47 protein-coding genes, 1 pseudogene and 1 riboswitch (1 of these 49 only partly in view) are annotated in these 57,174 nt (G+C 71.6%); of the genes and pseudogenes, 32 read left to right on the plus strand and 16 right to left on the minus strand.

What is annotated here, in order from left to right; translation table 11 throughout:
- Positions 1-324: 324 nt before the first annotated feature.
- Complete coding sequence (locus AB0E02_RS19870; protein ID WP_362141294.1) at positions 325-2,358, minus strand: SpoIIE family protein phosphatase; 2,034 nt, start codon at positions 2,356-2,358, stop codon at positions 325-327.
- A gap of 447 nt (positions 2,359-2,805) precedes the next feature.
- Here AB0E02_RS19870 and AB0E02_RS19875 point away from each other — a divergent pair, with 447 nt between their 5' ends.
- The 10 genes from AB0E02_RS19875 to AB0E02_RS19920 all read left to right on the plus strand — a co-directional run bounded on the left by AB0E02_RS19875 (position 2,806) and on the right by AB0E02_RS19920 (position 13,983).
- Positions 2,806-5,106, plus strand: a complete 2,301-nt coding sequence (locus AB0E02_RS19875) for a nitrate- and nitrite sensing domain-containing protein (protein ID WP_362141102.1) — start codon at positions 2,806-2,808, stop codon at positions 5,104-5,106.
- Positions 5,103-5,504 carry a roadblock/LC7 domain-containing protein gene (locus AB0E02_RS19880; protein ID WP_030412739.1) on the plus strand — a complete coding sequence of 134 codons (402 nt, stop codon included), beginning with the start codon at positions 5,103-5,105 and terminating at the stop codon, positions 5,502-5,504. The genes AB0E02_RS19875 and AB0E02_RS19880 overlap by 4 nt, the downstream gene beginning before the upstream one ends.
- Positions 5,501-5,866 (plus strand): DUF742 domain-containing protein, encoded by a 366-nt coding sequence (locus AB0E02_RS19885; RefSeq protein ID WP_362141104.1) that lies wholly within the window; start codon positions 5,501-5,503, stop codon positions 5,864-5,866. The genes AB0E02_RS19880 and AB0E02_RS19885 overlap by 4 nt, the downstream gene beginning before the upstream one ends.
- Positions 5,853-6,443 (plus strand): ATP/GTP-binding protein, encoded by a 591-nt coding sequence (locus AB0E02_RS19890; protein WP_362141106.1) that lies wholly within the window; start codon positions 5,853-5,855, stop codon positions 6,441-6,443. Before AB0E02_RS19885 ends, AB0E02_RS19890 begins: the two co-directional genes overlap by 14 nt.
- Positions 6,444-6,562: 119 nt before the next feature.
- On the plus strand, positions 6,563-7,183 hold the full coding sequence (locus tag AB0E02_RS19895; RefSeq protein WP_030412736.1) for an L-threonylcarbamoyladenylate synthase: 621 nt from the start codon (positions 6,563-6,565) through the stop codon (positions 7,181-7,183).
- Positions 7,184-7,268: 85 nt separating this feature from the next.
- The gene (locus tag AB0E02_RS19900; RefSeq protein WP_362141107.1) at positions 7,269-8,090 is read left to right on the plus strand and encodes a VOC family protein; all 822 of its coding nucleotides are present in this window, start codon (positions 7,269-7,271) and stop codon (positions 8,088-8,090) included.
- A gap of 224 nt (positions 8,091-8,314) precedes the next feature.
- On the plus strand, positions 8,315-9,877 hold the full coding sequence (locus AB0E02_RS19905; RefSeq protein ID WP_362141109.1) for a GMC family oxidoreductase N-terminal domain-containing protein: 1,563 nt from the start codon (positions 8,315-8,317) through the stop codon (positions 9,875-9,877).
- A gap of 202 nt (positions 9,878-10,079) precedes the next feature.
- On the plus strand, positions 10,080-12,101 hold the full coding sequence (locus AB0E02_RS19910) for a LodA/GoxA family CTQ-dependent oxidase (RefSeq protein WP_362141110.1): 2,022 nt from the start codon (positions 10,080-10,082) through the stop codon (positions 12,099-12,101).
- Positions 12,098-13,267, plus strand: coding sequence for a tryptophan 7-halogenase (locus AB0E02_RS19915; protein WP_362141112.1), 1,170 nt, complete (start codon positions 12,098-12,100; stop codon positions 13,265-13,267). Before AB0E02_RS19910 ends, AB0E02_RS19915 begins: the two co-directional genes overlap by 4 nt.
- The gene (locus AB0E02_RS19920) at positions 13,264-13,983 is read left to right on the plus strand and encodes a hypothetical protein (RefSeq protein ID WP_362141114.1); all 720 of its coding nucleotides are present in this window, start codon (positions 13,264-13,266) and stop codon (positions 13,981-13,983) included. The genes AB0E02_RS19915 and AB0E02_RS19920 overlap by 4 nt, the downstream gene beginning before the upstream one ends.
- 49 nt (positions 13,984-14,032) lie before the next feature.
- Here the strand turns inward: AB0E02_RS19920 and eccCb are convergent, their stop codons facing one another.
- The 5 genes from eccCb to AB0E02_RS19945 all read right to left on the minus strand — a co-directional run bounded on the left by eccCb (position 14,033) and on the right by AB0E02_RS19945 (position 21,543).
- Positions 14,033-18,382: a type VII secretion protein EccCb gene (gene eccCb, locus AB0E02_RS19925; protein WP_362141115.1), complete on the minus strand. Its 4,350-nt coding sequence runs from the start codon at positions 18,380-18,382 to the stop codon at positions 14,033-14,035.
- Positions 18,383-18,433: 51 nt separating this feature from the next.
- Complete coding sequence (locus AB0E02_RS19930) at positions 18,434-18,889, minus strand: hypothetical protein (protein ID WP_362141116.1); 456 nt, start codon at positions 18,887-18,889, stop codon at positions 18,434-18,436.
- A gap of 166 nt (positions 18,890-19,055) precedes the next feature.
- Positions 19,056-19,595 (minus strand): SMI1/KNR4 family protein, encoded by a 540-nt coding sequence (locus AB0E02_RS19935; RefSeq protein ID WP_362141118.1) that lies wholly within the window; start codon positions 19,593-19,595, stop codon positions 19,056-19,058.
- A 93-nt stretch (positions 19,596-19,688) separates the two neighbouring features.
- Positions 19,689-20,384, minus strand: a complete 696-nt coding sequence (locus AB0E02_RS19940) for an LPXTG cell wall anchor domain-containing protein (protein ID WP_362141120.1) — start codon at positions 20,382-20,384, stop codon at positions 19,689-19,691.
- A 187-nt stretch (positions 20,385-20,571) separates the two neighbouring features.
- Complete coding sequence (locus tag AB0E02_RS19945; RefSeq protein ID WP_362141122.1) at positions 20,572-21,543, minus strand: WYL domain-containing protein; 972 nt, start codon at positions 21,541-21,543, stop codon at positions 20,572-20,574.
- 118 nt (positions 21,544-21,661) lie between these two features.
- Between AB0E02_RS19945 and AB0E02_RS19950 the strand changes: the two genes are divergently transcribed.
- Both AB0E02_RS19950 and AB0E02_RS19955 read left to right on the plus strand, forming a co-directional pair.
- Positions 21,662-22,069 carry a DUF3224 domain-containing protein gene (locus tag AB0E02_RS19950; RefSeq protein WP_362141124.1) on the plus strand — a complete coding sequence of 136 codons (408 nt, stop codon included), beginning with the start codon at positions 21,662-21,664 and terminating at the stop codon, positions 22,067-22,069.
- Positions 22,070-22,228: 159 nt separating this feature from the next.
- Complete coding sequence (locus AB0E02_RS19955) at positions 22,229-23,182, plus strand: hypothetical protein (RefSeq protein ID WP_362141126.1); 954 nt, start codon at positions 22,229-22,231, stop codon at positions 23,180-23,182.
- On the opposite strand, the gene AB0E02_RS19960 is transcribed toward AB0E02_RS19955, so the two are convergent.
- Together AB0E02_RS19960 and AB0E02_RS19965 are read right to left on the minus strand one after the other, a co-directional pair.
- Positions 23,163-24,260 carry a HoxN/HupN/NixA family nickel/cobalt transporter gene (locus AB0E02_RS19960; protein WP_362141296.1) on the minus strand — a complete coding sequence of 366 codons (1,098 nt, stop codon included), beginning with the start codon at positions 24,258-24,260 and terminating at the stop codon, positions 23,163-23,165. The genes AB0E02_RS19955 and AB0E02_RS19960 overlap by 20 nt on opposite strands.
- A gap of 234 nt (positions 24,261-24,494) precedes the next feature.
- Complete coding sequence (locus tag AB0E02_RS19965) at positions 24,495-24,890, minus strand: DUF5997 family protein (protein ID WP_030412722.1); 396 nt, start codon at positions 24,888-24,890, stop codon at positions 24,495-24,497.
- A 59-nt stretch (positions 24,891-24,949) separates the two neighbouring features.
- Between AB0E02_RS19965 and AB0E02_RS19970 the strand changes: the two genes are divergently transcribed.
- Together AB0E02_RS19970 and AB0E02_RS19975 are read left to right on the plus strand one after the other, a co-directional pair.
- Positions 24,950-25,756: a LysR family substrate-binding domain-containing protein gene (locus AB0E02_RS19970; RefSeq protein WP_362141128.1), complete on the plus strand. Its 807-nt coding sequence runs from the start codon at positions 24,950-24,952 to the stop codon at positions 25,754-25,756.
- A 196-nt stretch (positions 25,757-25,952) separates the two neighbouring features.
- On the plus strand, positions 25,953-27,524 hold the full coding sequence (locus tag AB0E02_RS19975; RefSeq protein ID WP_362141129.1) for a hypothetical protein: 1,572 nt from the start codon (positions 25,953-25,955) through the stop codon (positions 27,522-27,524).
- Here AB0E02_RS19975 and AB0E02_RS19980 read toward each other — a convergent pair.
- Together AB0E02_RS19980 and AB0E02_RS19985 are read right to left on the minus strand one after the other, a co-directional pair.
- A complete protein-coding gene (locus AB0E02_RS19980; RefSeq protein ID WP_362141131.1) occupies positions 27,517-28,080 on the minus strand; it encodes a glycoside hydrolase family 25 protein in 564 nt (187 codons plus the stop codon). The genes AB0E02_RS19975 and AB0E02_RS19980 overlap by 8 nt on opposite strands.
- Positions 28,081-28,173: 93 nt before the next feature.
- Positions 28,174-28,989, minus strand: coding sequence for a DUF6424 family protein (locus tag AB0E02_RS19985; protein ID WP_362141132.1), 816 nt, complete (start codon positions 28,987-28,989; stop codon positions 28,174-28,176).
- A gap of 395 nt (positions 28,990-29,384) precedes the next feature.
- Between AB0E02_RS19985 and ggt the strand changes: the two genes are divergently transcribed.
- The 6 genes from ggt (at position 29,385) to AB0E02_RS20015 (ending at position 36,214) form a co-directional block, all read left to right on the plus strand.
- Positions 29,385-31,280: a gamma-glutamyltransferase gene (gene ggt, locus AB0E02_RS19990; protein ID WP_362141134.1), complete on the plus strand. Its 1,896-nt coding sequence runs from the start codon at positions 29,385-29,387 to the stop codon at positions 31,278-31,280.
- 184 nt (positions 31,281-31,464) lie between these two features.
- Positions 31,465-32,028, plus strand: coding sequence for a Type-2Aa cytolytic delta-endotoxin (locus AB0E02_RS19995; protein ID WP_362141136.1), 564 nt, complete (start codon positions 31,465-31,467; stop codon positions 32,026-32,028).
- Positions 32,029-32,063: 35 nt separating this feature from the next.
- Positions 32,064-32,951: a transcriptional regulator CynR gene (gene cynR, locus AB0E02_RS20000; protein WP_362141138.1), complete on the plus strand. Its 888-nt coding sequence runs from the start codon at positions 32,064-32,066 to the stop codon at positions 32,949-32,951.
- Between the two features lie 107 nt (positions 32,952-33,058).
- Positions 33,059-33,820, plus strand: coding sequence for a MerR family transcriptional regulator (locus tag AB0E02_RS20005; protein ID WP_362141140.1), 762 nt, complete (start codon positions 33,059-33,061; stop codon positions 33,818-33,820).
- Positions 33,821-34,056: 236 nt separating this feature from the next.
- On the plus strand, positions 34,057-34,431 hold the full coding sequence (locus AB0E02_RS20010; RefSeq protein ID WP_362141142.1) for a hypothetical protein: 375 nt from the start codon (positions 34,057-34,059) through the stop codon (positions 34,429-34,431).
- 169 nt (positions 34,432-34,600) lie between these two features.
- Complete coding sequence (locus AB0E02_RS20015; RefSeq protein WP_362141144.1) at positions 34,601-36,214, plus strand: amidase; 1,614 nt, start codon at positions 34,601-34,603, stop codon at positions 36,212-36,214.
- On the opposite strand, the gene AB0E02_RS20020 is transcribed toward AB0E02_RS20015, so the two are convergent.
- The gene (locus AB0E02_RS20020; protein ID WP_362141146.1) at positions 36,181-36,669 is read right to left on the minus strand and encodes a hypothetical protein; all 489 of its coding nucleotides are present in this window, start codon (positions 36,667-36,669) and stop codon (positions 36,181-36,183) included. The genes AB0E02_RS20015 and AB0E02_RS20020 overlap by 34 nt on opposite strands.
- 143 nt (positions 36,670-36,812) lie before the next feature.
- Between AB0E02_RS20020 and AB0E02_RS20025 the strand changes: the two genes are divergently transcribed.
- The 3 genes from AB0E02_RS20025 to AB0E02_RS20035 all read left to right on the plus strand — a co-directional run bounded on the left by AB0E02_RS20025 (position 36,813) and on the right by AB0E02_RS20035 (position 42,177).
- Entirely contained in the window at positions 36,813-37,178 is a 366-nt protein-coding gene (locus tag AB0E02_RS20025; protein WP_362141148.1) for a MerR family transcriptional regulator, read from the plus strand.
- A gap of 134 nt (positions 37,179-37,312) precedes the next feature.
- Positions 37,313-39,124, plus strand: a complete 1,812-nt coding sequence (locus tag AB0E02_RS20030) for an HSP90 family protein (RefSeq protein WP_362141150.1) — start codon at positions 37,313-37,315, stop codon at positions 39,122-39,124.
- Positions 39,121-42,177 (plus strand): tetratricopeptide repeat protein, encoded by a 3,057-nt coding sequence (locus AB0E02_RS20035; RefSeq protein WP_362141152.1) that lies wholly within the window; start codon positions 39,121-39,123, stop codon positions 42,175-42,177. The genes AB0E02_RS20030 and AB0E02_RS20035 overlap by 4 nt, the downstream gene beginning before the upstream one ends.
- 13 nt (positions 42,178-42,190) lie before the next feature.
- Here AB0E02_RS20035 and AB0E02_RS20040 read toward each other — a convergent pair whose 3' ends face one another.
- On the minus strand, positions 42,191-42,925 hold the full coding sequence (locus AB0E02_RS20040; RefSeq protein ID WP_362141154.1) for a hypothetical protein: 735 nt from the start codon (positions 42,923-42,925) through the stop codon (positions 42,191-42,193).
- Positions 42,926-43,347: 422 nt separating this feature from the next.
- Here AB0E02_RS20040 and AB0E02_RS20045 point away from each other — a divergent pair, with 422 nt between their 5' ends.
- The 3 genes from AB0E02_RS20045 (at position 43,348) to AB0E02_RS20055 (ending at position 48,351) form a co-directional block, all read left to right on the plus strand.
- Positions 43,348-45,894, plus strand: coding sequence for a SpoIIE family protein phosphatase (locus tag AB0E02_RS20045; protein ID WP_362141300.1), 2,547 nt, complete (start codon positions 43,348-43,350; stop codon positions 45,892-45,894).
- Positions 45,895-46,006: 112 nt separating this feature from the next.
- Positions 46,007-46,585 carry a PadR family transcriptional regulator gene (locus AB0E02_RS20050; protein ID WP_362141156.1) on the plus strand — a complete coding sequence of 193 codons (579 nt, stop codon included), beginning with the start codon at positions 46,007-46,009 and terminating at the stop codon, positions 46,583-46,585.
- Positions 46,586-46,626: 41 nt separating this feature from the next.
- Positions 46,627-48,351 carry an acyl-CoA dehydrogenase family protein gene (locus AB0E02_RS20055; RefSeq protein ID WP_362141158.1) on the plus strand — a complete coding sequence of 575 codons (1,725 nt, stop codon included), beginning with the start codon at positions 46,627-46,629 and terminating at the stop codon, positions 48,349-48,351.
- Positions 48,352-48,454: 103 nt separating this feature from the next.
- Here AB0E02_RS20055 and AB0E02_RS20060 read toward each other — a convergent pair.
- Both AB0E02_RS20060 and AB0E02_RS20065 read right to left on the minus strand, forming a co-directional pair.
- Positions 48,455-49,008 (minus strand): annotated as a pseudogene (locus tag AB0E02_RS20060) (GNAT family N-acetyltransferase).
- A gap of 31 nt (positions 49,009-49,039) precedes the next feature.
- The gene (locus AB0E02_RS20065; RefSeq protein ID WP_362141160.1) at positions 49,040-50,539 is read right to left on the minus strand and encodes a glycosyltransferase family 39 protein; all 1,500 of its coding nucleotides are present in this window, start codon (positions 50,537-50,539) and stop codon (positions 49,040-49,042) included.
- A 368-nt stretch (positions 50,540-50,907) separates the two neighbouring features.
- Between AB0E02_RS20065 and AB0E02_RS20070 the strand changes: the two genes are divergently transcribed.
- Both AB0E02_RS20070 and AB0E02_RS20075 read left to right on the plus strand, forming a co-directional pair.
- Positions 50,908-51,786, plus strand: coding sequence for a DUF4190 domain-containing protein (locus AB0E02_RS20070; RefSeq protein ID WP_362141162.1), 879 nt, complete (start codon positions 50,908-50,910; stop codon positions 51,784-51,786).
- Positions 51,787-51,974: 188 nt separating this feature from the next.
- Positions 51,975-52,607, plus strand: coding sequence for a DUF1524 domain-containing protein (locus AB0E02_RS20075; RefSeq protein WP_362141164.1), 633 nt, complete (start codon positions 51,975-51,977; stop codon positions 52,605-52,607).
- Between the two features lie 140 nt (positions 52,608-52,747).
- On the opposite strand, the gene AB0E02_RS20080 is transcribed toward AB0E02_RS20075, so the two are convergent.
- Positions 52,748-53,194, minus strand: a complete 447-nt coding sequence (locus AB0E02_RS20080) for a MerR family transcriptional regulator (RefSeq protein WP_362141166.1) — start codon at positions 53,192-53,194, stop codon at positions 52,748-52,750.
- 106 nt (positions 53,195-53,300) lie between these two features.
- Here AB0E02_RS20080 and AB0E02_RS20085 point away from each other — a divergent pair, with 106 nt between their 5' ends.
- The 3 genes from AB0E02_RS20085 (at position 53,301) to AB0E02_RS20095 (ending at position 55,256) form a co-directional block, all read left to right on the plus strand.
- Positions 53,301-54,248: an oxidoreductase gene (locus tag AB0E02_RS20085; RefSeq protein WP_362141168.1), complete on the plus strand. Its 948-nt coding sequence runs from the start codon at positions 53,301-53,303 to the stop codon at positions 54,246-54,248.
- Between the two features lie 143 nt (positions 54,249-54,391).
- Positions 54,392-54,835, plus strand: a complete 444-nt coding sequence (locus AB0E02_RS20090) for a helix-turn-helix transcriptional regulator (protein ID WP_030412697.1) — start codon at positions 54,392-54,394, stop codon at positions 54,833-54,835.
- 10 nt (positions 54,836-54,845) lie between these two features.
- Positions 54,846-55,256, plus strand: coding sequence for a VOC family protein (locus AB0E02_RS20095; protein ID WP_030412696.1), 411 nt, complete (start codon positions 54,846-54,848; stop codon positions 55,254-55,256).
- A 105-nt stretch (positions 55,257-55,361) separates the two neighbouring features.
- Here AB0E02_RS20095 and AB0E02_RS20100 read toward each other — a convergent pair whose 3' ends face one another.
- A complete protein-coding gene (locus AB0E02_RS20100) occupies positions 55,362-56,471 on the minus strand; it encodes a HoxN/HupN/NixA family nickel/cobalt transporter (RefSeq protein ID WP_362141302.1) in 1,110 nt (369 codons plus the stop codon).
- 30 nt (positions 56,472-56,501) lie between these two features.
- A riboswitch (cobalamin riboswitch) is annotated at positions 56,502-56,717 on the minus strand.
- An 81-nt stretch (positions 56,718-56,798) separates the two neighbouring features.
- Here AB0E02_RS20100 and AB0E02_RS20105 point away from each other — a divergent pair.
- Positions 56,799-57,174: the 5' portion of a metalloregulator ArsR/SmtB family transcription factor gene (locus AB0E02_RS20105; protein ID WP_362141171.1), read on the plus strand. It continues 32 nt past the right edge of the window; only the first 376 of its 408 coding nucleotides appear in the window; the start codon lies at positions 56,799-56,801; its stop codon lies beyond the right edge, outside the window.

A 57,174-nucleotide genomic window follows, 5' to 3' on the forward strand; every position in this document is an offset into this window, starting at 1 on the left:
GGGACGGGCCGGAGGGGCCGGTTGTGTGGACGTAAAGCGTCAGCAGTCCACACAACCGGCCCCGGAGGCCCGTCACCGCACCCGACACCACCCAGCCCGCCGCAGGCGCAACGGCGAGACCACCCGCGGCGGGACGGCCAGCTACGTGCGGGGGCGCCGCAAAGCGCGCAACGGCGAGAAGCCCCGCGGCGGATCAGACAGCTACGTGCGGGGCGCCGCGAAGCGCAACGGCGAGACGCCCCGCGGCGGATCAGACAGCTACGTGCGGGGCGCCGCAAAGCGCCACCGGTAACGACCACGGCGCTGCAGCCGAGTACGTGGGAGTCAGTCACAACGGGCAATGAGGAGCGCCACGTCGTCCGGGTCCTCCGGGCGTCGTAGTTCGCGGAGGAGACGGTCGCAGGTTTCTTCCAGGGAGCGGTCGGGTGCGTCCAGCAGGTACAGGAGGGTCTCCAGACGTTCGTCGAGGGAGTGGTGGCGGGTCTCGACCAGGCCGTCGGTGTACAGGACGAGCTGGTCGCCGGGGGCGAGGTGCACCGTGGTGGTTTCGAACGGGACGCCGCCGACGCCGAGCGGGGTGCCGGTGGGCAGGTCGAGGAAGGCGGGGTGCCGGCCGCGGCGGACGAGGACGGGCGGGAGATGGCCGGCGGTGGCCAGGTGGCAGGCGGCGCGGTGCGGGTCGTAGATCGCGTAGACGCAGGTGGCGATGTAGTGCTCCAGCGCCGAGGTGATCTTGTCGAGGTGGGTCAGGACCTGCGCCGGATCCAGATCGAGGTCGGCGAAGGCGCTCGTGGCGGTGCGCAGCCGGCCCATGGTCGCGGCGGCGTCGATGCCGCTGCCCATGACGTCGCCCACGACGAGCGCGGTCCGGTCGCCTTCCAGCGGCAGGACGTCGTACCAGTCGCCGCCGATCTCGTACGTGGCCTGTGCGGGCCGGTACCGGGAGGCGATCTGCAGGCCGGGGAGCTGCGGCGGGTGGTCCGGGAGCAGGCTGCGCTGGAGGGTCTCCGCGGCGTTGCGCACGCTCTGGTGCGAGCGGGCGTTGTCGATGCACACCGCGGCGCGGGCGGCCAGTTCACCGGCGAGCGCGAGGTCGTCCTCGTCGAACGGCTGCGGGGTGCGGGCCCGGGACATGCCCAGGAAGCCGAGGATCTGGCCCCGGGCGGTGAGCGGGGCCAGCAGGTAGGAGTGCACCCCGGCGCGGGCCAGCCGGGCGGCGGAGGGGGCGTCGCGGGCGATGCGCGCGAGGTCCCGCTCGTCGGTCCGGGGCACCAGGATGGGGCGGCCGGTGCGGACGCACTGGGTGGCCAGGCGGTCGGGGGCGTAGGCGACGGTCTGGCCGGGGGGATCGGCGGCCTGGACGGCCTCGGTGGGGTAGGCGGCCTTGACCGCTAGGGCGCGGAAGAGCGCGGGCCCGTCGGCGGCGTCGTGGCGGTGCTCGTCCAGGACGGAGTCGAGTACGTCGACGGTGGCGACGTCGGCCAGTTCGGGGACGGTGACCTCGGCCAGTTCGCGGGCGGTCTGCCGGACCTCCAGGGTGGTGCCGATACGGGCGGTGCCGTCGGCGATCAGGGCCAGCCGGCGCCGGGCCTCGGTCGCCTCCATGGCGGCCTGGTAGCGGTCGGTGACGTCGACCACGAGGTCGGCCACTCCCAGCACCCGGCCCTGGGGATCGTCCAGCCGGTACAGCGAGATGGACCAGGCGTGCAGCCGGCCGGGGTCGGCGGGGGTGTGGCCGACGATGGTGGTCTGGTCGACCATGGGGGTGCCGGTCGCCAGGACCTGCCGCATCGCGGTCTCCGGCACCTCGAACTTCGGGGCGGTCATGATCTCCCGGTAGTGCCGGCCCAGGTGCTCCTCGGCGGGCACGCCGTGCATCCGCTCCAGGGCCGGGTTCACGGCCACGTACCGCAGTTCGGTGTCGAGGATCGCCAGCCCGATGGGGGACTGGGAGATCAGCCGGGTGGACAGCGCGACGTCCCGCTCCAGCTCGCGCAGGGTCGGTGAGTCGGTGGCGAGGCCGAGGGCGTAGAAGTCGCCGCGGTCGTCCAGCAGCCGCATGTTGCGCAGCTCCACCATGCGTGCGGTGCCGTCCTTGTGCCGGACCGGGAAGGTGCCGCCCCAGCTCCCGCCGGTCTCCATGACCTCGGCGAACTTCTTCAGCACCAGGTCCCAGTGCTCCTCGTGCACGAGCAGTGGCGCAGCGTATTTGCCGAGCGCCTCCTCGGCGGTGTAGCCGTAGAGGTCCTCGGCCTGCGGGCTCCACAGCGCGATCCGGCCGTCCGCGTCCACGAGCACGGCGGCCACGCCGAGGAGGTCCATCAGCCCGCTCGGCGGGGACCACCGTCCCTCCGGCAGACCGGCCTCGGGCCCGTCGCCGGCCGGCGGGGTCCCGGGGTCTTCGGCTGCGCTCACCCGGGCACTCCTTCCACTGCCCCGGCTTCCATCGTGCCCCCGTCCCCGCGGATGCGCCGACCGGGGAAGCGGCCGGTCCGCACGACGGGTCTGCGCGTGCGGTGAAGTCCCGTTTCTCCGCGTCCTGTTCGTGACGGATTGCGGTGGCTACTAGCACGTAATGATCATCGAAGCAACCTCTCCTTTTCGCGTCGTGGCTGGTTATGATCGGCAACCCCCACGGCCTCACGATCACGGACCGGCGCCTTCCGTTTCCCCCACGCGGAGCGGCCGGACCGCTGATGGTCTTCTGTTCCCTGTCTCCGCCCCCGAGGACCGATGACTCCCACAGACCCTGAGGGCCCACCGCCCGAAGGCCAGCGAAAGCAAGCAAGAAGCCGCCGGCGGGGTGTGGTCCGGCTGCGCACCCTCCTCATCTGGCTGGCGGTGGTGCCCACCGTCGCGATGGGCGCCCAAGTCTTCGTCTCCGCCGACCGGCTGCTGCAGCAGTCCGCGAACCTGCGCGCCGACGTGGCCGACGGTGAGCGGATCGGCCGGCCGCTGTACGACCTCATGGCCCAGATGCAGGCCGAGCGCAGCATGACGGCGGCGCGATGGGCCGGCTCGCCGGTTGCGCGCACCGCCCTGACACGTCAGCGCGCCGCCACCGACCGCGCCGTCGCCGCGTTCCAGCGGGCGGCCGGTGTCCGGGACGCCCGGGACGACGACCAGGTCGACCACTACGTCCGTGAGGTGCAGAAACAGCTCGGGGAGCTGGACGCCTACCGCGAGCGCACGGATGCCCGTTCCGGCAGCGCGGACCGGACCACCGGCTACTACAGCGACGCGATCGGCCGGATGATCCGCGTCTACCAAGAGTTCAGCAACATGGACGACGCCGAGCTCACGCAGGAAAGCCGGCCGGTGGTCGCCCTGTTCGCGGCCTCCGAGGTGCTCGCCCGCGAGGACACCCTCTTCGCGGCCGCCGGGCCGGCCCGGCGGCTGAACGGTGCCAGGTTCGGCGAACTCACCAACTCCATCGGCGCCCACCGCTTCCTCTACGGCACGTCGATCGTGCCCTATCTGCCGGAGGACGGCCGGAAGGCCTATGCCCGGATCGCCGCCTCGGACGCGTGGAAGTCCATGTCCCGCATCGAGGACGCGGCCCTCGCCGACCACCACGACATCCCGAACGGCGTCGCCCTGCCCCGCGCCGTCGGCGACTGGCCGGCCGCGTACGGCAAGCTCGTCCCGCAGCTGACCGCCCTCAACTCCGCGCGGGTGCAAGCGGTGATCGAGCGCGCCGACGCCACGGCCGACGCGCTGGAGGCCGAGGTCTGGTGGATGGTCGCGGGCAGCACCGCCGGCCTGCTGCTGGTCGTGGCCGTCGTCGTCTTCACCACCCGCACCGTGCTGCGCCGCATGGCCATGCTGCACGAACGCACCGTCACCGTCGCCGAGCACACCCTCCCGGACATCGTCGACCGGCTGCAGCGCGGCCGGCCCGTCGATGCCGCCGCACTGCCCGGACCCGGCCGGGAACGGGACGAAGTCGGCCGCATCAGCGACGCGTTCGCCCGGGCCGTGACGGTGTCCGTCGAGGGCTACCGGCAGCTCGCCGACGAGCGGCACGGTTTCGGCCTGTTCGCCGCGGGCATCGCCGCCCGCACCGGAAACCTGGTCAGCCGTCAGCTGAGCCTGACCGAGGACCTCCAGGACACCTTCGGGCACGACGAGGCGCTGCTGGCCCAGCTGATGAAGTCCGACCAGCTGACGGTGGGTATGCGGCGGCAGATCGAGAACCTGCTGATCCTCGCCGGCGGTGAGATCACCGACCCGCACACCGAGCCCATGCGCGTCGCCGACGTGCTCCGGGAGGCCGCCGCGGAGGTCGAGGACTTCCGTCGGATCGACCGGGTCGCGCTCGACGAGATCAGCGTGGAGGCCCGGTCGATCAGCGCGATCAGCCACCTCCTCGCCGAGCTGCTGGACAACGCGACGCGGTTCTCCCCGCCGGCGTCGAAGGTCGCCATCCGGGCCGAACTCGTCACGGACGGACTGTCCGTGGAGATCGAGGACCGCGGCCCGCGCGTCGCCGCCGAGCGCTACGAGGAGATGAACGCCCGGCTGCACGCCGCCCCGCCGTACGCCGTCCTCGCCGAGAACGCCCACCGGCTCGGCCTCTTCGTGGTCGGCCACCTCGCCGACCAGCTGCAGGCCCGGGTCACCCTGCGCCGCTCCGCGTTCGGCGGGACGGCGGCCATCGTGATCATCCCCCAGGACCACCTGGTCCGCACCGAGGCGCCGGCCCCCGCCGCCGCGGCACCGCGTGCCCCCGCGTCGGAACGGCCGTCCCCGCGCACCCCCGCGCCGCCACGACAGCGGGAGCGCAAGCCCGAACTCGTCCTCCACGCAAGCCCCGTGGCACCGGCCGAACCCGCCGGACCGGCGCCCGCCGGGGCCGGGCTGCCGCGCCGTGGGCCCGCCGAAGCCCGGGCGACGGTCCGGCCGCCGGCCCGGGACGGCTCCGCCCCGCCGCCGCTGCCGGAACGTGTGCCCCAGACGCACATGGCCCGACAGCTCCGCGAGCCCCGCACCGTGGAGCCGGCCGGCCAGGACACCGCGACCCCCGAAGAGGTGGCCGACGCCTGGGCGGACTACGAGCAGGGCACCGAAACAGTGGAAATCGAGCTCCGACAGGACCAGCCATGACGACGAACGACATGATCTACAGCATTCTGGACAACAACCTCAGCCGGATCGCCGGCATCGAAGGTGCCGTGCTGCTGTCCAACGACGGGATCCGGCTCAGCGCCTACCTGCTGGAACGGGACCAGGCCGAACGGATAGCCGCGGCCTCCTCCGGCATCGCGGCCACGATGAAGGCCATCTCCCGGGAGGTCGGCGGCGGCCGGGTGATCCGGCAGCTGGTGGAGATGGACGACCGCTACCTCTGTCTCGTCGGCTGCGGCGAGGGCAGCACGCTGATCGTCGTCACCTCGCGCAAGGCCCGCCTCGGCGAGCTGGGCGGTGAGGTCGTACGGGCCTCGCAGGCGCTCGGGGAGTGGCTCGGCACCCCGGAGCGCACCGCGGCCCCCGAGCCGTCATGACGGCCGGCCCGCAGCCGGCCCGGCGGCGGCGCACGCGGCTGTACGCCCTCACCGACGGGCGGACCACCGCACCGCGCACCGTCCTGACCATGGACACCCTGATCACGGCGACGGTCGCGGCGGACACCGACGGCAGCCTGCCCACCGAATGGCAGGCCATCCTCGCCATGTGCCGGCCGCCCAACGGGCGGGCCGTCGCCGAGATCGCCGCGCGCATGCACATGCGCCTCACGCCCATGGCGGTCCTCCTCAGCGAGCTGGCGGACCGCGGTCTGATCCATCACCGGCCGCCGCTGGCAGCGTCCGAAACGTCCAATGTCCATCTGCTCAGGAAAATCAGGGACAACCTTGCCCGGATATGACACAGCCGCCCTGGAAGAGTCACCCGTCAAGATCCTCATCGCCGGTGGATTCGGGGTCGGCAAGACGACGCTGGTCGAGGCGATCTCCGAGATCGAGCCGCTGCGCACCGAGGAGCGGCTGACCGCCGCGGGCGTCGGCGTCGACGACCTCCAGGGCATCGAGGACAAGTCGGCGACCACCGTCGCGATGGACTTCGGCCGGATCACCCTCAGCGACGCCGGAGTGGTCCTCTACCTCTTCGGCACACCGGGCCAGGAGCGTTTCTGGTTCATGTGGGACGACCTGTTGGCAGGCGCGCTCGGGGCGATCGTCCTGGTCGACACCCGGCGGCTGGACCGCAGCTTCCCGGCCGTCGACTTCTTCGAGAACCGCGGACTGCCGTTCGTCGTCGGCGCCAACTGCTTCGACGGCGAGCAGCCGTACACCGCCGAGCAGATCAGGGCGGCCCTGCACCTCAAGGACCCGGACACGCCCCTGCTGATGCTCGACGCCCGCTCCCACGAGGACGTCCGCGGCGCCCTGCTGTCGCTGCTGGACGTGCTCATCGCCGAGGCGGAACCGGCCCCGTCGGTCTGACGTCACCCGCGGTGCCGGGGCGGCCGGCCGTGATCCGGCCGCCCCCGCGCCGCCCGGCCGCCCCGCCACCACCCGCAGGCCACCGGGGCGACCCGGCTCCGATCACCTAGACTCGCCGGATGGCGAAGTACTTCGATGTCCACCCGGAAAACCCCCAGCGGCGCACCCTCACCACCGTCGCCGACAGCATCCGCTCCGGCGCGCTCGTCGCGTATCCGACGGACTCCTGCTACGCGCTGGGCTGCCAGCTGGGCAGTCGGGACGGCATGAGCCGGATCCGGTCGATCCGGAATCTCGACGAGCGCCACCACTTCACCCTGCTGTGCCAGAACTTCGCGCAGCTGGGGCAGTTCGTGCACGTCGACAACGACGTCTTCCGCGCCATCAAGGCCGCGACGCCCGGGAGTTACACCTTCATCCTCCCCGCGACGCGGGAGGTCCCGCGGCAGCTGCAGCACCCGAAGAAGAAGACCGTCGGCGTCCGGATCCCCGACCACCTCGTCGCCCAGGCCCTCCTCGCCGAACTCGGCGAACCGCTGCTCTCCAGCACCCTGCTGCTGCCCGACGAGGACGAGCCGATGACACAGGGCTGGGAGATCAAGGAACGACTCGACCACGTGGTGGACGCCGTGCTCGACTCCGGGGACTGCGGCACCGAACCGACCACGGTCATCGACTTCTCCGGCGGCGAACCCGAGATCGTACGCCGTGGCGCGGGCGACACCGCGCGGTTCGAGTAGCCGCCCGACGGGTGCCGCACTCCGTTCGGCGCGCGGACCGCACGCCGCGCGCCTAGCGTGAAAGTCGGAAGGAGTGAGGCACACCATGAGCGATTTCCCGGAAGGCGCCCCCTGCTGGGCGGACGCCATGTTCAACGACGTCGAAGGCGCCAAGAGTTTCTACGGCGAGGTGCTCGGCTGGACCTTCGGCGAGGCGGCGAGCGAATTCGGCAATTACACCCAGGCGTATTCCGGCGGCAAGGCCGTCGCCGCCGTCGTCCCGCCGATGCCCGGCGGCGACGAGGTACCCTCCGCGTGGTGTCTGTATTTCGCGTCCCACGACGTGGCGAAGACCGCGGAAAAGATCAAGGGCGCCGGCGGCACGCTCCTCATGGAGCCCATGCAGGTCGGATCGTTCGGCTCGATGGCACTCGCCAGGGAGCCCAGCGGTGCCGTCCTCGGGGTCTGGCAGGCCGGTGAACACCACGGGTTCGAGAAGGTGGCCGAACCCGGCGCGTACTGCTGGGCCGAGGTGTTCACCCGCGTCCCGGAAAAGGCCGACGCCTTCCTCCAGGCGGTGTTCCCGTATTCCGCGAAGAAGATCGAGGCGGGTGACGACCCCGAGGCCCAGGGCATGGACTTCAAGGTCTTCAGCCTCGGCGACTCCGGAAATCCGGTGCTCGGCCGGATGAAAATGGGGGACGAATTCCCGGCCGAGATCCCCTCCTACATCCAGGTGTATTTCACCGTCGCGAACTGCGACGACGCCGTCGCCGCGGCGAAGAAGCTCGGCGGCCGGCTGCACTTCGGCCCCATGGACAGCCCCTTCGGCCGCTTCGCCGCCCTCACCGACCCCCAGGGCGCGGCCTTCGCCGTCATCGACACGACCACGACGGCCGGCGAGATGCCCCGGATGAGCGACGCCTAGCGGACACCCCCGCAGGCCGTACACCCCGCCGGCCGAACATCCCGCCGGAGACGGACACCCCGTCAGTCCCGCCGGGCCCCCGGCCCGGTCGGCCCCTCGGCCCCCGCTGTCCCCTCGACCCCTTCGTCCCGTCGGTCCGACATTGGCCGGTTTCCCGGTGTGGGAGACCGGCCGATCCGGCTTGGGTGGGGGATCCACCACGGCGTTGGGGAGGGGACGGGACGGTGCACGTGTACGACTACATCATCGTGGGTGCCGGGTCGGCGGGGTGCGTACTGGCAGCCCGGCTCAGCGAGGACGAGGACGTCCGGGTCCTGCTCGTCGAGGCCGGGCCGCCGGACGACGCCCGGGAGATCCACGTACCGGCCGCGCTGGCCAAGCTGTTCCAGACGAAGTACGACTGGCGTTACCTCAGCGACTGCGAACCGGGGCTGGACGGCCGCCGCCGGGTCCTCCCCAGGGGCCGCATGCTCGGCGGTTCCTCGTCGATGAACGCCATGATCTACATCCGGGGCAACCGGCGCGACTACGACGCCTGGGCAGCCGCCGGCGCCGAACAATGGGGCTGGGACGACGTCCTCCCGTACTTCCTGCGCGCCGAGGACTTCCAGGGGCCGCCCTCCCCCTGGCACGGCACCGGAGGGCCGCTCACGGTCAGCGAGGGCCGCTCCCGGCACCCCCTGATGGCCGCCTACGTGGCGGCGGCGCAGGAGGCCGGCCATCCGCTCACCGCCGACTTCAACGGCCCCGAACAGGACGGCGTCGGCCACTACCACCTCACCCAACGCGACGGCCTGCGCTGCAGCACCGCCGTCGGCTATCTGCGGCCCGCCCTCGCCCGGCCGAACCTCGACGTGCTCACCGGAGCCCAGTGCACCCGCGTGCTGTTCGACGGTGACCGCGCGACCGGCGTCGAGCTGGACCGCGGCGGGGAGCTGCTGCGGCGGCGGGCGGAGTGCGAAGTGGTGCTCTGCGCGGGCGCCTACAACTCCCCGCAGTTGCTGATGCTGTCCGGGATCGGACCGGCCGGGGAACTGGCGGCCCACGGCATCACCGCCCGCGTCGACCTCCCGGTGGGGGAGAACCTCCAGGACCACCCGCACGTCGGCCTCACCTTCCTGACCGACACCCCGTCCCTGCTCGCCGCCGAAAACCCGGACGCGGTACGGCAGTTGGAGAACGACGGGACCGGTCCGCTCACCTCCAACGTCGGCGAGGCCGGCGGTTTCCACCGCACCCTCGACGGCCTCGAAGCCCCCGACATCCAGGTGCACGCCGCCCCGGTGATGTTCCACGAGGAGGGCCTCGGCGCGGTCACCGACCACGCGTTCATGGTGGGCGCGGCCCTGCTCACCCCCACCAGCCGGGGCAAGGTCTCGCTGCGCTCCGCGCTCCCCAGCGCACAGCCGCGCATCCTGCACAACTACCTGGCCACCGACGAGGACCGGGACACCATGGTCCGGGCGGTCAGGCTGCTGCTGGACATCGCCGACCGGCCCAGTCTGCGCAAGCACCGCAGGGCCGACTTCCGCCACCCCGCCTCGTTGACGGACGCGGGCCTGCTGGACTTCGTCCGGCGCGAACTGCACACCCTGTACCACCCGGCGGGCAGCTGCGCCATCGGTCCCGTCGTCGACCCGCGCCTCAGGGTGCACGGGGTGCGCGGGCTGCGGGTGGTGGACGCGTCCGTGATGCCCACCGTCGTACGGGGCAACACCAACGCCCCCACGATCATGATCGCCGAAAAGGCGGCGGACCTGATCCGCGACCTCCCGGCGCCGGCCTGAGCCTGTCGGCCGGAAAACCGCAGGCCTTTCGCCCGCCGTCACCTTCTGTGAATTGACGGCGGGTGAAACAGGCCGGGTGGCGGCCGGAAGGGTGAATTCGTGCACTCATTGTGACGCCTCGGGAGCGCGGTCTTCAATGAGGTGTTCCTACGGTTGAGTCATCGGTGGGCAGGTATGGCCCCACCCGAACGAAGGCTCTTCCATGGACAGTCAGATCGTACAAATAAAAATTCACCCGGCCATCGGCATAGCCCGGGTGGGCAACAGCGACCAGCAGCCCTTCATCGGCCCGGAATCACCGGATCAGCCGGCCCTTCCGGCCGGCTCGTACAAGGACGGCTCGGGCAAGGTCGTCCGGCAGGCCGCCCGGTTCCGCATCTACGGCTACAACGAGAAGGGGGAGGTCGTCAAGGAGCTCAAACAGGGCCAGGACGGCGTGACGGAAATCAAATGGTCGGTACACCTCGCGAACAAGAAGGCCGCCTGGTACCAGTTCCACATTCCGCTCGACATTCCCGAAGCCGCCGCCCTGCCGGACGCCCAGCGGCGCCGGCGCAATTTCGACGTCAAGGGCGCGGACCGGAAGAAACTCGTCATCGACCCCGGCCGCAAGGAAATCCGCGCCTCCGCGCAGGAGACCGCCACTTTCGACGGCAAGATCATGGACAAGCCGGTTTCCCTGGGGTCCATCTCCACCCAGCAGGACGGTCGCCTCCTGGTCGTCGGAGGCGTCGGCAGGTCGGCCTCCTTCGCCACCCCCGAGAAGCCCATCTCCGGCGTCGCCAACAACGACACCTGGTACGACGACGTCTCCGACGGCCCGGTCACGGCGGAGGTCACCTTCAACGGCGTCACCAAGACCGCCACCCCGAGCTGGGTCGTGGTCGCGCCGCCGCACTACGCCCCCGGCGTGAAGACCGTCCGCACCCTCTACGACCTGCTCCACGACGTGTTCGTCACCGAACAGACGCTGGACATCGTGCAGCAGGTCTCGTACCCGGACCACATCGAGCCGATCCTGCGCCGTTTCTGCGAACTGCAGTGGGTCAACCACGGCTTCGCCACCCAGTTCGGTTGGCAGGGTCCGTACGACTTCCTCGACCCGGTGCTGCGCAAGCGGCTCGCCGACCCCGGCAGGTCCAGCGAGGAACTCCGCCGCCAGGTCTACGTCCACATGCGCGACTACGAGCGGGACGGCACCTCGCCGCTGCCCTGGCCGTGGCTCTACGGCGACGCCATGTCCAGCGGCAAGGCCACCTCCGTCCGCCAGCACATCACGCTCTCCGCCGAGCAGGACCGGATGCTGGCCCTGTGGTCCGAGGGACACTTCACCTCCGGCCCGCCCCGCACCGGCTACCCGGACGTCGACGAGGCCCCCGCCACCGAACAGCCGACCCTGCTGGACCGGGGCGCGCTGGAGAACTGCGCCGCCGACGCGTTCCACCCGGGCTGCGAGGTCACCTGGCCGGTGCGCCACAAGACCATGTACTCCGAGCCCTTCCGCATCCTCCACCGCACACCGGAGAACCCCGAACGCGACTACGGGGACGTGCTCACCGACCAGGACGTCCGCAGCAAGAACGGGCCGCTGTACGCCCAGGGGCCGGGCGACCTCACCCGCTGGATGGCCGCCCCCTGGCAGTGCGACACCGCCAGCTGCCGCTCCGGCTACCAGGTGCGGTCCGGGCTCGGCCCCCGCTACAGCCCCTACCTGCCCACCTTCTGGCCCGCCCAGATGCCCAACCACGTGCTCAAGAAGTCCGACTTCACCACCGTCAACACCAAGCCGACCGGCGGTGACGACAGCGCCCGGGAGAAGGCCTTCGAGAACCGGGCGGTCTGGCTGCGCGGCCTGAAGGGCACCGACTTCGACAAGCAGCGGCGGCAGATGATCGACGACTGGTACAAGTTCGGCATCGTCGAGACCCACGAATACACCGTCGGGGACGGCAAGTTCCCCCGCTACGTCCAGGTGGAGTCCGAGCCCGGGTATCCGCAGGCCCCCGACCACGCCAACCTCGTCAACATCCAGGTGCCCGAGGCGGGCGCGCCCCAGCTGGCCGGCGCGGCCGACGCCTGGACCGGCGAGGTCTCCGCCGCGGACGTCTCCGCCATGCTCGTGCAGCAAGCGGTCCAGGAGGTCAAAGAGGCCACCGGACACGACGAGACGGCGATCGCCGCCGGCTACCTGGAGAAGCTCGACCCCCTGCACGGCTCCCCGTGAGCCCGGCGCCCGCCTACGACGTCGTGGTGGCGGGCGGCGGTCCGGCAGGCTGCGCCGCCGCGCTCGCCCTCGTACGGGCCGGGCGCACGGTCCTGCTGGCCGACGCCGGCACCGGGCCGCCCAAGGCCGGTGAGGCGCTGGTCCCGGTGGCGCGGCTGCTCCTCGCCGACCTCGGCGTCGACCGGTCCGTCCTGGGCGCCGGCCATCTGCCCTGCCACGGCAACCTGTCCGCCTGGGGCTCGGCCGAACTGCACGCCGTGGACTTCCTCCACGACCCGTACGGGCACGGCTGGCACCTCGACCGTGGGCTGTTCGACCGGCGGTTGCGTGCCGCCGCCCGCGCAGCCGGCGCCGACCTCGCCGAGCGCACCGCCGTACGGCGCCCCGCCCGGCAACCGGACGGCACCTGGCACCTCGCCCTGCGCGACCGCTCCCGCGGGGACGCGGAACGCACGGTCCGCTGCCGCTGGGTGGTGGACGCCACCGGGCGGGGTGCGGCGATCGCCGTCCGCGCCGGCGCCCGGCGGCGGACCGGGGACCGGCTGACCGCGCTCCACCTGACCCTGGACCCGGCCGCCCAGCACACCGCCGACGGCCGTTCCCTGGTCGAGTCCGACCAGGACGGCTGGTGGTACACGGCCCTGCTGCCCTCCCGGCGCCGGCTGGTCGCCTACTTCACCGATCCCGATCTGCCCGTCGCCGGCGGGCGTGGCGCCGAGCGGTTCCGGGACCGGCTGCTGGCCACCCGGCACGTCGTCGGCCGGGCCCGCCCGCACGGCCTCACCCACCTCCCGCCACCCCGGCGGGCCGCCGCGCACACCGCCCATCTGGACCGGGTGCACGGCGACGGCTGGACGGCCGCCGGCGACGCGGCGGCCGCCTTCGACCCGCTCAGCTCCCAGGGCATCCTGACCGCCCTCTACACCGGGCTGAGCGCAGGCCGGGCGGTCGACGCCCGGCTCCACGGCGACCGGACGGCACTGGCCGGCTACGCGGCGCAGGTCGCCACGGCCCGTACGGCCTACCGGCACGACCACCGCGTCGTGCACGCCCGGGAAACCCGCTGGCCCGAGCGCCCCTTCTGGGCCCGACGGCAGCACCATCCCCCTCCGGACGCCCGCACCCTCCCGAACACCCCCCACACGAAAGGCACGACCACACCATGAGCACCAGCCCCGAAGCCGGCCACGCCGGACACGAGCACATCCACCGCTTCCTGATCCTCGGCAAGAAGAAGCTGTTCTTCTACCACCTGGCGCTGTACAACCCGCAGTCCGGCCACGACTACCAGGCGGTCTTCACCTTCAGCATCAAGGACAACGGTGAGCTGCGGGACATGTACCTCAAGGACCTGGCGAAGCACGAGAGCGAGCGGGTCTTCTACTCGCTGCGCTGTCCGCACCACTTCGAGCTCCCGGAGCTCCAGCAGGGCAAGGTCTTCAAGGTCCATCTGGAGCGGGTCGTCGTCGACAAGGACGGGAACCGCGACTTCCAGCAGATGACGACGTCGGAGACCGAGGTGGAGTGCAAGAAGGAGGACGTCCGTCACTTCCGCAAGCTCGGCAACCTCCCCTACCCCGAGTACCTCACGTACCTGATGTTCGGGGAGGGGGACGAGATCCACCTCGCGCACCAGCTCGCGGCCCGTCCGAACTGGGACGAGGCGGTCACCATCGACCCGATGGCCGTCATCGACCCGGCGGCCCTGAAGAAGGTCCCGACCCTCGTCATCGAGTCGATCAAGGACGCGCACGGCAAGCTGATCGAGAGCCCGCTCAAGAAGGGCCAGCAGTACGAGGGCAAGCTCAACGGGGACGAGGCGACCCTCGACTTCACCGTGGGCCGCCAGGGCTGGTGGAACCACACCAGCCTCAACAACTGACCGACCCCCCAGGTGCCCGGGCCGCGACCCTCGCGGCCCGGGCACCGTGTCACGTGGGCGGGGACCAGGCCGTCTGGACCAGCCGTGCCTCCCGCCTGCGGTTGACGAACAGGGCGCGGCCGGGCGGGAGTTGGCGCGCACGGTGGTGGCCGACCAGGTGCCCCTCGCCGGGATCCCCGGACAACAGCAGCCCCTGTGCGCCCAGTTCGAGCGTGCGCTGCATCACGGGCTCGAACGACGCCCGGCCGGCGCCCGAGGAGCTGCGCGCCAGGATCAGCCGCAGCCCCAGATCGCGCGCGAACGGCAGGTACTCCAGCAAGGGCTGCAGCGGATTGCCGCTGCTGGTCGCCACCAGGTCGTAGTCGTCGACGAGCACGTAGGCGTCCGGCAGGTCGTACCAGCTGCGCTTGCGCAACTGCTCGGGGGTGACGTCCGGCCCGGGCATCCGCCGGCTCAGCGAACCGGCGAGCCCGGCGATCACCTCCTTCAACTGGGGCGCCATACCGCAGTAGTGGGAGATATGACTGTCCGGGATGTCGCCCAGGAGGGACCGGCGGTAGTCGGCGACGACCAGCAGGGCCCGCTCGGTCGGGTGGCGCTCGGCGATCTGCCGGGCCAGCAGCCGCAGCAGCGACGACTTGCCGGACTCGCTCTCGCCGTAGACGACCAGCAGCGGATCGGTCTCGAAGTCGAGGTGCACGGGGGCCAGCGTGGCCTCGTCGAGGGCGAACGGGATGCCGGCGGCGGGGCCGTCGCCCGGCTGCGGCAGGGCATCGACCGCGAGCAGGGCCGGCAGCATGCGGACCGGTGGCGCGGCCGGCCCGTTCCAGTGCGTGCGCACCTCGCGCACCAGGTCCGACAGGGCCTCCCCGAGCGTGTCGGGGTCGGGGTGGCCGTCCAGCCGCGGGAGCGCGGCGAGGAAGTGGTCCCGGTCGGGCGACAGACCGCGGCCGGGCCGCCCGATCGGCACGTTCTCGGCCTGCCGGCGGTCGACCTCCGACTCCAGTGGATCGCCCAGGCGCAGTTCCACCCGGTTGAGCAGCAGATCGCGCAGCGCGGGCCGGATCTCGCTGTACCGGTTGGCGCCGAGGAGGAGGTGGACGCCCAGACCGAGGCCCCGGCCGGCGATGTCGAGGACGGCGGGCTCCAGCTCCTCGTGGTCGGACCGGAACGACGACCAGCCGTCGAGCACCAGGAAGACGTCACCGCACGCCTCGTCGGGGAAGTGCCCGGCGGCCCGGCGCTTGCGGTAGGTGGCCATGGTGTCGAGGGAGTGCGAGCGGAAGAACTCCTCGCGGCGGTCGAGGAGGCCCGCGACCTCGGAGATCGTCCGGCGCACCTTGTCGGCGTCCAGCCGGGAGGCGACCGTACCGACATGCGGCAGGCCCTCGACGTCGAGCAATCCGCCGCCGCCGAAATCGACGCAGTAGAACTGCACTTCACGCGGTGTGTGGGTGAGGGCGAACGCGGCGATCACCGAGCGCAGCGCGGTCGACTTGCCCGACCGGGGGCCGCCGACGAACAGCCCGTGGCCGGCCGCGCCGGAGAAGTCCAGGTACCGCACGTCGCGCCGCTGCTCGTACGGCTTGTCCACCAGCCCCGCGGGCACCACGAGCGTGCCGGGGGCGAACACCTCCGCGTGCAGACCCCGGGCGGGGGTCACCGCGAGCGGTGGCAGCAGCTGGTCGACCGTCGGCGACTCGGCAAGCGGCGGCAGCCACACCTGGTGCGCCGCCGGGCCCCGGCCCTCCATCCGCTGCACCAGCACGTCCAGGACGGTGTCGGCGAGCGCGTCCGGAGGGTCGGACGTCCCGCCGGAAGGCCGGTGGACGCCGGAGACGTACGCGGCCTTGAAACGGGCCATGACGTCGCCGTCGTAACGCAGGATGCCGGATCCCGGGGCGCTCGGCAGGTGGTAGGCGTCCGGTACGCCGATCGCCGCCCGTGACTCCGAGGCGGAGAACGTCCGCAGCCCGATCCGGTACGACAGATACGTGTCCAGGCCCCGCAGCTTGCCGTCCTCCAGCCGCTGCGAGGCGAGCAGCATGTGGACGCCCAGGGAGCGGCCGATCCGGCCGATCTGGATGAACATCTCGATGAAGTCCGGCTTCGCCGTGAGCAGTTCGCTGAACTCGTCGACCACCAGGACCAGGGAGGGCAGCGGCATGAGATCCGCGCCGGCGGCCCGGGCGTTCTCGTACGCGGTGACGTTCGGGTAGTTGCCGGCGGCCCGCAACAGCTCCTGGCGGCGCTGGAGTTCGCCGGTGATCGCATCCCGCATCCGGTCGATCAGCGCCGTGTCGTCGGCGAGATTGGTGATCACCGCCGCCACGTGCGGCAGCATCGACACGCCGGCGAAGGTCGCACCGCCCTTGAAGTCCGCCAGGATGAAGTTGAGGTTCTCCGAGGAGTGCGTGACGGCCAGCGCCAGCACCAGGGTGCGCAGCAGCTCGGACTTGCCGGAACCGGTCGAGCCGACGCACAGCCCGTGCGGGCCCATGCCCTCCTGCGAGGCCTCCTTGAGGTCGAGCAGGACCGGACCGCCGTCCGGCCCGATGCCGATCGGCACCCGCAGCCGCTCCTGCGCGCCACGCGGCCGCCATGCCTGGTCGGCGTCGAACGTCCCGGGGTCCTCGATTCCCATCAGCTGCGTGAAGTCGAGCTGGTCCGCGACCCGGGAAACGGGCGGCGCGACGTCGTCGGCCGCCGAGCCTGACCAGCCGCCGCGGGCCTGCTCACCCAGTGCGGCGGCCGCCGTCGCCAGATCGTCCACCGTGGTGCGGCCGTCGGTCCGGGGCAGGGCGATGTGCACGTACCGCTTCTCGGTCCGGTCGGTGCACAGAGCCACACCAGGAGTCGCCGGGGTCAGCCGCGCGGCCGGTTCCGGGTGGACGAGGGACTCGTCGGGGGAGCTGAGCGCCAGCTCGAAGCGGGTCAGCATCACGTCGAGCAGCGACTTGGGCAGCGCCGACCAGTGCGGCGTGGTCACCGCGAGGTGCACGCCGTGCCGCAGGCTCGTCGCCCCGATGCCCCGCAGCGCCACCGCGAGGTCCTGGAAGTTGTCGGCGAACTCCGACCAGCCGTCGACCAGGAGGAACAGATCGCCCACCGGCTGGTCGGCGAGTTCGCCGCGGGCCCGCGCCCCGCGGTACGCCTCGATGGAGTCGATCGACGGCAGCTGCCCGAACTGGTTCTCCCGCAGGGTGTTGAGCCAGACGGCGTGCGCCACCATGCGGTGCACCTCGTCGGGGTTCTGCCGGTGGGCGATGCCGCGGACGTGCGGCAGATGCGTCAGCCGGCGCAGTCCGCCGCCACCGAAGTCCAGGCAGTGGAACTCGACCTCGTGCGGGGTGTGCGTCAGGGCCAGCGAGGTCACCAGGGTCTGCAGCAGCAGCGTCTTGCCGCTGCGCGGACCGCCGGCCACCGCCACGTGCCCGGCGCCTCCGGGCAGATCCACGCAGTGGGTGCGGACCCGGCGGCCCTCCGTGCGGTGCGACCGGCCGACCGGGGTGACCAGGCGGCCGCTGTCCCGCCAGTCCACCGCCGACAGCCCGCGCTCCTCGGTCACCACCAGCGGCGGCAGCAGGTGGTCCAGCGTCGTCAGGGGAGAGGGGCCCTCGGTCTCCGTGAGGCTCGGGAACGGCCGGTGCGCGTGCGCGGCCGCCTTGGACAGCCGCAGCCGGCTGCCGCCCTGGATGTCGCTGCCGAAGAACGTCGGCTTCTGCTCATGGGTACGGGCGACCACCTCGGCCACGTACTGGTACAGCTCCTGCGCCGTGACCCAGCCGTCCTCGTCGAGATCGGCCCGGCCCGTGGTGAGGCCGTCGATCACCGCGCGGGTGAAGACCGAACTCCACTCGGCCGCGCCGGCGCCCGGGGTCTCGTCCTCCAGGGCCTCCTGGACGGAGTTGGCGGCGGTGATCACATAGCTGCCGCGGTCGACGAACTGCCGGGGGATGTCCTCGGCGTCCGCACCGCCCTTGGACGCACCGAACGCACCGGAGAAGCAGCAGTCCAGCAGGGCGATCTTCTGCTTGGCCCGGCTGTACTCCATCGACTCCTTGATGAACTCCGCCGAGACCGAGCTGGCCCGGACCATCTCACGACTGGACTTGACGGTCGCGAAGTGCAGCCGCCCCCGGCCGTCCTTCAGCCCGTGGCAGGACAGGTAGACCAGGGCGAGGTCGACCCCGCGGGCCTGGAAGAGCCGCTCGACGGCCTCCTCGATGACGGCCTTCGACTCGTCGACCAGCACCTGGACGGAGTCGAACTGCCCGACGTCGGGGTCTTCGAGGAGCGCGGCCAGCTTCCGGGCGTCATGCACCGGCGACCGCAGCTGGGGAAGCGAGTCGTCGAGATAACGCTCGGTGGCGATGAGCAGGGCACGCCGTTCACCCACCCGGTCCTCCCGCGCTCACCGCCGCCCGGACGACGGCATGGTGACGAACCATCAGGCGCCCTCCGCCGACCCCTCAAGGGCCGCCGGCGCCGACGGTTCCGACAGCGGTGCGGTACCCGCGCCCGACCCGTCGTCGGCGGCCAGCGCCTGGATCCAGGCCTCGACCACCGCCTCCTGCGTCTTCTTCGACACCCCTTCGATCTCCAGCCGCCGCTCCCCGCTGACCAGCACGGCCTTACGGGCCCCGCTGCGCTTGATCCAGTCCCGCACCACCAGCGTCAGGGACCGGAGGGCGGCGACCGAGAACCCGCCGCTGACCACCAGCGTCGTGAGCGACGACAACACCCCGCTCTTGCCGCCCACCGCCCCGGGCTCCTGCCCGCGCACCACCTCGGGCAGATCCAGCGACAGCAACTCCTCCAGGAGCCCTCGCGTCAGTTCGTCGAGTTCCTGCGCATCGGCGTCCTCGTCGTGCACGACGACGGTGACGTCCCCCGTGATCGTCATGAGCCACCCTTCCCGTTGCTGCGGATTCTAGAGGCAGCAGCAGCGCCGTGTGAGACGACTGAGGGACCCAACTCGGTTGCAGGTCAGGAAGGTTGGCGAGGCGCTGGGCCGGACCGGGGACGCGGTGCCCGCGGCGGCCCGCCGGCGGAGGGGATCCCCGGGGCACTCAGCGGCAGAGGGCGTCGAGGTCCTCGCAGAAGGTGGGGAACTCCGCGGCGGCCTCCTCGATGATCTGCTCGGCCGTCCGGCGCGGGGAGGTCGCATACCGCTCGGCGAGGGCGGTCAGGGCCGGGTCCGGGTGCGCGTCGCGGTCGAACACCACGGCCTCCACCGGCCCCAAGCCGTCGCCCAGCACCCACAGGAACCCGGACAGGTCCCCGGCCACCACACCGCACTCGCCCTCCGAGCCCAGGAACACCACGGGCTGTTCGGCGAGCGGACGCCCCGGGCGGGCGCACCATATGGCGGCCCGGCCACCCGTACCGTCCATTCCGAAGAACCGGAAGGCGTCGCCGTCGAGTTCGTGGTTGCCGGTCCAGTGACGCAGCCAGTCGGTGGTCTCCTCGGCCGACTCGAACGCGTCGAACGGCTCGAAGTCGACGCCCTCGCCGTCGTCGCCGAAGTCGAACTCGGCCTTGGCCACTTCGGCGAGCGCGGGCGGCAAACGGCGGTCGTCGCCGGGAATCTCATGCACGAGCACGTTCATGGTCCCAAGCTGACCGCTGCCACTGACAACGCCCTCGGGCCCCTGGCCGGCCCGCGCGGGGGCACGACCAGGGGCGCCGGGGGATCGGTCGGATCAGTGCTGCTGTGCCTTGCGGCGGCGGAACACCAGGTAGCCGCCGCCCGCGACGAACAGGGCCGCGGCGGCCGACAGCAGACCGACGGGCGCGCCGTTACCGGTCTCGGCCAGGTCGCCGCCCTGCGCGGAGCGGGACGGCGACGGCGACGGCGCGGCGGACGCGGCCGCCGAGGACGTCGGGGCGGTGCCCGCGGGCGCGGAGGACGTCGGCGAGGCACTCGGCGTGGCTGCCGGCCCGCCCGCGGTGGCGGACGCCGACGGCTTGCCGGCGCCGGGCCCGCCGGCGTCCTTGCAGTCGGTCCAGAACACCTTGTGCTTGGCCCGGCCGTGCTCGCCGGCGAAGTTCCAGAACAGCTTGTAGTGGCCGTCGGGCAGGGACAGGTCCTGCGTCCGGCCGTGGCCCTCGCCGTCCAGCGTCAGGGAACCGGACGTGACCGTCTCTCCCTTGGTGTGGGCGGTCGGGGCCCAGGCCTCGATGTGCCAGTCGACCTGCTGGGCACCGTCGAAGCCGAAGGAGTCGAGGTAGAAGGTGCAGACGTGCGGTTCGTTCTTGCGGAGTTCGACGCCGGTCTTGGCGTCGTGGATCTTCACGGTGCCGTTGTCGCCGGGGGGCGCGGCATAAGCGGAAGGGGCGGTCAGCAGGGCCGCGGCCACGGCGGCCGTGAGCGAGCCTGCGGAAACAAGCGGGCGCATGGGCATTCCATCGGTGAAAGGGGAACGTTGCCGTGGGGGGCGGCTCAGCTTCCTGGGGACCTCAGGAGCCCGTCAAGGCGCCTCACGTCACTTATGCCATCCGGTGTCTCGCTCCTCCCCATTGGTCCCGCATAACGATTGGGTACGTGCCCGCCGGACGAGTGCCGGACGCCCGGTTGCCGGGAGCTCAGGACGCCGTGGCGTAGCGCTCCGCCAGTACGGCCACGGCCCGGGCCATCGCCTGTCGCAGCGCGGCCGGGCCGAGCACCTCCGCCTCCGTGCCCAGCCGGAGGAGATCGCTCACCGCGACGGCCTCCCCCTCGACCGCCATCTCCACCTCGACCCAGCCGTCCCCGTCCGGCGGCCCGGCGCTCTCCAGGGCCCGGGTGCCGAGCGCGCCGAACTGCATGGGCAGCAGCCGCTGCGCCCGGGGGGAGATCCGCAGCCGGGCCGTGCCCTGGTGGAGCGCGGCCGCCAGCCGCCGGGAGGACTCCTCCCAATAGCCGGCCAGATCGAACCCGGCCGGCCGCTCGAAGACCTCGTCGGTGAGATCCACCGCCAGGAGCCGCGACACCCGGTACGTCCGCACCGTCCCGTCCGCCCGCGCCACCAGGTACCAGAGCCCGCCCTTGAGGACGATGCCGAGCGGGTGCAGCTCCCGGTGCACCTCACCGCCCCAACGCCGGTAGTGCGCCCGGAGGATGCGCTGTTCCCACACCGCCTGGGCGACCGGCGCCAGATGGGGCACCGGATCGGCGTCCCGGAACCACGCCGGTGCGTCGAGGTGGAACCGGTCCTGGATGCGCCGGGTGCTGTCCGCCGCGTCCGCCGGGAGCGCGGCCTGCAACTTCAGCTGAGCGGTCGCCAGCACCGCCCCGAGGCCCAGATCGCGCGCCGGCCCCGGGATTCCGGCGAGGAACAGCGCGCCCGCCTCGGCGTCGGTGAGCCCGGTCAGCCGGGTGCGGTACCCGTCCATCAGGCGGTACCCGCCGGCGGGCCCGCGGTCCACGCACACCGGGACGCCCGACGTGATCAGCGCCTCGACGTCCCGGTAGACCGTACGGACCGACACCTCCAGTTCCGCGGCGAGTTCGGGAGCGGTCAGCCGCCCGCGATTCTGGAGCAGCAACAGCAAGGAGAGGAGCCTGTCGGCGCGCATGGGGCCATTGTCCCGTGGCCCTCCGCCGTACCTGACAGAAGGTGTCAGGTACGGCGGCGATGCTGGTCACGCACCGCAGGCACGAGCCCGTGCCGACGGCCGAACCGAGAGGACCACCATGCCCACGCAGACCACCGGCCACTTCACCTTCGCCAACTGGGAGGAGCGCACGGTCGGCCGGAGCGAGACCAGCCCGAAGCTCGCCCACGCCTCCGTCACCAACGCCTTCTCCGGCGGCATCGAGGCCGCCGACACCGACTGCGAGTACACCATCGTCTACGTCACGGAGAAGACCGGCACCTTCACCGGCATGCAGGTCCTGGCCGGCCGGCTCGACGGACGCGCGGGCACCTTCGTGGTCGAGGAGCGGGGCTCGTTCGAGCCCGACGGGACGGTGCACTGCACCTTCGAGGTCGTACCGGGCGCGGCCACCGGGGAACTGACCGGACTGAGGGGGACCGGCAGCTACACCGCCAAGCCGGGCGCCCCCTCCGTCGCCTACACCTTCCGCTACGACCTGGGCTGACCACGAGCCGCCGGGCGAGGGCCGACCCGCCGCACCACCGGTTACCGGACATCACCCTTACCGGAAACCGTCTCCCCAACTCCCTTGGGGAACAGCAGACTTGACGGTCGCAGGAGATCAGGGACGCGCAGGCGCGCGGGCGAGCGGGAGGCAGCGAGGATGGGGCGTCGTGGGAGCGCGGCGGTTGCGGTGACGGTGCTGTTGTCCGGGCTGCTGCTCGGCGGTGCGCAACCGCCGGCGGCGGCATCCGGGCGGCACGCGCCGGGGGCCATGTCCTCCCGGTCGTGCGGCGCGCGGACGCATATCGAGGTCTTCCGGCCGGGCGGCATACCGCTCCTGGACTGGCGGGAGAACCTGGCCTTCGACGGGCGCGGCACCCTCTGGGTCGCCCACGTCACCCGGCACCGGGTCGAGGGCTACGCCCCCGACGGCACGCTCAAGGCCACCCTCCCGGTCAACGGACCCGGCGGCATCCGGCGCGGCCCGGACGGCCTCATGTACGTCAACTACGGCGTGAATCCGCTGACCACGGGCCTGGGCAGCGGCATCCTGCGCTTCGACCCGGCCGCCGCCCGCCCCAGGGCCGAGCAGGTCGTGGACGGGCTGTCCGGCATCAACGGTCTGGCCATCGACGCCGCCGGCAACCTCTACGTCAGCCGTGAACCGGCCACCGGCGTCCTCAAGTTCCGCCCGGACGGCACCGCGGACGAGCGGTGGACGCGGGCCGCCTCCGTCTTCGGCACCAACGGCCTGGAGATCGTCGGCGACCAGCTCTACGCGAGTGTCCTCACCAGCACCGCGTCACCGATCGTCCGCATCCCCTTGAACGACCCGGCCCGCCACACCACGGTCACCGAGCTGAGCCGCCACCCCTGGGAGGCCAAGCTCCTCGACGACCTCACGTCGTTCCGGGGCGATCTGGTCGTCGCGTCGTTCCGTGCCGGGGAACTCCTCCGGGTGGACCCGGTCACCGGCCGGTCCTGCGTCCTGGTGACGGGCCTGCGGATGCCCACCAGTGTCCGGGTGCCCCTCGGCTTCGGTACGCACGATCCGCGTCATGAGCTCTTCGTCGTCGAGGCATCCGGCCGCATCGTCACGGTGCGGGTCCCCTGACGCGCCGTCGCCGGTGGCCGCCCGCGGGGTGCAGGTCCGCCGTCCATTTCTCCTCGACGCGGCCCCACTTCCACACGGCGAGGGCGACGGCCCAGGTGGCGAGGAAGAGGCCGACGATGGCGAAGCCGAGGGCGTTGAGGTCAAGGCCGGTGATCCAGTCCCAGAAGGCGCCGTGCAGGTGGAGCTTCTCGGCGAGGAGGCCGAGGAGTTCGACGGTGCCGATGATCAGGGCGACGGCGACGGAGAGGCCGGTGATGGTGAGGTTGTAGTAGACCTTGCGGACCGGCTTGGAGAACGCCCAGCCGTAGGCGACGTTCATGAACGAGCCGTCGAGGGTGTCCAGCAGGCACATGCCCGCGGCGAACAGCACGGGCAGGCAGAGGACGGCGTACCAGGGGAGGCCGGAGGCGGCGCCGGAGCCGGCCAGGACGAGCAGGGCGATCTCGGTGGCGGTGTCGAAGCCGAGGCCGAAGAGCAGGCCGAGCGGGTACATGTGCCACGGCTTGGTGATCGACTTCATGGGCCGGCGCAGGAGGCGGTTCATGAACCCGCGGTGGTTCAGCCGCGCCTCCAGCGCCGCCTCGTCGAACCGGCCGGCCCGCATCTGCCGGACCACCTGCCGGATGCCGGCCAGGACGACGAGGTTGAGGGCGGCGATGAGGTAGAGGAAGACGCCGGAGACGGTGCTGCCGACCAGCCCGGTGACGTGGTGCAGCGGGGAGTTGTCGTGCTCCACCGGTCCGGCGAGGGCCTTGATGCCGAGGGAGAGCAGGAAGGCCAGCGCGAAGACGATGCTGGAGTGCCCCAGGGAGAACCAGAAGCCGACCGACAGCGGGCGCCGGCCTTCGCCCATCAGCTTGCGGGTGGTGTTGTCGATGGCGGCGATGTGGTCGGCGTCGAAGGCGTGCCGCATACCGAGGGTGTAGGCGGTGACGCCGATGCCGACCCCGAAGGTCGTGGCGCCCACGCTGTAGTGCGCGGGCGCCACGATCGCCACCAGCGTGAACCAGCCGATGACGTGCAGGGCCAGGATGAACCCGGCCATCCCCGCCCACCGGCCGCACTCCCCGTGGGTCATCGACCGCGTACGGCGCTCCCGCCGGGAGAGCCCGCCTTGCACCACCCCTCCATGCTCCTGCCGGCATGTATTAACTGCAACCTACGTGCAATAAGGGGATCCGGTGGAGGCCCGACCGAGCAGGAAAAACCGCACCCGGACCGCCGTGGACGCCTGCTGGGCGTCGTGCGGTCCGGGTGCGGACAGGTGGGTGGGGCGACCCTCGAAAGGGCGGGTCAGGCCCCCTGGCAAGCCTCAGGCCTGCTTCTTCTTCTCCTCCTGGAGGCGCTTCTCCTTGACGCGCTGCGCTTCCTTGCGGACGTCGGCCTGGGTGGCGCGCTCCCGCTCCAGCCACTCGGGACGCTCCTCCTTCAGCGCGTCGATCTGCTCGGTGGTGAGCGCCTCGGTGATGCCGCCACGGGCGAGACCCGAAATCGAGACGCCCAGCTTCGCCGCGACCACCGGGCGGGGGTGCGGGCCGTTGCGCCGCAGCTCGCGCAGCCACTCGGGCGGATCGGCCTGCAAGGCGTTCAGCTCGGCGCGCGAGACGACGCCCTCCTGGAACTCGGCGGGGGTGGCCTCGAGGTACACACCCAGCTTCTTCGCCGCGGTGGCGGGCTTCATCGTCTGGGTGGTTTGGTGCGACGTCATGCAGCCAAGGATATCGAGCGTATGCGCTACCGCTGACCACGACCGGTTACCCTGGCGGCGTGACAGGCTCGGAAGCATCCCCTTCGTTCCGGCTCGCCTACGTCCCGGGAGTGACCCCCACGAAGTGGGTGCGGATCTGGAACGAGCGGCTGCCCGACATCCCCCTCACCCTCGTGCAGGTGCCCGCCGCCGACGCCTTCGAGGCGCTGCGGAGCGGCGAGGCCGATGCGGGTTTCGTGCGGCTGCCGGTCGACCGGGAGGACCTGGCCGCGATCCCGCTCTACACCGAGACGACGGTGGTCGTGATCCCCAAGGACCACCTCGTGGCGGCGGTCGAGGAGGTCAGCGCCGAGGACCTCGCCGACGAGATCCTGTTGCATCCCCTCGACGACACCCTCGACTGGGAGCGCCCGCCGGGACTGCCCGCGTTCGAGCGGCCCGCCACCACGGCGGACGCCATCGAGCTGGTGGCGGCAGGGGTGGGTCTCCTCGTCGTCCCGCAGTCCCTCGCCCGCCTGCACCACCGCAAGGACCTCACCTACCGGCCGGTATCGGACACCCCCGCCTCGCGGGTCGCGCTGTCCTGGCCGCAGGAGGCCACGACCGACATGGTCGAGGACTTCATCGGGATCGTCCGCGGCCGCACGGTCAACAGCTCCCGCGGCCGGCGCCCGGCCGCCGCCGAACAGTCGTCGAAGGCCAAGCGTGCCGAATCGGGCGGCGCCCGGCGCAAGCCCGCCGCCGGTGCGTCGGCCGGCAAGGCGGGCGGCAGGTCGGCCGGGGCCGGGCGCCGCGGCACCGGAGGTCCGCAAGGCGGCAAGAGCGCCAGAAGCGGCCGGAGCGGCAAACCGCGCCGTCGCTCCTAGCGAGCCCCGCACCTCCCCGTACGCGACCGCCGGGGCCCCGTACGACCCGGCTGGCCCCGCCGGGCTGGCGTGCGCCGCGGTCCGCCCGGAAGCTGGCCTGGTCAGCGGTTCACCGCGCGCCGGCGGCAGCAGGAGGACCTGTGCCTCCGCGGGACGTGCGCCTCGGTAGGAAAGTGCCCCGGGAAGGTGTTCTCCCATGGCGGAGCGATCGCCCCTCATCTATCTGCGTGGGTACGCCGGCCCGCCCAGCGGGGTGGACAAGCAGGTCGACGACCCGTTCTACGGGCTCAACAGCGGCGCCACCCACATCCGCGTGGACGGCGACGGTGCGCCGCGCTTCTACCAGTTCGAGGGGCCGCTGCTGCGGCTGATGATCGACGAGGACTACGAGCTCCTGGTGCGCGGCGATCAGCATGCGTACCTCGAAGCACAGGACGACGGTACGGTCCCGGCCGAGTCCGTCTGGGTGTTCCGTTTCTACGACTACGCCGCCTCCACCTTCGGCACGTCCGTGACGGCGTCCCCGGAGGAATTCGACCTGGAGAAGGCGGCGGAGCGGCTGTACGACTTCGTGCAACTCGTCCGCCGGAAGACCGGCGCCGCCAAGGTGCATCTGGTGGCTCACTCCATGGGTGGCCTGGTGGCCCGCTGCATGATCCAGAAGGTGTCCCGCACCGCGGATCCGAGTGCGGGCACACCGCGTGTTCCCGGTGCCGATCTGGTGGACAAATTCTTCACCTACGGCACTCCGCACGGGGGCATTTCCTTCGACGTCGGCGGGGGACTGGTCGACTGGGCGATGGAGACCTTCGGGCCGGCCGGGTCGGCGATGTTCGCCCCGGACCGGATGTACACCTATCTCACGCCCGGGGCGTCCGACGGCGAGGAACCGCCCGCCGGCTGGCAGCCGCAGGACATCCCGGAATCCGCCTTCGACGTGCAGCGGGTGTTCTGCCTCGTCGGTACCAATGCCGCCGATTACGGACTGGTGGAGAAGGCGGTCGGCCCGCGCAGCGACGGTCTGGTGCACATCGACAACGCCTATGTGCACCAGGCACATCGGGCGTACGTCCACCGCTCCCACTCGGGACGCTACGGACTGGTCAACTCCGAAGAGGGCTACCAGAACCTGCGCCGTTTCCTCTTCGGGCAGTACCAGGTCCGGGTCGATCTGTGCCGGCTCGCCCTGCGCCGGCGCCCCGGTGACGCGGAGACGGTCTGGCAGGCGGAGGCGCGGCTGGCGGTGCGCGGCCTGCCGGTGGTGCTGCACGAGCAGAGCGCGGCGCACTACTGCCCGATTCAACTGAATCAGGAAGCCGCCCAGCACGCCGACGCGGACGGCCGGGTCGCCGCGGTCCCGCTGGCCACCGCATTCCTCCTCGACCCGGAGCAGGCCCGGGCGCGCAGCCAGGAGCAGTCACCGAACCGCGCGCGCTACACGTTGGCGTTGCGGGTGTTCCATCTCGTCGAAAGGAGCGGCCGGTTCTTCTGGGAGGACCACCTGGAGCAGGTGGCCGACTGGGAGGACACGCTCATCGTGGACGTCGGCCACCCTGATCAGGCACCGGACAACGGACTGCACGTGTGGGCCGGGTGGAATTCGGAGGTCGCGGGTGAGGTCGACCGGGTCGATCCGATCAAGCGGGACCCGTGTTCGTTGACCGCCGAGGACGGGGAACTGCACACCGAAATCCCGCTGCCCGGACCGGCCCTTCCTCTTCTCGGCTCCGATTCCTGTCTCCGTCTCACCGTCAGCCGCGTCAGGTGAGCTCGACGAGGGACGAGGACCACTGCTTGAGCGCGGCCTTGTCCTTGAAGTTCCCCACGTTCGTGTCGATCGGGTGATCGGTGAATTGGTGGAAGACCCACGGGTGCCGGATGTCGGGATTACCGGGTTGGCCGTTGTACTGGGCGATCCACAGGCCGTCACCGGCGAACCCGGACTGGTCACGGTGCAGCCAGAAATCCCGGTTGCAGTAGAGGATCACCTTGTGGCCGGCGGCGCGCTGCCGGGCCTCCTTGAGCCAGCTGTCCTTCCAGGCACTTGAGAGGCGCGCGTCCTCCCAGTCGAGGACGAGGATGTCCCCCGCCACGAGGTTGATTTTGGAGAGGAAGAAATCGACCTGGCCCGAGACGGGGCCGGGGCGGCCGAAATGGTAGAACCCGGTCACCAGCCCGGCGTCGCGGGCGGTCTTCCGCTGGCCGACCCAGTTCTTGTTGGTGAATCCGGTCCCTTCGGTGATCTTGATGAACACGAAGTCGGAGCCGGCGGTCCGGTACTTCTCCGGCTGGAATGCCGAGACATCGATTCCTTTGATGGTCATGATCGTTCCCTGTGAGGGCCCATGGCGAGGGGAGCATGGTGAGGGGCATGGGGGCGTGCGCGGGCGGTTGGCCGGGTGCCGGTCGTGGGGCCGTCAGCCCGTCTGCCGGCGGAACGCCTGCCGCGCCAGGGCGTCGTCGGGGGGAAGGACGGCGCCCTTCCACTCCTCGGCCCGTGCTTCGGGCTCCGCACCCGCGGCGGAACGGGGTGCGGCGGCCGCGGGCGGAGCGACGAGGCACTCCGCGTAGGAAGAGCTGGGATGGGCCGCGAGGACGCGCACCCTGCCGTCCCCGGAGCCGCGCGGTGCGACCGGCACGACCGCCACCGAGAAGCCCTTCTCGTCGGTGACGAACAGCTCGAAGTCGTCATGGCGGAAGTGGTCGATGTCCACGATCGGCTTCGGGTAATGGTGGTATCCGGCCGCTTTCGGAAGCACCCCGGAGTGGGTACCGGCGGGCAGCGGAACCGAGGCGTTGAATATCGAGTCCGTCCACTCGGCCACCTGGTCGGCATTCTTTATGGCGGTGGTCAGGAGTCGTTCGCCGTCGTCGTAGCCGAAGCTCGCATAACCGGGCAGGGTGTCCGGGAACGCGCCGACCACCCGGGCAGCGCACTGGCGCACGCGGTCCACCTTCGCTGGGTCCGCGCAGAATTGCGCCGACCACTCGATGCCGAGCGGGAGGAACAGGCAGATCCAGCCGTCGTTGTCCTTGACCCAGACCCCGCCGCCGTGGTGGTCCTGGTACGGGCCGGGGGCGAACGTCCAGTCGTCCGTCGTGGCGACGAGCTCCCGCATCAGCTTGCGGCTGGCTATGTACTGTGCACTGTCGCTGCGGGGCGGATGGTCGGCGATGGATATGGTCCAGGGGAAGTCTTCGTGTTCCGGGTGTGACCGTGCCGGGCTGTTCATGACGATCTCCTTGTCGAAAACCCGATACCTGGGCTTCAACAACACCCGGAAGCACCTCGGTCCCGCTCCGTGGACCGGCTCAGCTCACTTCGACGAGGCGAAAGTTGAAGCCGCGAGCGCCTCGAACTCCTCGATCCGGCGATGCTTCGGAAATTCCCTGCTCTACGGGCGATGCTACCCCTGGCCCGGTGCCGGTGCGCGGCGTAGCGGCCCTGCGCAGAGTCCGTAGTGGCCGGTGCAGTCGGCGCCGTTGATGCACGTGACGTAGTTGGCGTGGTTACCGGGCGGGAACCTCAGAAGAAGCGCAATTATTGCCCGCAGGCGTTGCTGCGCTGATCAACCGCTGTCAGGGTTTCGGAAATCTCAACCCTCGTCGAGAGATCCCCGGAGGCGTCTTGCCTGTCCGTCGTCGTGTCGTGGTCGCCGCCGCATCCGTTGTCGCGGTCACCGTTCCCCTCGTCTTCTCCCTCAGCGCAGGTGCCCAGCCGGGCACCGGGTCCGCGTCCCGTGCCGCGTTGGCCGGGTCGGAAACCGGACTTGAGCCGCCTGCCAAGGAGTCCGTCGCCACCGGCAGCGGCGGCGCCGTCTCCAGCGTCAACCCCTATGCGTCCCGGGCCGGCATCGAAGTGCTGCGGCACGGCGGCAACGCCGCCGACGCCGCGGTCGCCACCGCCGCGGCCCTGGGCGTCGTCGAGCCGTACTCGGCGGGCATCGGGGGCGGCGGCTACTTCACGTACTACAACGCCCGTACCGGCAAGGTCAGCACGATCGACGGCCGGGAGACCGCGCCGGCCCGGATGAAGTCGGACGCGTTCGTCGATCCTGCGACGGGCAAGCCGATTCCGTTCCCCGAAGCCGTCAACTCCGGTCTGTCCGTGGGAGTTCCGGGTACGCCGGCGACCTGGCGGAAGGCACTGCGCGACTGGGGAACGCTCTCCCCGGCCAAGGCCCTGCGGCCCGCGACGCGGATCGCCGAGGACGGTTTCGTCGTCAACGAGGAATTCCGCGCCCAGACCGAGATGAACGAGAAGCGTTTCCGGAACATCTCCTCCACCGCGAAGCTCTTCCTTCCGCACGGCAAACTCCCGGTCGTCGGTTCCCGCTTCCGCAACCCGGACCTCGCCCGTACGTACCGGCAACTCGCCCACGAAGGCATGGACGCGCTCTACAAGGGCGCGATCGGCCGCGATGTCGTCCGGACCGTCCAGCACCCACCGGTGGCCCCCGGTGCCGATGCGAAGGTCCGCCCCGGTCTGATGGCGGCCGGTGACCTCGCGAAGTACACCGCACTGCGCCGCGAGCCGACCCACACCACCTACCGCGGCCTCGACGTCTACTCCATGGCGCCCTCGTCGTCCGGCGGCACCACCGTTGGTGAGGCCCTCAACATCCTGGGGAACTTCCACCTCTCCGCGGCCGACCGGGTCCAGGCGCTCCACCACTACCTCGAAGCCAGCCGCATCGCGTTCGCCGACCGCAACCGGTGGGTGGGCGACCCGGCCTTCTCCGACGTGCCCACCAAGGAACTGATGGCGAAGAAGTTCGCCAAGGAACGCGCCTGCCTGATCAAGCCGACCAGCACCCTGACCAGCCCGGTCGCGCCCGCGGACCCGCGGCATCCCGGTAACGGCTGCACCAAGGGATCCGGCAACCACGAGCCCTACGAAGGCCCTTCGACCACGCACCTGGTGGCGTCCGACCGCTGGGGCAACGTGGTGTCGTACACCCTCACCATCGAGCAGACCGGCGGCTCGGCGATCACCGTCCCCGGACGCGGCTTCCTGCTCAACAACGAACTGACCGACTTCGACTTCACGCCGCTCGCCCAGGGCGTGCCCGACCCCAACCTGCCCGGACCCGGCAAGCGGCCGCGCAGCAGCATGTCCCCGGTGATCGTCCTGAAGGACGGCAAGCCGCGTTACGCCGTCGGCTCGCCCGGAGGCGCCACGATCATCACGACCGTGCTGCAGACCCTGGTCAACCGCATCGACCTGGGGATGACCCTGCCCGAAGCGGTCGCCGCACCGCGGATCTCGCAGCGCAACCGCCCGGACACCGAGGCGGAGCCGGCGTTCCTCAAGTCCCCCGAGCGCGCGGCCCTGGAACGGCTCGGCCAGCACTTCGTCGAGGCCCCGAAGACCTTCACCCCGTCACCGGAGATCGGTGCGGTCGCCGCCCTGGAGTTCCTCCGCGACGGCCGGACCCAGGCGGTCGCCGAACCGAAGCGCCGGGGCGGCGGGTCCGCGATGGTGCTCCACCAGACGGGCGGTGCGGCGGGAGCCGCCCACTAGGAACGGACCGTCCTTCTCGCTCCCTCGGGCCCGCGGCGTTCGCCAGCCGCGGGCCCGAGTGCCGTGCGCTTCCGGTCAGCTGAGCGTGCGCAGCGCCGCCGGACCGGCGGAGCCGCGCGGTCCGCCCGGTTGGCATACTTGCCCATCGGCGCGACGTGTTGATTCCCGCAGATGAGGAGCAGTCATGGCCGACCAGCCCACCGCCCAGAAGACCACCTTCCGGACGGTCTTCGAAGTGGGCCCCGACGCCCTGGCGCAGACACAGCGCATCGCCGACACCTTCCAGCGCGCGCTCGCCGGCCGGGCGACGGACGGTCCCGACTTCGGCGCCGTCAGCCGCGCGGCCGGGACACTCCCCGACAGCGCGACGGTCAAGATCATCCCCGGCTGGGGACTCCAGGAGACCGCCCCGGTCGGCGTCATGGTGCTCTCTCTCAGGGAGACCGTTCGCCAGGGGCTGGGGCAGTCCTTCGGCAACCCGGCCTTCTGGGAAAAGGCCGAGGCGGCGCTTGCCGATGCGTTCGTCGGCGGAGAGGTCGTCGACGGCACCAATTACCCCTGCAACCTGCTGTTCGCGCTCCAGGACGAGGAGACCGAGGGCTTTGTGCACGCCGTTGCCCTCTGTGCGGATGTGACCCTCGCGCGGGACACCGCGCAGGCCCGCCCGCTGACCCTCGACGACACCGCACGCTTCACCATCCGGCTGAACGCCCTCGGGGTGCGCCAGGCACTCCAGCCCGTCGGCTGACCCGTCGGCCGCCCGACCCTCACGGGAACCGGGGCGTGGCACCGCGCCACGCCCCGGTGCCTCGGGGTCCCGGCTTCACCCGCGCCGCCGAAGAGCTGCACCTCTCCCAGCCCACGCTCTCCCAGCAGATCAAGCATCTGGAGAAGGCCCTCGGCGTCCGGTTGCTGGACCGCACCGGCCGCACGGTGCGGCTGACCGATGCCGGCGAGACCTACGTCCACCACGCCCGGCGCGCCCTGCAGGACCTGGCGGCGGGCGAACGGGGCGTCCTGGACGTGCAGGACCTCTCCCGCGGCCCTCTACGGCTCGCGGTGCCCCCCACCTTCACCGCCTATCTCACCGGCCCGCTGGTGGCCGACTTCTACGCCCGGCGCCCCGGCATCAGCCTGGAGGTGCGGGAGATGACCCAGGACCGCATCGAGGCCGAACTCCTCGGCGACCGCCTCGACCTCGGGATCGCCTTCGCCGGCTCCCATCTGCCCGGCGTCCGGGCCACCGCGCTGTGCACCGAGACCCTCAGCCTCGTCGTCGGGCCCCGGCACCCGGACCTCGGCACCGCCGGGCCCCAGCCGGTCAGCGCCCTCGACGACCGTCAACTCGCCCTGCTCAGCAGCGATTTCGCCACCCGACGGCACATCGACGCCTACCTCGCCCGGCACGGGGCACGACCCCGGATCGCGGTGGAGGCGAACTCCCTCCTCGCCCTCACCGAAATCGTCCGGCGCGGCCCGCTCGCCACCGTCCTGCCCGATGCCCTCACCCGCGACCACCCGCACCTGGCGCCCCTCGCGCTCGCCCCGGCGCTGCCCGCCCGCACCGTCACCCTGCTCCGCCGCGAGACGACGTACCAGAGCGCGGCCGCCCGCGCCTTCACCCGGCTGACCACCCGCTGGGCCCGCGCCCACGGCTTCCCCGAGGCCTGAGGAAGGGCATCAGCCCGCCGGGCTTGAAACTGCCGTAGCGGCAGCTTCTACCGTTCTGCCAGGGCCGGAAGGACCGGCCCGGTGAAGCACTCGTGAGGGAGGCGGCGATGGCCTGGCCGACCGCGGAGGTGGCACGGATGTCGGGCGTGACGGCCCGGACGCTGCGGCACTACGACGAGATCGGCCTGCTGCCGCCGGCCCGGATCGGCGCGAACGGCCATCGCTACTACGAGGAGCGCCAGCTGCTGCGGCTGCAGCAGATCCTCGTACTGCGGGCGCTGGGCCTGGGGCTGACCGAGATCGGCCGGGTCCTGGCCGAGCAGGTCGACGAACTCCAGGCGCTGCGCGGTCATCACCGCCGGCTGCTCGCCGAGCGCGACCGGCTCGACGCCCTGGCCGGCACCGTCGCCCGCACGCTCACCGAACTGGAGCAGTCAAGAAAGGACGGCAGCCCCATGGCCGGCATCAACCGACCGGAGAACCTCTTCGAGGGCGTCCGGCCCGACCAGTACGGGCCGAACCTGCGGGAGTTCCCGGAGCTGGCCGCGGAGGTCGAGCGGCACGCGTCGACGATGACCGAGGCCGAGATCGACGCCGGGCACCGGGCGCGTACGGCACAGATGATCCGGCTGGCCGAGCTGATGGCCACCGGTGAGCCCGCCGGCTCCGACGCGGTCCAGGCGCACATCGATGCCCAGTACCGGACCCTGGCCGGGATCCGGGAGGTCTCGACCGAGGAGCACCGGGCCATCGGACGTGCCTGTGTGGAGAACGCGCAGTGGCGCGCCGCATACGAGGCGATCGCGCCGGGCCTGGCCGCGTACCAGCGCGACGCCATCGAGGTGTACGCCACCAGTCGGCAGAACTGAGCGGAAGGGGGCTGTCGTTGTGGGGGCGCGTACCCACCGGCGGCGGCTCTGACCGACCCCTCGCGATTACCACAAGTCACCTTTTTCTGCCCCCGATTTCGCCCCAGATCGAAGAGATGGTGCGACCGCGGAATCTGGTGAAAAATCCTGTGGCGACCGCCCTACGGCACCTCGCGCCGCATACCGCCGGGTTGCCGTACAGCGGTCATGCAGACCAGACCACCAGGGGGAAAACCATGCGAAAGATCACCAAGGCCGCCGCGCTGGCGTTCGCCGTCGGTGCGCTGGCCACGGTCGGTGCGACCGGCGCCAACGCCGCCCAGGCCGCGGGCAGCCTGCACGGCTGCCCGTCCGGGGCCGTCTGCGTCTACCCGCAGAACGCCGGGTGGAACGGCGACCGCCCGTCCCTCGCCTTCTACAGCTACGGGCCCCACAACCTCAGCAACCAGGTGGGGCAGCACTATGTCCTGAACAACCAGACCGGCGGCGCGACGGCCCGCACCTGCACCGGCTACAACGGCACGGGCGACTGCCAGGGTTACCTCTGGGCCGGCTACTACATCGACAAGGACCTGACGCCGATCAACTCGATCCTCCTCGTCCGGCCGTGAAGCGGTAAATGCCGTACGCCGCACGTGAGTTGCCTGTGCCGGGCCTCTGGCGAAGAGGTCCGGCCCAGGCGTTCGCGCGGCACGGCACGGCGTCGCAGCCGCCCCCGTGCCCTCTTGCGGCGGATCGCCGGAATGTAGTCCGCTGCCCCTCATGGGAAAGCTGCCCCTCATGAAAAGCCGGAGCGTGGTCACGCTGCTCGCCGCCCTGGGTGCCGGAGCCCTCGTCATCTCAGGAGCGCCGCAGCCACCCGCCGAAGCCGCTACCGCCGCGCATCACGTCAACTCCCCATATCTCAAAGGCCATCCCGCGGTGCCGCCCGGGCTCGATCATCTCGACACCGTGACCATCCCGGAGTTACAGGCGCGGATGGCGGACGGTTCGCTTACCCCGTCCGCGCTGACCCGGGCCTATCTGCGGCGGATCGCGACCATCGACCCCGTGATCCACGCGGTGCTGCGCACCGACCCGACGGCCCTGCGCCAGGCGGCCGCCAGTGATGCCAGGCACCGGCACGGCCACACCCGCGGCCCGCTCGACGGCATTCCCGTCCTGCTCAAGGACAACGTGGACACCCACGACATGCCGACCACGGCCGGCTCGCTCGCGCTCACCGGCACCCCACCGGACCGCGACGCCGCCCTGGTGACCCGGCTGCGGGACGCGGGGGCGGTGATCCTCGGCAAGACCAACCTCTCCGAGTGGGCGAACTTCCGCGCGGAGAAGCCGACATCCGGGTGGTCGGCGGTGGGCGGGCAGACCCACAACCCGTACGTCCTGGACCGGAATCCCTGCGGGTCGTCCGCCGGTTCGGCCGCCGCGCTCGCCGCGTCGTTGTCGCAGGTGGCGATCGGCACCGAAACCGACGGCTCGATCGTCTGCCCCGCCGGAATGAACGGGGTGGTCGGCCACAAACCCACCCTCGGGCTGGTCAGCCGGTCCGGCGTGGTGCCGATCTCCGCCGAACAGGACACCGCCGGGCCCATGGCGCGCAATGTCACCGATGTCGCGCTCACCCTCGCGGTGCTCAGCGGCGACGACAGCGTCCGCCCCAGTACGCCCGGCGGCACCAGCGGAACCAGCGGCCCCGGCGGTCTGCGCGGAAAGCGGATCGGTCTGTGGCGGTTGCCCTCGCTCGGTCCGAAGGTCGACGCCCTGATGACCCGTACGGCACAGAGGCTGCGCTCCGCGGGAGCCGAGGTCGTCGAGGTGACGCCCCCGTACCAGGACCGGCTCGCCGAGCTCGAATTCCCGGCGCTGTTCAGCGAATTCCACCGGGACATCGACGCCTACCTCGCCACCCGCCACGGGCCGCGGAACCTCGCCGGGCTCATCGCCTTCGACCGCACCCACCCGGCCGAACGGACCTGCTTCGCCGGTCAGGAACTGTTCGAGCGGGCACTCGCCGCGCCGCCCACCACCGACCCCGCCTACCGGGCGAAGCGCGCCGAGTTGCGGGACCTGTCCCGGCGTTCCCTCGACGAGACCATCGCCGCCCACCGTCTGGACGCCATCGCCGCGCCGACCAACCCGCCCGCCTGGACGACCGATTGCGCGCGGGGCGACAACGACGTGATCCCGTCCTCCACGCCGGCGGCCGTGGCCGGTTACCCGTCCCTGTCGGTGCCCGCCGGGTTCGTCGACGAGCTGCCGGTCGGCCTGCTCCTGATGGCCGGTGGCCACCGGGACGCCGCGCTGCTGTCGTTGGGGGCCGCGGTGGAGCACCGCCTGCACGCCTGGCGAGCGCCGCGCTACCTGCCGTCGGTGGGCCCGGAGCGCTCCTGAGGCTGAGCGGACCGCGGGCGCGGCTCGGGCGTGGCCAGGGCCCGCCGGTTGTGCCACCACGGCACGAGCTGGACCACGCCGAACGCCACCTCGACGACGAAGAACGGCCACAGCACCCGCGGGGCCCCGTGGGCCAGCGCGTATGCCTGCCAGGAAGCGAACAGCATGCGCGCGGCGGCGTCGAACAGTCCGTGCACCGGCAGCGGCCGGACGACGCGCAGCAGCGCCCGGACGACCACCACCGAACCCATCAGATTCGCCAACAGGGTCTGCAGGGGTTCGCGGGGCGGCATGGCGCCCAGTCCGAGCGCGCCACCCCACGACGACAGCGCGCCGTGCACCAGCGCGTAGGTCCACGGGGTCGCGAACCCCGCCGTGACGACGAGGTCGTACCAGGCACTCGTGCGCACCACGCGCAGATAGGACGGGCGGGACGGGGCGACAAGGCGTATCACGGCGCGACTCCTGGTGTTCTCCTGGCCCGGTCCTGGGGCCCGGTCTCATGACGCGATCTCCAGCCGCGGTCACACGACGGCGACGCCGCACGCTAAAGGGGGGAGTAGGGTCCAAGGTCAAGCCCACGACCTGACGGGGAGTCGTGCTCATCGGGGAACTCGCCGCGCAAGCGGGCATGACCAAGGACACCATCCGCTTCTACGAGAAGCTCGGGCTCGTCACCGGCCGTCGGCTGCCCAACGGCTATCGCGACTTCCCACCCGAGACCGTGCCCTGGCTGCTCTACGTCCGCACCGCTCAGACGCTCGGCTTCTCCCTCGCGGAGATCGCCCGGCTCGGCGAGGAACTGCGCGACGCACCGGACTCCGCGGCGGCACTGTCCGAGCTGTTCGCGGAGAAGATCGCCCTCATCGATGCCCGGATGGCCCAACTCGCCGCGCTGCGCGCCGATCTCGACGCCCGCGTCGGCACCGGCTGCCCCCTCCGGGCAGGCCGGCCGGCGGACTGAGCGCCCACGACGTAAATCCATGGTCGACTCCGCGCCGCGGCTCCTATGATGGCCGGATCTGACCGCCGACGGCCAACTGCCGCCCTGTCCGCGCCGCCCGACCACGCACCGCACGTCCGCCGGCGCAGGGATGAATGACTGCCGATCACCCACCGCACACCTTCCAGGTCGATCTCCGCGGCCTGGTGGACCTGCTCTCCCACCACCTCTACTCCAGCCCCAGGGTCTATCTGCGCGAACTGCTGCAGAACGCCGTGGACGCCATCACCGCACGCCGCGCCGAACAGCCCGACGCGCCCGCCCGGGTGCGCCTGCACGTCGACGAACCGGGTGTGCTGCGCGTGGCGGACTCCGGGGTCGGCCTGACCGAGGCCGATGTGCACCATCTGCTGGCCACCATCGGGCGCAGCTCCAAACGCGACGGCCTGGAGTCGGCCCGGGCCGGCTTCCTCGGCCAGTTCGGCATCGGGCTGCTGGCGTGTTTCGTCGTCGCGGAGGAGATCCGCGTCGTCAGCCGGTCGGCACGGGACGCCGCCGCCCCACCCGTGGAGTGGACGGCCCGGGACGACGGTTCGTACACGGTGCGCACACTGCCCGAAGGCGCACGTCCGGAGCCCGGCACCACCGTGCACCTCACCGCCCGGCCCGGCGCCGCCGAATGGCTCACCGAGGCACGGGTCACCGCACTGGCACGGGACTTCGGATCGCTGCTGCCCTATGACGTACGGGTCGGGGACGAGCCGGTCACCGACCGTCCGGCCGTCTGGGAGCGCCCCCACCCCGGCCCGGCCGCGCGGCGCGCCGCCCTCGCCCGACACTGTCACCAGCAGTTCGGTTTCACGCCGCTCGACGCCATCGACCTCGACCTGCCGGTCGCGGGGGTACGCGGTGTCGCCTACGTTCTGCCCTCCGCCGTCAGCCCCGCGCAGCGTGCCGGGCACCGGGTCCACCTCAAGGGCATGCTGCTCACCGAACGCGCCGACGAGCTGCTGCCCGACTGGGCGTTCTTCGTCCGCTGCGTCATCGACACCGACAGCCTGCGCCCCACCGCGTCCCGCGAGAGCCTGTACGCCGACGAGACCCTCGCGGCGGTCCGCGACGCCCTCGGCGCGACGATCAAGGAGTGGTTCACCGGTCTCGCCGGCGGGGAGCCCGAGCGGCTCGCACAATTCCTCTCCGTGCACCACCTGGGTGTGAAGTCGCTGGCCCGGCACGACCGGGAGGTGCTGACGACCATGCTGCCGTGGCTGCCGTTCGAGACCACGGACGGGCAGCTGCCCCTGGAGGAGTTCGCCCGCCGGCACCCCGTGGTGCACTTCACCCGGACCGTCGAGGAGTACCGGCAGGTCGCCGCCATCGCCGCCGCCCAGGGCATCGGCGTCGTCAACGGCGGCTACACGTACGACACCGAGCTCATCGAGCTGCTGCCGACGGTACGGCCCGGCACGCACGTCGCCGAGCTCGACGCCGACACCGTCGCCGCCCACCTCGACCCGGTCGACCCCGCAGAGGAACTGGCGGTGTCCGGATTCCTCGGCGCCGCGCGCGGCAAGCTCGACCCGCTCGGTGTCGACGTGGTGCTGCGCACCTTCCACCCGGTGTCCGTCCCCGCGCTCCACCTCGACGACCGCTCGGCCCGGCAGGAACGCGCCCGGGCCGAGGAGGAGGCACAGGCGGACGACCTGTGGGCCGGCATCCTCGGCAGCCTGCGCGGCAGCGCGCCGCGCGCCCGGCTCGTCCTCAACCACCACAACCCACTGGTCCGCGGCATCGTCCGGATCGCCGATCGGGAACTCGCCGGCACCGCCGCCGAGGCACTGTACGGCCAGGCCCTGCTGATGGCCCAACGCCCCCTCCGCCCCGCCGACTCGGCCCTGCTCAACCGGGCGTTCCTGGATCTGCTGCGCCGGGCCACGCACTCCGACGGCCCGGGGGAGGCCCGATGAACGAGGACGTCCGCAGGCTCCGCGAGATCGCGGAGATCCGCCGGGGGCTGGCGGACAACCTGGAGGCCCCCAACGGCCCGGTCCGCAACGGCCGGGCCGAGGAACTCGTGGACCGGTCCGAGCGGACCGGCGACCGGCGACTGCTCCTCGACGCGCTCTTCGGGCTGATCAGCGGCTACCAGTTCAGCGCGGAGAGCGAGAAGATGTTCGTGCCGTTCTCCCGGCTGCTGCGCATGTGGGACGAGGATCCCGGGGACTTCGACAGCTACGCAGTCCACCGGCTCCACTGGCGCTTCAAGTGGGTCAGCAGCGGCATGATCGACCACCCCGGCATTCCGCCGGCCGCCATCCGCCGCTGGCTCACGGAGATGGCCCACCGCTACCGCACGGCCGGGTACTCGCTGCGTGCGGTCCGCGCCGCCGAGTTCCGCCTCGCCGAGCACCTGGGCGACGACGCCCTCGCCGGCCGGTTGCTGGCGGAGTGGATCGCCGCCGACCGCGACGAGATGAGCGACTGCCACGCCTGCGAACGCAACGCGCAGGGTGCCTGGTACGCCGACCACGGTGACGACGCACGTGCCCTCGACCTCTGGGCGCCCGTCCTGAACGGCGAACTCAGCTGCCGCGAGGAACCGCACCGCGTCCTCTCCCGGTCCCTGCTGTCCCTGGTACGCCTCGGACGGTACGACGAGGCCCGCCACCACCATCTGCGCGGCTACCGCATGGCCCGCGGCAACGAGAGCCTCCTGCCGACCATCGGCCGCCACATCGAATTCTGCGCTCTGACCGGCAACGAGGCCCGCGGCCTGGAGATCCTGGCCGAGCACACCGCACATCTCGACAGTGACGGGGACCTGCTCGACCGGCTGGACCTGCTCGCCCCGACGACCCTGCTGCTGCGGAGGCTGGTGGCGCTGGGCCACGGCGAACGGCCGGTGCCCGCACCGGGCGGCACCACCTCCACCACCGCCCACCTCCTGGCGCGTACCGAGGCTGCGGCCGGCCGCCTGGCCAGGCGCTTCGACGAACGTAACGGCACCGATGCGGTCAGCGGCCAGGTGGCCCGGCGGACGGCCGGCACACCGCTCACCGACCGGCTGCCCCTCGGTGTCCGCGCCGCCCGGCTCGTGCCGCCCACCACCGTCCGTCCGGAGGCCGCTGCTCCGGAGCCCGCCCCCGTGCCCGCACCGGTGGAGGCGGCAGCGGCAGCCCAGGCCGCCGACGACGTCGACGGGTTGCTGGCCGACGCCCGCCGCCTGACCCGGGCCCAGCACCCCGATGCCCACGCCGCCTGGAGTGCCGTCGCCGGCGCCGCGGAACGCACCGGCACCGAACTGGACCCGCGCGCCCGCGCCGAGGTGACGGACCACCTGGCCAGGGACGCCTTCGACGACCCGGACACCGCGATACCCCTCTTCCGTACGGCCGCCGAGCGGTTCGAGGCCGCCGGCGACCCGGGCGAGGCGGCCCTGTGCCGGGTGCGCGCCGCCTCGTGTGCCGCCGTCGCCGGCCGTCCGGAAGAGAGCCTCGCCGAACTCGACGCGGTCTGCGACGAGTTGGGTGCGCTGCATGCCGAACGCAGGGCCGCCGCCTACCAGTTGGTCGTGGCGCGCAACACCGCCGCGCGTACCCGCCTGGGTGTGCTCCACGCGGCGCCGGACCCGGCAGCGTCCGCGGCAGCCCTGGAGGGCGAGCTGCGCGCGGTGCTCGCCTTCGCCGAGCAGCACCGCGGCGAGGAGTGGATGCCGGCCGGCCTCGCCGACGCCACCTGCCTGCTGGGCAGCGTGGTCGAGGGGCGAGGCGACGCACCGCGGGCCGCCGAGCTGTTCGGCCGGGCGGCGGAGCTGTTCCACGAGGCGGCCGTGCCCTGGTACGCCGCCGAGGCCGAGGCCCAGCTGGCCGAGCTGTCCTTCCAGGAGGGAGATCCGCGGACCGCCGAGAAGTCCGCCCGGGCCGCCCTCGAACACGGCGGCGAACTGCTCAACCCCGTCGGCTCCGCCCGCCTCCGTCTCGTCCTCGCCGAGGCGCTGGCCGCCCTCGGTGGCGACGACGCCGAGGTGGCCGCCCATGCGCTCGACGCCACCCACCGGGCGGACGAGGCCGCCGACAGCGCCGGGCTCGGTGCCTGGGCGCGGTGGGTGCTCGGCGGTGCGCTCCTCCGCCTCCGGCGTTTCGAGGAGGCGGCGTCCGTTCTGGAGAGCGCCCTGCCCGACCTCCAGGAGCACCACACCGAAGGCCGGATCGTCCAGGCCCGCCGGTGGCTGGGCCAATGCCTCGACGCGCTCGGCGACGCGCGGGAGGCGAGCGAACAGTTCCTGCTCGCCGCCGACATCGCCAAGGGCTGGGACGGCCAGCGCGACCATGCCGTGCTCGCCCAGCTCGCCGGTGACGCCCTCCACCGCGCCGGGCTGCACGAACAGGCCGCCGCTGCCTACGCCCGTGCCGAGGAGCTCTGGCGCGCCCTCGGCCAGCCGCACGGCGCGGCCCGCGCCGTGCGGGCCCGCGCATGGCTCGCCCTGCGGGACGCGGAGAGCGGCCCGCAGGGCGCCCGGGTCCTGATGGCCACGGCCGAGCAGCTGCTCACCGGGGCCCTCGCCGCGACGGCGGACGACGAGCGGCGCAACCGGCTGCGGTCCGAACTCGCCGGCACTCACCGCCAGACCGCGGAGCTGCTGCTCCGTGCCCGCGGCTCCGGGCCCGGCGGCGCCGAAGCCGACGCCGCCGACGCCGCCGACGACAAGAACGGCAACGGCACCGTACCGCGCGCCCGCGAAGAGGCCCTCGGTCACATGGAGAAGGCCATCGCGCTCTACGCCGCCCTCGGCCGGGACGGCCGGCACGACCACAACTCCGCCCAGTTGACGGCGGGTTGGCTGGAGGCCGGCCTAGGCCGCCGCTCCGCCGCCGGCGCCCGGGCCCGTACCGTCCTGGACGATTACGACCGCGACCGAAACCACGACCACGGCGACGTGGACGGGGCGGCGGACGGCGAGCGGGAGACCGTGCAGCGGCACCGGGCGGACGCCCGGGCGCTGCTCGACCGCGTCGGGTAGGCCGCCGGGCCGGCTACTTCGCCTTCTGCGCCTGCGCCACGATCTTCTTGGTCAGGCCGAGTCCGGCGGCGCCCTTGTCGTTGGACTGGACGTTGTAGAAGGTGGTGACCACGACGTTGCCGACCCGGGACGCCACCAGTGTGGTGCCGCCTTCCCACTCGGGGGCGGTGAGGACGGCCTTGAGGGTCTGGTCGCCCACCTTCGGAACGGTGGCGGTCTTGATCGTCACCGCGGCGGTGGTGCCGTTGGACTTGTCCGTGAAATGCGCACAGTGCCGCAGCACCTGGCCCAGGCGCAGCATGACCGTCTGCGCGTCCTTGCCCCGGAAGCTGTCGACCTCCTGATTGAACTCCTCCTGGGAGGCGTTCGCGAAGTCGCCCTGGGCGAATGCGGCGCTTTCCAGGCCGGTGGTCTGGATCCAGGCGCTGGCCTCCAGCTTCGGGCAGGCGCCGGCCAGGTCGAGGGGTGCCTTCGACGAGGCGGGCGCGAAGGCGGTCCCCGAGTCACGGGTGGCGTGCGGGTCGGCCTTGTAGCCCTTGGGCAGTTCGCCGACCGGAAGCAGCAGGGCCTTCAGCCGGGTGCCGTTGAGCAGGCCGGCGTCCGGGCCGCCGGCGGAGTCCGAGGACCCCTTGTGGCCTGCGGACGCGTCGGACGACGGGTGGTCGGAGCCACCGGACGAACAGGCGGCGAGGGCGAGCGGCAGCACGGCGGTCGCGGCGACCGCCGTCAAGGCACGACGAAGCTTCATGAAGCCTTCTTCTGGATCAAGAAAGGAAGTGAGGAAAGCACGACGAGCCGTCGCGGTATGGGGGTGCGCGGTGCGGCAGGCGCTGATCGTAAGGCTGAGCGGTCATGACGCCCAGTGATCCGCCGTTGGCCGGCCGTCGGTGACCGGGTAACCGGAGGGGAAAATTCCGTTAAACCGGGCAGTTGCCCTTGCATGCCGAGGATTTCCTATGGTGAATGTCACGCCGGAGCGGCTCTCGTCCGCGTCGGCGGGGGCGACGGTGCGCGGTGCGCAACGCACTCCGTGTTACATGTATCCATATGTGGCTGAAAAACGGTCAAATCTGGCTCCGTCGCGTGCGCGCCGCGCTCGCCCGACGAGCCGAGGACCCACGCCACGGAACGGGGGGCCGGTCCAGCGTCGCCGCCCAGGTCTTCGTCCTGATGTCGGCCATCGTGATCGTGCTGATCGCGGCCGCGGGCGCGGTGCAGGTGGTGCAGGCCCGGCGGGAGAGCGAGCAGACCGCCGGCGCCCGGTCCCTCGGGGTGGCGGTGGCCTTCGCCCATGCACCCGGTACGGCAGCGGCGTTGCGCTCTCCCGACCCCACGGCCGTGCTGCAGCCCCGCGCCCAGGCGACCCGGCGGGACTCCGGGGTCGACTTCGTCGCCGTACTCAGCCCCACCGGCATCCGCTACACCGACCCGCTGCCGGAGCTGATCGGCCACCCGGCCTCGGGTGACTGGGCACGGGCGCTGCGCGGGGAGTCGTTCACGGAGAAGTTCACCGGCGCACCCCGCGACGCGATCCGCGCCGTGGTCCCGGTGACCGACGCCCGCGGTGTCGTGGTGGGCGTGGTCACCGCAGGCGTGCAGATCACCACTGTGTCCGAAGCGGTGAACCGCGAGCTGCCGCTGCTCGGGGCCGCGGTCGCCGCGGCGCTCGCGCTGGCCGTCGGCGGCGCGGCGCTGGTGAGCCGGCGGCTGCGCCGGCAGACCCACGGCCTGGGGCCCGCCGAGGTGACGCGGATGTACGAACACCACGACGCGGTGCTGCACGCCGTCCGGGAAGGGGTGATCATCGTCGGCCCGGACCGGCGGCTGCTGTTGGTCAACGACGAGGCCCGGCGGCTGCTGGAACTGCCCCGGGGCGCCGAACAGGGCGACGTCCGCGAACTGGGCCTGGAGGCCGAGTTCGCCGGCCTGCTGGCCTCCTGCCGGGAGGCGACGGACGAGGTCCACCGGGTGCACGACCGGCTGCTCGCCGCCAGCTGCCGCCCGACCGGCCCGCACGGCGGCAGCGTGGTCACGCTACGGGACACCACGGAGCTGAAGGCCGTCACCGGACGCGCCGAGGTCGCCCGGGAACGCCTCCAGCTGCTCTACGACGCCAGCCTGCTCATCGGGACCACACTGGACGTGACGCACACCGCCGAGGAGCTGACGCGGGTGGCGACTCCGCGCTTCGCCGACGCCGTGACGGTCGACGTACCGGAGTGGGTGCTGCGTGGCGAGGAACCCGGTGCGAAGACGCCGGGGGAGCTGCGGCGTGCGGCAGTTGCCGGGGCGCCCGAGGTCGCCGCGGTGCCGGCGGAGACCGTGGCCTTCGTCAGGTCCGAGACCGATCCCCAGGTGCTGCTGGTGCCCGATCTGGAGGTCGCGAGCGGCTGGCGGTCACGCGCACCGGAGCTGGCCCGGACCCTCCTCCGCCTCGGATTCCGCTCCCTGATCACCGCCTCGCTGCGCACCGGGGACGCGGAACTCGGTGTGGTCCACTTCTGGCGCACCGGCGGGCGCGCCCCGTTCGAGGGCGATGACCGCTCGGCGGCGACGGAGCTGGTGGCCCGCGCCGCCCTCTGCATCGACAACGCCCGCCGCTACACGCGCGAGCACGCCACGGCCGTGGCCCTCCAGCGCAGCCTGCTCCCGCGCGATCTGCCGCGCCAGGACGCGGTCCAGGTCGCCCACCGCTACCTGCCGGCCCGGGCCGGCGTCGGCGGCGACTGGTTCGACGTCATCCCGCTGGCCGGGGAGCGGGTCGCCCTGGTGGTCGGCGACGTGGTGGGGCACGGGCTGCACGCCGCCGCCACCATGGGCCGGCTGCGCACCGCGATCCACAACTTCGCCGGCCTCGACATGCCGCCCGACGAACTGCTCAGCCACCTCGACGAACTCGTCGACCGGATCGACCGCGACGAAACCGCCGACAGCGAGGCGACCACCGTCACCGGAGCCACGGTCCTGTACGCGATCTACGACTCGGTCTCCGGGCAGTGCACCATGGCCCGGGCCGGGCATCCATCGCCGGCGCTGATCTTCCCCGACGGCACGGTCACCATCCCGGACGTCCCCGCGGGTCCGCCCCTCGGCCTGACCCAACTCCCCTTCGAGAGCAGCGAACACCACCTGCCCGAAGGCACCCGGATCGTCCTCTACACCGACGGTCTGATCCGCAGCCGCGACCGCTCCCTCGACACCGGTCTGACCTTGCTGCGCCGCGCCCTGACCGGCGCCGGGGACCGGAACGTGGACCAGATCTGCGAGGACGCCTGCCACACCCTGCTTCCCGCCGAGCAGGAGGACGACATCGTGCTCCTCGTGGCCCGCACCCGGCGCCTGCCGGCCGCCCAGGTCGCCCATTGGGACGTGCCGCACGAGCCGTCCGCGGTCGCGCCCGTCCGCACCGCCGTCAGCGAGAAACTCGCCGAATGGGGCCTCGCGGAGACCGCCTTCACCACCGAACTCATCCTCAGCGAACTCGTCACCAACGCCATCCGGTACGGCACCCCACCGGTCGCCGTCCGCCTCCTCCGCGACCGCACGCTGACCTGCGAGGTCTTTGACGGCAGCAGCACCGCCCCGCATCTGCGCTACGCCGCCACCACGGACGAAGGCGGCCGCGGCCTGTACCTGGTCGCCCACCTCGCCGACCGCTGGGGCACCCGCTACACCCCCGAAGGAAAGATCATCTGGACCGAGCAGCACGTCAGGTGAGGAGCCGGACAGCCGGGCCGGGACGGGCTTGCGAGGGGGCGTCAGGGTGAGCCGGGTCTCAACCTGACGTCCCCTCTTGTTTATGCAACGAGTTGCATAGAAGGATCGGGGCATGGCGCTCGAACACGCGATCCTCGTCTCGCTGCTGGAGCGGCCGGGCTCCGGCTATGAGCTGTCCCGGCGCTTCGAGCGGTCCATCGGATACTTCTGGACCGCCACCCACCAGCAGATCTACCGCGTGCTCAAGCGCATGGAGAGCGACGGCTGGATCGACGTCCGCGAGGTGCCGCAGCAGGCCCGGCCGGACAAGAAGGAGTACTCCGTCGCCGCCCGCGGCCGGGCCGCCCTCTCCGAGTGGCTCCATGAGCCGATCGAACCCGAGAGTGTCCGGCACGACCTCGCGGTGAAGATCCGGGGCGCCGCCTTCGACGATCCGTCCGCGCTGATCCGCGAGGTCGAACGGCACCACCGGGCACACACCGACCGGCTCGCGCACTACCTCGCGGGCGAGCGCCGGGACTTCAGCGGCCCCGACGCCCCCACGGCACCCGACGCCGGACAGCAGCTCCAGCACGTGGTGCTGCGCGGCGGCATCGCCTACGAGCGGATGACGCTGGACTGGCTCGACGACGTCCTCGTCACCCTCCGCCGGCTCGGCGCGGCAGCACCGTCCGCCGACCCGGCCCCGTAAGCACACCCATCGACCACCGACCCCCGGAAGGCAAACCCTCCATGGCCGACCAGCTGCTGTTCAACCCGCGCACCTACGACCCGGCGCACTTCGACCCCGAGACCCGCAGGCTGCTGCGCGCCACCGTCGACTGGTTCGAGAGCCGCGGCAAGCGCAAGCTGATCGAGGACTACCGCTCCCGCGCCTGGCTGGCGGACTTCCTCGCGTTCTCCGCCCGGGAAGGACTGTTCGCGACCTTCCTCACCCCGGCCGCGGCCGCCGGCGACGAACCGGGGGACAAGCGCTGGGACACCGCCCGGATCGCCGCGCTCAACGAGATCTTCGGCTTCTACGGGCTCGACTACTGGTACGCCTGGCAGGTCACCATCCTCGGCCTCGGCCCGGTCTGGCAGAGCGACAACGCCACCGCCCGCGCCCGCGCGGCCGAACTCCTCGACCAGGGCGAGGTGTTCGCGTTCGGCCTGTCCGAGAAGGCGCACGGCGCCGACATCTACTCCACCGACATGCTGCTGGAGCCCGACGGCGCCGGCGGCTTCCGCGCCACCGGCTCCAAGTACTACATAGGCAACGGCAACGCCGCCGGCCTGGTCTCCGTCTTCGGCCGCCGCACCGACATCGAGGGCCCGGACGGCTATGTCTTCTTCGCCGCCGACAGCCGCCACGAGGCGTACCACCTGGTGAAGAACGTCGTGGACTCCTCCAAGTACGTCAGTGAGTTCCGCCTGGAGGATTACCCGGTCGCGGCGGAGGACGTCCTGCACACCGGCAGCGCCGCCTTCGACGCCGCCCTCAACACCGTCAACGTCGGCAAGTTCAACCTCTGCACCGGCGCCATCGGCATCTGCGAACACGCGATGTACGAGGCCGTCACCCACGCCCAGAACCGCATCCTCTACGGCCGCCCGGTCACCGCCTTCCCGCACGTGCGCCGCGAACTGACCGACGCCTACGTCCGGCTGGTCGGCATGAAGCTGTTCAGCGACCGCGCCGTCGACTACTTCCGGTCCGCCGGCCCCGAGGACCGCCGCTACCTGCTCTTCAACCCCATGACCAAGATGAAGGTGACCACCGAGGGCGAGAAGGTCATCGACCTCATGTGGGACGTGATCGCCGCCAAGGGCTTCGAGAAGGACACCTACTTCGCCCAGGCCGCCACCGAGATCCGCGGCCTGCCGAAGCTGGAGGGCACCGTCCACGTCAACCTGGCGCTGATCCTCAAGTTCATGGGCAACCACCTGCTCGCCCCGGCCGAGTACGAGCCCGTGCCGACCCGCCTCGACGCGGCCGACGACGCCTTCCTCTTCCGCCAGGGGCCGGCTCGCGGCCTGGGCGCCATCCGCTTCCACGACTGGCGTACCGCCTACGACGCCCACGCCCACCTTCCCAACGTCGCCCGCTTCCGCGAACAGGCCGACGCCCTCTGCGAGTTCGTCACCACCGCCGCCCCCGACGAGAAGCAGAGCCGCGACCTGGACCTCCTGCTCGCCGTCGGCCAGCTCTTCGCCCTGGTCGTGCACGGCCAGCTGATCCTGGAGCAGGCCCAGCTCACCACCCTCGACGAGGACGTGCTGGACGAACTCTTCGCCGTCCTGGTCAGGGACTTCTCCGCACACGCCGTCGAGCTGCACGGCAAGGACTCCGCCACCGAGGCCCAGCAGACCTGGGCCCTGGGCGCGGTCCGCCGCCCGGCCGTCGACGACGGGCGCTCGGCACGCGTCTGGGAGCGGGTGGAGGCGCTGGCAGGGACTTACGAGATGGCGCCGTAACGCCAACTCGCTTGCTCCACAAGGCAGGTGACTGAGCAGCAGTCCGGCCGGCGTTCGGGAACGCCGGCCGGACCGCCATGCCGGCCTGCTCGCACCCGACGACCTATTCGGCCCATTCCGCCCTGGTCAGGGCGTACTCGACGTCGCCGTGCTCGGAACCGGGGATGGCTTCGGGCCAGTCGCCGAAGTAGGTGCGGACGTAGCGCAGGCCGGCCTTCTCCATCACGCGTCGGGAGGCGGCATTGACGGCCATGGTGTGGGCGGTCACCCGCTGGACACCGAGTTCGGTGAATCCCTTACGGATCAGGCCCGGGCGCCCTCGGTGGCGTAGCCGTGGCCCCAGGCAGCCCGGCGCAGGCGATAGCCGAGCTCGACCACGGCCGGGCTGTCCTCCTCGGCGGGACGGAAATGGAACCAGCCGAGGAACGCCTGGGTGTCCTTGGCCTCGGCGGCCCAGTAACCCACGGTTCCGGTCGCGGCGAAGGTGCGCATCAGGCGTGGCAGGCGCTCGGTGCGGATCGTCTCGTGCGGCGTCGGCCGCCCGCCGTTGAGGTACCGCATCACCTCCGGGTCGCCGTCCAGATCGACCAGTAGGTCCACGTCCCCCGCGGTGAACGGCCGAAGCGCGATCCGTCCGGTCTCCAGAAAGATGCTCATACGGCTCTTCCTACCACTGCTCGTGCGGCTCCTATCCCCGAGCACCTCGGCCTGCCGAGCTGGTGCGCAGGGCGTCCGGCCCACCCGTGCGGTGGCACTTCCCGCGCTCGTAGAGGTCCACCTGGCGGCCCCGGACGACGCTGGCCGAGCAGCGTACGAAGCGTGTCCGCAGCACCCGCTGCTTGGTGAGGTCGCGTACGGTGTCGGCCCGGCGCGGCCCGGGGTCGGTGACGAGCACGATGCGCCGTGCGCCCAGCATGGCGCGCTCTATGTCGCGTGGTTCAGCCTCTATGCCCTTGAGCGTGCCGGATGCCACCGGCCCCTGGGACAGGGCCAGATCGTGCAGACCGGCGAACTCATGGGGCGACACGAGAGCGGTGTCGCGGCGCGCGGCGGGGATGTAGAGGACGCCGTCGGCGGTGTCGCGAACGTCGCCGACCCTGGCTGCCGCGCTGAGTACGTCGTCGATGCGGCTCTCCTCGGTACGCAGGCGGAGCTCGAACGGGAGCAGCGCCAGGAGGGCCAGGGTGACGGCGACGGGGAGCAGCACCCGGGCGTCCGTCCTGAGACGTGCGGCGATCGTGGCGAGCAGGACACCGATCAGAAGCGCGAGCCCTGCGTACGCGAACAGCACGTAGCGTGTCACATAGAGGGGTTTGGCCAGGGAGATGAGCGCCAGTCCGACCTGCGGCACCGCGCAGAGCGGGAGCGCGACGACCGCGAGGTTCAGGCGCGTCAGCGGCGCTTGCGCGCGCGGGCGCAGCATCCCGCGGGCCTGCGGCAGACGCGTGCAGAGGGCCGCGACCGCCACGGTGATCAGCACACCCAGTACGGTCGACCAGCCGAGCGGCTTGATCCAGGAGACCTGTGAGGACTGGAGCCGGCTGGTCAGGATCACCGGCAGGGCCGCGGTAACGGCCCCGGAGGCGGCAAGTGCCCACCCCGCGAGGCGGGTTCGGCCGGGCCGGACGCACACCAGGGTGACGCCGTGCGCGACGAGCGCGAACAGCGAGAACCAGTTGAGCCATGCGGCGATCAGCGTGGCGGCCGCGTACCCGGCCCACCGCCGGCCGTCCGGCCGCTCAAGTGCGCTCACCAGCAACCACGTCGCGAGGACGACGAAGGCGAGCACGAGGGCGTACGACCGTCCCTCCTGGGCGTGCTCCTGAACCGCCGGAACGACCGCCAGCGCGAGCCCCGCAGCCGTCCCCGCCACGCCGGTGGAGAGCCGGGCGCCGACCAGCGCGGTCAGTCCGCATGCGGTGGCGGTGGCGAGCACCGAGGGCAACCGCAGGGTGACCAGACTGTCGCCGAAGAGGGCGAAGATCCCGTGCATCACCGCGTAGTACAGGCCGTGGACGACGTCGACCTGGCCGACCATGTGTCCTATCTCGGTCAGCGACCGATGTGCTGCTTGCCAGGTCGCTGCCTCGTCCCGCCACATGCTGTGCTCGCGCGTGATGCCCCACAGTCCGAGAGCGAGCGCAAGGACGGCCGGACCGGTGCAGATGGATATGCGGCCGTGCCGCACGGTGCCCCCCAAATACCTGAATGCGGAAATACCGGAACGCCTGCTGGAGCGTGCATTCCGCCAAAGCCGAAGGGGCAAGCCGTAATTGGGCTCGGTGATCTCCCCGTCGTCCGGAATCTACGCGCAGTGGGCACATTTCCTCGCCGCCATGTCACATCCAGGAACAGGTTCCGACGAAGATCACATTGAGATTTGCCGAATTGGCGGTAAATGTCCTGCCTATCGGCTTCTGTGCTGGCCCGGGTCGCCGTTGAAGGTCGGGGCGTCCCTGCATTCCCGGGGGTGAGGGTCCGGTATCGACGGCACGAGGTAATAAAATCGAAAAAACTCGGGCAGGTCCGAGTGCCTCATTGCCCGAAGGGATCCGCATGACCACGCCCACTTCTTCCGACGGCTCCTCGTCCTCGGGGAGACCGTCGCCGGACCACGACCCGTGGGCTCCGCCTTCCTCCGCGGCGGGTGAGGCCGAAGTGCCCCGCCTGCCGTACCCGGTGCCGACGGCGCAGCCGCGTAACGGCATGGGCATCACGGCTCTGGTGCTCGGCCTCGTCGGTATCGGCCTCGGCGTGTTCATCCTCCTGTTCTGGATTTCCTGGTTGCCGGCACTGCTGGCCGTGATCTTCGGTTCGATCGGCCTGAGTCACGTCCGCAAGGGCCTGGCCACGAACCGGGCCATGGCCGTCAGCGGTCTCGTCATGGGCATCGTCGGCCTGCTGATCGCCGCGGGCACCGGAGTCTTCATGGTCCTGACGGTCAAACACGCCGTCGACCACGCCCGCGAGAAGGTCAAGGAGGTCAAGAGAGAGGCCAAGGAGGAGAGGGAGGAGGCGGCGGCCGAGGAGAAGGCCCGGCATCTGCCCTTCGGGAAGTCGTACACCTTCGGTGACGGACTGAAGGTGACCGTGGCCAAGCCGACGCCGTTCACCCCGGACGCCTTCGCCAACGGTCACGCCAAGGGCAACAAGGCCGTTCAGGTCACGATCACGGTGGTCAACACCGGAAAGGAACGGGTCTCGATCGAGACCGGGCTGCCGGACGTCAATGACGCCGACGGAGCCTCTGCGCAGCTGGTGATCGACGGAAGCGGCCGGCAGAAGGTCCTCACCGGTTACCTCCTGCCCGGCCGGAAGGCCGTCGGCAAGTACGCCTTCTCGCTGCCCCCAACTGCCGCCGACCGGGCCGAGGTCGAGTTCAGCCCCGACGTGATGCGGTGGGACGACGCCTACTGGAGCGGCTCGACCCGCTGATCCGACTCCTGACGCGGCGTCATGAGGGCGTCCCCGCTCCGAGGGTGAGGCGCGGGGACTTCCCCATGAGTAGGTAATGAACAAGGCATGAGATTGTCATGTTCATTCAACGCGCGTAGCGCCCGGTTCCCGTTGTGCGGTTCCCTGAAGTGTCTCTCCAACCCCCCCCCCACACTTCTGGAGACCCCATGCGTCGTGCCGTTTTCGGCCTGTCTGCCGCCTCCGTCACCCTCCTCGGCCTGACCGCCGCACCGGCGCTGGCCGAACCGCCCGCCCCGCCCTCGACGGCCACCGCCCGCGCCGAACTCGCCGCCCTCACCGTCGCGCCCCCGCACTCCATGGACGGCTACGCCCGCGATAAATTCGACATATGGGCCAAGCAGCCCGACGGCTGCACCACCCGCCAGGACGTCCTCGCCCGCGACGGCAAGAACGTCGTCGACACGTCCGGCAACTGCCAGCCGTCCAGCGGGAGTTGGTACTCGGCCTACGACGACACCACCGTCACCGACGTCGCCCAGGCCACCATCGACCACATGGTCCCGCTCGCCGAAGCCTGGCGCTCCGGTGCCGACTCCTGGAGCGCCGACCGGCGCAAGGCCTTCGGCAACGACCTCAAGGACCCCCAGCTGCTGATCGCCTCGGAGTCCTCCAACAGTTCCAAGAGCGACAGCGGACCGGCCGACTGGAAGCCCACCAACCACGCCTTCTGGTGCACCTACGCCAAGGACTACACCCACATCAAGTCCATCTGGAAGCTCACCACCACCGACAAGGAGAAGGCCGCCCTGTCCTCCATGCTCGACAGCTGCACCAACTGACCGACGACGGGCGGAGGGTGAGCGCCCCGCCGCCTCTCAGTCCGTTCGGCACCGGCCCGTAGCGCGGTGTCCGGCCGGCCCTCCCTCCGGCCGGACACCGCGGCCGGCTCAGAAGACCCCGCGGCCGGAACGCCCGACCCTCACGAGGACCGCGCCCCGTCCGAGGACGCAGGCGCGGACATAGGGGCCCACACCCCCGCAGCGGTTCCGTTGCGCACGTGCTGCTCGTATGTGACGACCTTGGCGTGGATGACTTCCCGGCATGCCTGCAGCTCCGCCATCTTCGCTTCCACCGCGCGCTCGTGCTCGCGCAGCAGCGCCAGCCGGTCCGGTTCATTGCCCGGACCGGAGCGGACGAGGTCCGCGAACTTCCTGATCGTGGCGATCGGCATGCCGGAGGCACGCAGCCGGTCGCACAGCGCGAGCCAGTCCACGTCCGTCTGCGCATAGACGCGCTGCCCACCGGCGGAGCGGGGGATCTCGCGCAGGAACAGCCCCTCACGCTCGAAGAACCGCAGCGCATGCACGCTCATCCCGGTCAACTCGGCGACCCTGCCTATGGACATGCCGTTCACGTGCTCACCCATCCTGCCCACCCCGCCATCCCTTCCCTCCCGGTTCATCCCGTTCATCTGCTCCCTCCGCGAACCGTACCTTGACCTAGCGTGCACTCCAGCTTTTAGCGTCGTCCGCATGATCACGAAGCAGCAGAAAATCGGCACGGGATTCGGCGCGCACAGTACGGCCGACGAGGTCCTGGCCGGTATCGACCTGGCCGGCAGCACCGCGCTGGTCACCGGCGGATACTCCGGACTCGGCCTGGCAGCGACTCGCGCCCTGGCCCGCGCCGGGGCCCGCGTCATCGTCCCCGCCCGGCGGGCAGCCGTCGCCGAGGAAGCCCTGCGGGACGTCCCCGGGGCCGAGGTCCGCACGCTCGACCTGGCCGACCTGGAAAGCGTCCGGACCTTCTCCGACCGCTTCCTGCAGACCGGGCGCACCCTCGACATCATCATCAACAACGCGGGCATCATGGCCTGTCCGGAGACCCGCATCGGGCCCGGCTGGGAAGCCCACTTCGCCGTCAACCACCTCGGGCACTTCGCGCTCGTCAACCGTCTCCGTCCCTGCCTCGCCCCCGGCGCCCGGGTGGTGGCCGTGGCCTCCTCGGGGCACTTCCTCTCCGACATCCGTTGGGACGACCTCCACTTCCGGACCGGCTACGACCGCTGGCTCGCCTACGCGCAGTCCAAGACGGCCAACGCCCTCTTCGCCCACCACCTCGACCGCCTCGGCGCCGCGAGCGGACTGCACGCCTTCGCCGTGCACCCGGGCAGCATCCTGACTCCGCTGCAACGCCACGTCCCGCGCGAGGAGTGGCTCGCGCACGGCTGGGTCACCCCCGACGGCCGGCCGGCCGACGGCTTCAAGACGCCACAACAGGGCGCGGCCACCGCGGTCTGGGCCGCGACCTCACCGCTGCTCGACGCGTACGGCGGTGCCTACTGCCAGGACTGCGACCTCGCGGACCCGGCCGACACCGACGACATGCTCGTCGGCGGTGTCAAACCCTGGGCCACCGACCCCGAAGCCGCCGCCCGCCTCTGGGAACTCTCCAGCGCCCTCACGGAGACGGATTTCTGAGCCGTCCGGGCGTCGCCGGCCGCCCTCGCCCGTGCCCGCGGTAACCGTCCGGCGGAAGTGACCGGCGTGACCGGCGCTCCCCGGCTCCCGCCGGACACCTGCGGTGCTGGGCAACGCCGACGGGACGTGGCACGATCGCGCTCGTGACCAGCAGACCCACCACGGCCCAGTCCCTGCGCGATCTCGCGCTGCTGCGCCGCGTCCGCGACCGGATCGACCGGGAGTACGCCCAGCCGCTGAACGTCGAGGCGCTCGCCCGTGGCGTGAACATGTCGGCCGGGCACCTCAGCCGCCAGTTCCGGCTGGCGTACGGCGAGTCCCCGTACTCCTACCTGATGACGCGGCGCATCGAGCGCGCGATGGCCCTCCTGCGCCGTGGCGACCTCAGCGTCACCGAGGTCTGTTTCGCGGTGGGCTGCTCGTCACTGGGCACCTTCAGCACGCGCTTCACCGAGCTGGTCGGGATGCCGCCCAGTGCCTACCGGCGCCAGGCGGCGCTCGCACCGGCGGAGCTGCCGCCGTGCCTGGCGAAGCAGGTGACCAGACCGATCAGGAATCGAGAAGCGCAGGTCACCGAGCGGCTCTAGCGTGGGAGCCATGGACATCACCATTCACACCAGCTTCCTCCCGCACGACGACCCGGACGCCTCCCTGGCCTTCTACCGCGACACCCTCGGCTTCGAGGTCCGCAACGACGTCGGGAACGGCAAGATGCGCTGGATCACGGTCGGCCCCGCAGGCCAGCCCGACACGTCGATCCTCCTGGCGCCGCCGGCCGCCGACCCCGGGGTCACCGACGACGAGCGCCGCACCATCACCGAGATGATGGCCAAGGGCACCTACGGCTGGATCCTGCTGGCCACCAAGGACCTCGACGGCACCTTCGAACGGGTGCAGGCCGGCGACGCCGAGGTCGTCCAGGAGCCGACCGAGCAGCCGTACGGCATCCGCGACTGCGCCTTCCGCGACCCCGCCGGCAATCTGATCCGCATCCAGGAGCTGCGCTGAGCCTGCCGGCGAGCGTAGCCATGACCACGGGGAGGGGGCGGGGCCGCGACGCCCCGCCCCCTCCGCCTGCCGGGTGAGCGCGTCGTCACGCGCCGGAACGCGGCCTCAGCCCGTGCCGGCGGAGCGCGCCGCCCAGCGCTTCTCGACGCCGGCCAGGCGCCAGTACGCCAGCGCCGCGGCCCACACCACCACGAACAGGCCGACGATGATGAAGCCGACGTTGTCGAGGTCGAGGCCGGAGACCCAGCCGGTCACCGGGTCGCTGAGGCCGAGCTTGTCGTGGAGCACGGTCACCAGCTCGATGGTGCCGATGAAGAGCGCGACGGCGATCGACAGGCCGGTGATGGTGAGGTTGTAGTAGACCTTGCGCACCGGGTTGGAGAACGCCCACTGGTAGGCGAAGTTCATGAAGGTGCCGTCGAGGGTGTCGAACAGGCTCATGCCCGCGGCGAAGAGCAGCGGCAGGCACAGGACCGCGTACCAGGGCAGGCCGGCCGCGGCGCCGCTGCCCGCCATCACCATCAGGGTGACCTCGGTGGCGGTGTCGAAGCCGAGCCCGAAGAGGAAGCCGAGCGGGAACATCTGGCCGGGGCGGGAGATGGAGCGGGTGAAGCGGCCCAGGAAGCGGTTCATGAAGCCCCGCGAATCCAGCTGCTGCTCCAGCTCCGCCTCGTCGAAGCGGCCTTCGCGCATCCCGCGGAACACCCGCCAGATCCCGGTCAGCGCAATGAGGTTGAGGGCCGCGATGAGGTAGAGGAACGTGCCCGAGACCGTGGTGCCGACGGTGCCGAGGATCTGGTGGGTGCGGGATTCGTCGTTGAGGAGGGTGCCGGCGAGCTGGGCACCGCCGGCGACGAGGGCGGCCATGACGACCACCACGCTGGAGTGGCCGAGGGCGAACCAGAAGCCGACCGACACCGGACGCTTGCCGTCGGCCATCAGCTTGCGGGTGGTGTTGTCGATCGCGGCGATGTGGTCGGCGTCGAAGGCGTGCCGCATGCCCAGGGTGTAGGCGGTGATGCCGAGTCCGACGCCGAAGACCTGGCTGCCGACGGAGTAGTGGTGGGGCACCACGAGCAGGAACAGCACGCCGAAGGCGACGACGTGCAGCCCGGCTATGACGGCCATCAGGCCCGCGGTGCGGACGGTGTCCTGCCGGCGCCAGCGGAACGTGGCGAGGGCAGGGGTGGTCGGGGTATCGGTGGACAGGGCCATCCGGCGGTCACGCTCCAGCACCTCGTGGATCACTTCGTGAGATGCCGTGGCCGGTCTCCTGGCTTACGGGTGCACGCGTCCTGCCCCGCCTTCCCGGCCGCAGGCTGCGGTCAGTGGCGTCGTACGCGCACCGTGCGCGTAGCGAAAAGGGTGGAAACTCCCCGATCACAGTGGCGAGGGCCGCTCCGGTCTGGGACCACGAGGTCCGTCACCGGCTTCCCGAGCACCACGGCGCGCCAACCTTACGGGTCGTCCGACGATCCCTTCAAGCCTGCACAACTGTGCAGGTATCCAAGATCACATTCTGTGACCTGCAAAGATGTCCTCATGCATCTCGTCCCGGCCGAGCGCGCCGACCACCGCACCATCGACGGCCACCGCGTCTGCGACGCCATCGCGGCCATCGGTGAGCCGGGCGAGGTCCGGGCCTGGGCCGACCGCTTCGCCCTGCTCGCCGATCCCGGACGCCTCGCCCTGCTGCTCGCCCTCCACCGGGCCGGCCCCATCGCCGTCTCCGACCTGGCGGTCGCCACCGGCATGAAGGACACCGCGGTCTCCCAGGCACTGCGCCTGCTCCGGGCCGCCGGAGTGGTCGAGGGCGCCAAGGACGGCCGGGTGGTGCGCTACCGCGTGGTCGACGACGCGACCGCGGAACTGCTGACGCAGTGCACGACGGCGGGGCCCGCCGTGCTGGACAGCGGAC

Source organism: Streptomyces sp. NPDC048196, from assembly GCF_040652715.1.
Taxonomy (GTDB): domain Bacteria; phylum Actinomycetota; class Actinomycetes; order Streptomycetales; family Streptomycetaceae; genus Streptomyces; species Streptomyces siderophoricus.

Bases quoted from the DNA above. Each gene is read 5' to 3' on its own strand.
- AB0E02_RS20035 (WP_362141152.1), top strand. From the start codon at position 39,121: ATGAACGAGGACGTCCGCAGGCTCCGCGAGATCGCGGAGATCCGCCGG.
- AB0E02_RS20040 (WP_362141154.1), bottom strand. From the start codon at position 42,925: ATGAAGCTTCGTCGTGCCTTGACGGCGGTCGCCGCGACCGCCGTGCTG.
- AB0E02_RS20010 (WP_362141142.1), top strand. From the start codon at position 34,057: ATGCGAAAGATCACCAAGGCCGCCGCGCTGGCGTTCGCCGTCGGTGCG.
- AB0E02_RS20030 (WP_362141150.1), top strand. From the start codon at position 37,313: ATGACTGCCGATCACCCACCGCACACCTTCCAGGTCGATCTCCGCGGC.
- AB0E02_RS19885 (WP_362141104.1), top strand. From the start codon at position 5,501: ATGACGGCCGGCCCGCAGCCGGCCCGGCGGCGGCGCACGCGGCTGTAC.
- AB0E02_RS19880 (WP_030412739.1), top strand. From the start codon at position 5,103: ATGACGACGAACGACATGATCTACAGCATTCTGGACAACAACCTCAGC.
- AB0E02_RS20080 (WP_362141166.1), bottom strand. From the start codon at position 53,194: ATGGGTGAGCACGTGAACGGCATGTCCATAGGCAGGGTCGCCGAGTTG.
- AB0E02_RS20085 (WP_362141168.1), top strand. From the start codon at position 53,301: ATGATCACGAAGCAGCAGAAAATCGGCACGGGATTCGGCGCGCACAGT.
- AB0E02_RS19950 (WP_362141124.1), top strand. From the start codon at position 21,662: ATGCCCACGCAGACCACCGGCCACTTCACCTTCGCCAACTGGGAGGAG.
- AB0E02_RS20070 (WP_362141162.1), top strand. From the start codon at position 50,908: ATGACCACGCCCACTTCTTCCGACGGCTCCTCGTCCTCGGGGAGACCG.
- AB0E02_RS19975 (WP_362141129.1), top strand. From the start codon at position 25,953: ATGGCGGAGCGATCGCCCCTCATCTATCTGCGTGGGTACGCCGGCCCG.
- AB0E02_RS19910 (WP_362141110.1), top strand. From the start codon at position 10,080: ATGGACAGTCAGATCGTACAAATAAAAATTCACCCGGCCATCGGCATA.
- AB0E02_RS19895 (WP_030412736.1), top strand. From the start codon at position 6,563: ATGGCGAAGTACTTCGATGTCCACCCGGAAAACCCCCAGCGGCGCACC.
- AB0E02_RS20075 (WP_362141164.1), top strand. From the start codon at position 51,975: ATGCGTCGTGCCGTTTTCGGCCTGTCTGCCGCCTCCGTCACCCTCCTC.
- AB0E02_RS20015 (WP_362141144.1), top strand. From the start codon at position 34,601: ATGAAAAGCCGGAGCGTGGTCACGCTGCTCGCCGCCCTGGGTGCCGGA.
- AB0E02_RS19945 (WP_362141122.1), bottom strand. From the start codon at position 21,543: ATGCGCGCCGACAGGCTCCTCTCCTTGCTGTTGCTGCTCCAGAATCGC.
- AB0E02_RS19900 (WP_362141107.1), top strand. From the start codon at position 7,269: ATGAGCGATTTCCCGGAAGGCGCCCCCTGCTGGGCGGACGCCATGTTC.
- AB0E02_RS20100 (WP_362141302.1), bottom strand. From the start codon at position 56,471: ATGGCCCTGTCCACCGATACCCCGACCACCCCTGCCCTCGCCACGTTC.
- AB0E02_RS20005 (WP_362141140.1), top strand. From the start codon at position 33,059: ATGGCCTGGCCGACCGCGGAGGTGGCACGGATGTCGGGCGTGACGGCC.
- AB0E02_RS19920 (WP_362141114.1), top strand. From the start codon at position 13,264: ATGAGCACCAGCCCCGAAGCCGGCCACGCCGGACACGAGCACATCCAC.
- AB0E02_RS20045 (WP_362141300.1), top strand. From the start codon at position 43,348: ATGTCGGCCATCGTGATCGTGCTGATCGCGGCCGCGGGCGCGGTGCAG.
- AB0E02_RS19965 (WP_030412722.1), bottom strand. From the start codon at position 24,890: ATGACGTCGCACCAAACCACCCAGACGATGAAGCCCGCCACCGCGGCG.
- AB0E02_RS19935 (WP_362141118.1), bottom strand. From the start codon at position 19,595: ATGAACGTGCTCGTGCATGAGATTCCCGGCGACGACCGCCGTTTGCCG.
- AB0E02_RS19930 (WP_362141116.1), bottom strand. From the start codon at position 18,889: ATGACGATCACGGGGGACGTCACCGTCGTCGTGCACGACGAGGACGCC.
- AB0E02_RS19955 (WP_362141126.1), top strand. From the start codon at position 22,229: ATGGGGCGTCGTGGGAGCGCGGCGGTTGCGGTGACGGTGCTGTTGTCC.
- AB0E02_RS19960 (WP_362141296.1), bottom strand. From the start codon at position 24,260: ATGACCCACGGGGAGTGCGGCCGGTGGGCGGGGATGGCCGGGTTCATC.
- AB0E02_RS20095 (WP_030412696.1), top strand. From the start codon at position 54,846: ATGGACATCACCATTCACACCAGCTTCCTCCCGCACGACGACCCGGAC.
- AB0E02_RS19985 (WP_362141132.1), bottom strand. From the start codon at position 28,989: ATGAACAGCCCGGCACGGTCACACCCGGAACACGAAGACTTCCCCTGG.
- AB0E02_RS19995 (WP_362141136.1), top strand. From the start codon at position 31,465: ATGGCCGACCAGCCCACCGCCCAGAAGACCACCTTCCGGACGGTCTTC.
- AB0E02_RS20050 (WP_362141156.1), top strand. From the start codon at position 46,007: ATGGCGCTCGAACACGCGATCCTCGTCTCGCTGCTGGAGCGGCCGGGC.
- AB0E02_RS19980 (WP_362141131.1), bottom strand. From the start codon at position 28,080: ATGACCATCAAAGGAATCGATGTCTCGGCATTCCAGCCGGAGAAGTAC.
- AB0E02_RS19940 (WP_362141120.1), bottom strand. From the start codon at position 20,384: ATGCGCCCGCTTGTTTCCGCAGGCTCGCTCACGGCCGCCGTGGCCGCG.
- AB0E02_RS20055 (WP_362141158.1), top strand. From the start codon at position 46,627: ATGGCCGACCAGCTGCTGTTCAACCCGCGCACCTACGACCCGGCGCAC.